The organism is Streptomyces sp. NPDC033131, from assembly GCF_055578365.1.
This window is the reverse complement of record NZ_JBVIPA010000019.1, coordinates 118,524-166,840: the sequence shown is the minus strand read 5'-3', so window position 1 is coordinate 166,840 and position 48,317 is coordinate 118,524. Positions and strand designations below refer to the sequence as shown.

The 48,317-nt window shown below is 69.9% G+C and carries 32 protein-coding genes and 3 pseudogenes; 18 read left to right on the top strand and 17 right to left on the bottom strand.

The window, feature by feature from the left end:
- A pseudogene (locus ACZ5XS_RS24505) lies at nt 1–339 on the top strand (hypothetical protein); the annotation flags it as partial.
- A 336-nt stretch (nt 340–675) separates the two neighbouring features.
- Here ACZ5XS_RS24505 and ACZ5XS_RS24500 read toward each other — a convergent pair.
- Both ACZ5XS_RS24500 and ACZ5XS_RS24495 read right to left on the bottom strand, forming a co-directional pair.
- Nucleotides 676–1,098 carry a GlcG/HbpS family heme-binding protein gene (locus tag ACZ5XS_RS24500; protein WP_468654606.1) on the bottom strand — a complete coding sequence of 141 codons (423 nt, stop codon included), beginning with the start codon at nt 1,096–1,098 and terminating at the stop codon, nt 676–678.
- Between the two features lie 177 nt (nt 1,099–1,275).
- A complete protein-coding gene (locus ACZ5XS_RS24495) occupies nt 1,276–1,917 on the bottom strand; it encodes a TetR/AcrR family transcriptional regulator (RefSeq protein WP_468654604.1) in 642 nt (213 codons plus the stop codon).
- A 230-nt stretch (nt 1,918–2,147) separates the two neighbouring features.
- Between ACZ5XS_RS24495 and ACZ5XS_RS24490 the strand changes: the two genes are divergently transcribed.
- The 7 genes from ACZ5XS_RS24490 to ACZ5XS_RS24460 all read left to right on the top strand — a co-directional run bounded on the left by ACZ5XS_RS24490 (nt 2,148) and on the right by ACZ5XS_RS24460 (nt 9,380).
- Nucleotides 2,148–3,443: a Rieske 2Fe-2S domain-containing protein gene (locus ACZ5XS_RS24490; protein WP_468654602.1), complete on the top strand. Its 1,296-nt coding sequence runs from the start codon at nt 2,148–2,150 to the stop codon at nt 3,441–3,443.
- A 9-nt stretch (nt 3,444–3,452) separates the two neighbouring features.
- Complete coding sequence (locus tag ACZ5XS_RS24485; protein ID WP_468654600.1) at nt 3,453–4,415, top strand: PDR/VanB family oxidoreductase; 963 nt, start codon at nt 3,453–3,455, stop codon at nt 4,413–4,415.
- Complete coding sequence (locus tag ACZ5XS_RS24480) at nt 4,412–4,816, top strand: nuclear transport factor 2 family protein (protein ID WP_468654598.1); 405 nt, start codon at nt 4,412–4,414, stop codon at nt 4,814–4,816. Before ACZ5XS_RS24485 ends, ACZ5XS_RS24480 begins: the two co-directional genes overlap by 4 nt.
- 168 nt (nt 4,817–4,984) lie before the next feature.
- A complete protein-coding gene (locus ACZ5XS_RS24475) occupies nt 4,985–6,475 on the top strand; it encodes an aldehyde dehydrogenase (protein WP_468654596.1) in 1,491 nt (496 codons plus the stop codon).
- 235 nt (nt 6,476–6,710) lie between these two features.
- The gene (locus ACZ5XS_RS24470) at nt 6,711–7,307 is read left to right on the top strand and encodes a nuclear transport factor 2 family protein (protein WP_468654594.1); all 597 of its coding nucleotides are present in this window, start codon (nt 6,711–6,713) and stop codon (nt 7,305–7,307) included.
- A gap of 58 nt (nt 7,308–7,365) precedes the next feature.
- Nucleotides 7,366–8,433, top strand: coding sequence for a maleylacetate reductase (locus ACZ5XS_RS24465; RefSeq protein ID WP_468654592.1), 1,068 nt, complete (start codon nt 7,366–7,368; stop codon nt 8,431–8,433).
- Nucleotides 8,434–8,444: 11 nt separating this feature from the next.
- Entirely contained in the window at nt 8,445–9,380 is a 936-nt protein-coding gene (locus tag ACZ5XS_RS24460; RefSeq protein ID WP_468654590.1) for a dioxygenase family protein, read from the top strand.
- 224 nt (nt 9,381–9,604) lie between these two features.
- Here ACZ5XS_RS24460 and ACZ5XS_RS24455 read toward each other — a convergent pair whose 3' ends face one another.
- From ACZ5XS_RS24455 to ACZ5XS_RS24440, 4 genes are all read right to left on the bottom strand, one after another.
- Complete coding sequence (locus ACZ5XS_RS24455; protein WP_468654588.1) at nt 9,605–10,051, bottom strand: TetR/AcrR family transcriptional regulator; 447 nt, start codon at nt 10,049–10,051, stop codon at nt 9,605–9,607.
- 140 nt (nt 10,052–10,191) lie between these two features.
- Nucleotides 10,192–11,010 carry an SDR family NAD(P)-dependent oxidoreductase gene (locus ACZ5XS_RS24450; RefSeq protein WP_468654586.1) on the bottom strand — a complete coding sequence of 273 codons (819 nt, stop codon included), beginning with the start codon at nt 11,008–11,010 and terminating at the stop codon, nt 10,192–10,194.
- Nucleotides 11,011–11,043: 33 nt separating this feature from the next.
- Nucleotides 11,044–12,738 (bottom strand): thiamine pyrophosphate-binding protein, encoded by a 1,695-nt coding sequence (locus tag ACZ5XS_RS24445; RefSeq protein WP_468654584.1) that lies wholly within the window; start codon nt 12,736–12,738, stop codon nt 11,044–11,046.
- A 389-nt stretch (nt 12,739–13,127) separates the two neighbouring features.
- A complete protein-coding gene (locus ACZ5XS_RS24440; RefSeq protein WP_468654582.1) occupies nt 13,128–14,327 on the bottom strand; it encodes an FAD-dependent monooxygenase in 1,200 nt (399 codons plus the stop codon).
- A gap of 148 nt (nt 14,328–14,475) precedes the next feature.
- On the opposite strand from ACZ5XS_RS24440, the gene ACZ5XS_RS24435 reads away from it, so the two are divergent.
- Complete coding sequence (locus ACZ5XS_RS24435; protein ID WP_468654580.1) at nt 14,476–15,255, top strand: IclR family transcriptional regulator; 780 nt, start codon at nt 14,476–14,478, stop codon at nt 15,253–15,255.
- Between the two features lie 221 nt (nt 15,256–15,476).
- Here ACZ5XS_RS24435 and ACZ5XS_RS24430 read toward each other — a convergent pair whose 3' ends face one another.
- The 5 genes from ACZ5XS_RS24430 to ACZ5XS_RS24410 form a co-directional block, all read right to left on the bottom strand.
- Nucleotides 15,477–17,108 carry an MFS transporter gene (locus ACZ5XS_RS24430; RefSeq protein WP_468654578.1) on the bottom strand — a complete coding sequence of 544 codons (1,632 nt, stop codon included), beginning with the start codon at nt 17,106–17,108 and terminating at the stop codon, nt 15,477–15,479.
- A gap of 1,002 nt (nt 17,109–18,110) precedes the next feature.
- Complete coding sequence (locus ACZ5XS_RS24425) at nt 18,111–19,058, bottom strand: aldo/keto reductase (protein WP_468654576.1); 948 nt, start codon at nt 19,056–19,058, stop codon at nt 18,111–18,113.
- 461 nt (nt 19,059–19,519) lie between these two features.
- The gene (locus ACZ5XS_RS24420) at nt 19,520–20,779 is read right to left on the bottom strand and encodes an MFS transporter (RefSeq protein ID WP_468654574.1); all 1,260 of its coding nucleotides are present in this window, start codon (nt 20,777–20,779) and stop codon (nt 19,520–19,522) included.
- 608 nt (nt 20,780–21,387) lie between these two features.
- Nucleotides 21,388–21,939: a TetR/AcrR family transcriptional regulator gene (locus ACZ5XS_RS24415; RefSeq protein WP_468654572.1), complete on the bottom strand. Its 552-nt coding sequence runs from the start codon at nt 21,937–21,939 to the stop codon at nt 21,388–21,390.
- 516 nt (nt 21,940–22,455) lie between these two features.
- Complete coding sequence (locus tag ACZ5XS_RS24410; protein ID WP_468654570.1) at nt 22,456–26,160, bottom strand: family 78 glycoside hydrolase catalytic domain; 3,705 nt, start codon at nt 26,158–26,160, stop codon at nt 22,456–22,458.
- Nucleotides 26,161–26,658: 498 nt separating this feature from the next.
- Between ACZ5XS_RS24410 and ACZ5XS_RS24405 the strand changes: the two genes are divergently transcribed.
- From ACZ5XS_RS24405 to ACZ5XS_RS24375, 7 genes are all read left to right on the top strand, one after another.
- Nucleotides 26,659–27,876: a family 1 glycosylhydrolase gene (locus ACZ5XS_RS24405; RefSeq protein ID WP_468654568.1), complete on the top strand. Its 1,218-nt coding sequence runs from the start codon at nt 26,659–26,661 to the stop codon at nt 27,874–27,876.
- A 26-nt stretch (nt 27,877–27,902) separates the two neighbouring features.
- The gene (locus ACZ5XS_RS24400; protein WP_468654566.1) at nt 27,903–28,724 is read left to right on the top strand and encodes an SDR family NAD(P)-dependent oxidoreductase; all 822 of its coding nucleotides are present in this window, start codon (nt 27,903–27,905) and stop codon (nt 28,722–28,724) included.
- Between the two features lie 81 nt (nt 28,725–28,805).
- The gene (gene uidA, locus ACZ5XS_RS24395; protein WP_468654564.1) at nt 28,806–30,632 is read left to right on the top strand and encodes a beta-glucuronidase; all 1,827 of its coding nucleotides are present in this window, start codon (nt 28,806–28,808) and stop codon (nt 30,630–30,632) included.
- A gap of 61 nt (nt 30,633–30,693) precedes the next feature.
- Nucleotides 30,694–31,719 (top strand): SDR family NAD(P)-dependent oxidoreductase, encoded by a 1,026-nt coding sequence (locus ACZ5XS_RS24390; protein WP_468654562.1) that lies wholly within the window; start codon nt 30,694–30,696, stop codon nt 31,717–31,719.
- A gap of 146 nt (nt 31,720–31,865) precedes the next feature.
- On the top strand, nt 31,866–33,248 hold the full coding sequence (locus tag ACZ5XS_RS24385; RefSeq protein ID WP_468654560.1) for an MFS transporter: 1,383 nt from the start codon (nt 31,866–31,868) through the stop codon (nt 33,246–33,248).
- A gap of 329 nt (nt 33,249–33,577) precedes the next feature.
- Nucleotides 33,578–36,268, top strand: coding sequence for a family 78 glycoside hydrolase catalytic domain (locus ACZ5XS_RS24380; RefSeq protein ID WP_468654558.1), 2,691 nt, complete (start codon nt 33,578–33,580; stop codon nt 36,266–36,268).
- 304 nt (nt 36,269–36,572) lie between these two features.
- Nucleotides 36,573–37,184 (top strand): TetR/AcrR family transcriptional regulator, encoded by a 612-nt coding sequence (locus ACZ5XS_RS24375; RefSeq protein WP_468654556.1) that lies wholly within the window; start codon nt 36,573–36,575, stop codon nt 37,182–37,184.
- 375 nt (nt 37,185–37,559) lie between these two features.
- Here ACZ5XS_RS24375 and ACZ5XS_RS24370 read toward each other — a convergent pair whose 3' ends face one another.
- The 4 genes and pseudogenes from ACZ5XS_RS24370 to ACZ5XS_RS24355 form a co-directional block, all read right to left on the bottom strand.
- Nucleotides 37,560–37,682 carry a helix-turn-helix domain-containing protein gene (locus ACZ5XS_RS24370; protein ID WP_468654554.1) on the bottom strand — a complete coding sequence of 41 codons (123 nt, stop codon included), beginning with the start codon at nt 37,680–37,682 and terminating at the stop codon, nt 37,560–37,562.
- 135 nt (nt 37,683–37,817) lie between these two features.
- On the bottom strand, nt 37,818–38,294 hold the full coding sequence (locus ACZ5XS_RS24365; RefSeq protein ID WP_468654552.1) for a GNAT family N-acetyltransferase: 477 nt from the start codon (nt 38,292–38,294) through the stop codon (nt 37,818–37,820).
- Between the two features lie 39 nt (nt 38,295–38,333).
- Nucleotides 38,334–38,980: pseudogene (locus tag ACZ5XS_RS24360) on the bottom strand (NF041680 family putative transposase); the annotation flags it as partial.
- A 71-nt stretch (nt 38,981–39,051) separates the two neighbouring features.
- A pseudogene (locus tag ACZ5XS_RS24355) lies at nt 39,052–40,112 on the bottom strand (zinc-dependent alcohol dehydrogenase family protein).
- A gap of 519 nt (nt 40,113–40,631) precedes the next feature.
- Here ACZ5XS_RS24355 and ACZ5XS_RS24350 point away from each other — a divergent pair.
- Complete coding sequence (locus ACZ5XS_RS24350) at nt 40,632–41,309, top strand: phosphoribosyltransferase (protein WP_468654550.1); 678 nt, start codon at nt 40,632–40,634, stop codon at nt 41,307–41,309.
- A 607-nt stretch (nt 41,310–41,916) separates the two neighbouring features.
- On the opposite strand, the gene ACZ5XS_RS24345 is transcribed toward ACZ5XS_RS24350, so the two are convergent.
- Together ACZ5XS_RS24345 and ACZ5XS_RS24340 are read right to left on the bottom strand one after the other, a co-directional pair.
- Nucleotides 41,917–43,632: a GAF domain-containing sensor histidine kinase gene (locus ACZ5XS_RS24345; protein ID WP_468654548.1), complete on the bottom strand. Its 1,716-nt coding sequence runs from the start codon at nt 43,630–43,632 to the stop codon at nt 41,917–41,919.
- 372 nt (nt 43,633–44,004) lie between these two features.
- Nucleotides 44,005–44,697, bottom strand: coding sequence for a response regulator (locus ACZ5XS_RS24340; protein WP_468654546.1), 693 nt, complete (start codon nt 44,695–44,697; stop codon nt 44,005–44,007).
- Nucleotides 44,698–44,993: 296 nt separating this feature from the next.
- On the opposite strand from ACZ5XS_RS24340, the gene ppdK reads away from it, so the two are divergent.
- Nucleotides 44,994–47,687, top strand: coding sequence for a pyruvate, phosphate dikinase (gene ppdK / locus ACZ5XS_RS24335; RefSeq protein WP_468654544.1), 2,694 nt, complete (start codon nt 44,994–44,996; stop codon nt 47,685–47,687).
- Nucleotides 47,688–48,317: the final 630 nt, after the last annotated feature.

Sequence of the window (48,317 nt, the reverse complement as noted above, 5' to 3'; positions counted from 1 at the left end):
CCCGCGCGAGGTTGTTCGAGCGTGGGGGAGGAGCCACGTGGGCGTTTCGGCAACGCGGCGAGGTGCGGTGCCAGGCCGCGCGACCCGGACGGGCACAGTGAAAGGACCCCTAAGGCCCCGGGAACCCCGCGCGAGTCCTGCGAGTTCGTCAGCACCTACCTGGCCAAGGCCCTCGGCCCCGGCAGCCTCGGCCTGGACGTCCATTTCATCGTCCCGGAACCGACCCTGGCCCCGGTCGAACCGGCGGCCGACCTGATCGGCCTCTCTGAGACGTCCAGGGCCAAGGCCCACGAGCAGGCAGCCGGGGAGGCCAAGCTCCTAGCCACCCAGATCACCTGACCGACTCCCTGCGACGCCTGCCCAGACCGTTCCGGTCGGGGCAGGCGTGTGTCGTTCACGCGAGGTCCTCGCTGATGAATGGTCAGCGGCCCAGAGATGCTGCGCGGCCGGTCGTCCCGGGAGACGGAGACAGACACGGCCTCCGGTGATCATGAGCTGTCGACCGTCTGGGGGCCGTCTCATCCTCACATCGTCCCGGGGCGACGTCTGTGGAGAGGCGGCGCACACGGCGAGGCCTCCGGCGCAGACCGGCACACAGAAAGACCAGCCACACCCAGGGGTCGCGACGACGGCGGCGACGCTCAACAATGCGGCCGCACCGACCGGGAGGCCGGCCTACGCAACGATCTTCGCGACGGAATCGCAAGCCTGCTGCGCGATGCGGTCGTCAGTGGTGTCGTCAGCCCCGCCCACGCCGATGGCGCCGATGACCTCTCCGTCGGCCGTGACGATCGGCACGCCGCCCGCGACCGGCAGAAGGTGGGAATCGACCAGATGAGGAGGCGCCACCTGCATCTGGGGGGACGCGGCGAAGGCCGCGAACCTGGCTGTTGGGACACCGCTCACAGCCGAGGTGTAGGCCTTGCGCCGAGCGGTCTCCACGCCAAGGAGTCCAACGCCGTCGTCACTGAGCAGAACCTTCATGACGCCACTCCGGTTGACCACGACAGCGCACACCTTGTGCCCCTCGGCCCTTCCTGCTTCCAGAGCGGCGAGTGCGGCGCCGTGCGCGATCTCAAAGCTGAGCGGCTCTCGCATGGAGCGGTCCCTTCCCTTGACGACCGAAGAGGCAGCAACCGGCCGTCATCCGCGGATTTCTTGGGCACCCTCGGTCCAGGCGTTCGCCGGTCCCGATAGGCGCCAGGAGCCCGCTCAGTATGTCGCCGCCCGACGCGAATGTGAAGTGGGGATCACATTCGCATCGCCGACCAGGGCTCACCCCGCAGGTGTGCCGAGCAGGTACAGACAAGCGACGTTCACCAGCTCGTCAGTGAGCTGACGCCATGTCAGAGGCCGGTCGGACTCGAACAGTTCGCCGTACAGCACGCGGTTCTGACAGGTCCCGTAGATCAAGCGATAGACGACATCCAGGCGTACCTCCGGCTCCGGCGCGTCGATCATCGGCACGATCGGCTCCAGGAACTGCCGGAAGACGCGATCGGCATCGATGGCGGCCTCGGACCCGACCCGAGCCACCGCGGGATCGGTGGCACCCGCGGCCAGGAAGACGCGCATCAGGCGCTCGTGTGCTTGATACGTCTCGGTAAGTCCGGCTACCGCCGAGGCGACCAGCGCGCTCGGGTCCGTGCGCAGCGGAGCGAAGCGGCGAATGATGTCAGCGCGAAACTGATCGATCATGTCGTGCTGCAGGGCCGCGATCAGGCGGTCCTTGTCGCCGAAACGTCGATAGACGCTGCCCACCGAGACGCCCGCCCGGGAAGCGACAGCCGCGACCGTGAGCGCTTCGGTGCCACCCTCCTCCAGGAGGGCGGTGCCTGCCTCCAGGATCCGCTGCTGGGTCAGGCGGCTGCGCGCCTGCTGCGCCGGTGGCAGGTCGAGTGTCGGTTCGGTACTCACCCGCCCCAGCGTAGAGGCAGCCAAGGGCCTACACCGCCGCCCCTCTCTCCGGCGCCCTCCGCACCTGGCGTGCACCTGCACGTAACCCTTGACGCACCCCGAGGGAAATGCGAATGTGAATCACCAATCCTATTTGTGGGTCGCATACGACGATGCCCTCGCAGGTGATTCCCCATAGCCCTGCATGCGCGCCACCGGCTGTGCGCCCGAGCCGCACGGGAGACAGAACGATGACCACCACTTCAGAAGTCGACACCGGCACGGCCTACGGTCGCCCGAAGCCCTCGTACAACGCCCGCCTGCGCGAGGTCGGGCCGGGTACGCCCATGGGTGAGGCGCTGCGTCGCTACTGGCACCCGATCGCCAGCTCGGAAACCCTCGTCGCCGGCGCCCTGCCGCAGAAGACCCGCGCACTGGGCGAGGATCTGGTCGTGTTCCGGGACGGCCAGGGCAACCCCGGTGTCGTGATCGAGCGCTGTACTCACCGCGGCGCCAGCCTCTTCTACGGCCGCGTCGAGGACGACGGCATCCGCTGCTGCTACCACGGCTGGAAGTTCGACGTCCAGGGCCGCTGCATCGAGCAGGCATGTGAGCCGGGCCTGGGACGCAGGCGCGACGCCGCCCGTCAGCCGTGGTACCCCGTCGAGGAGCGCTACGGCCTGGTCTTCGTCTACATGGGCCCGCCCGAGCTCAAGCCCGAACTCCCCCGCTTCGACGCGCTCGAGAACCCCGCCGAGGACGAGAAGTACTTCGCCAGCTGGCCCATCCCCCACGCCGCCATCACCGGCATGCCGACGGACTTCAGCTGGCTCAACATCTACGAGAACTCCGCCGACCCGACGCACGTGACCTGGCTCCACTCCACGCACAGCGGGTACCAGATGCTGGGCACCGGCACCTTCGGCTACCCCGAGAACTTCTTCGACCCGGCCCTCGTCGCCGACCGTGTGACGTACGAGCGCACCGACCACGGGCTGAAGTACACCCAGCGATTCGAGATGGAGGGTGAGGACGGCGAGGTCGCCGAGTACGGCTTCGCGGTCGAGCAGCACCTTCCCAACGTCTTCGGCCTGCCGAGCTTCGTGAAGGTCACCCCCGACGAGCGGCCGGACCAGTTGCTGTGGGTCGTGCCCTCCGACGACACCAGCCACCGGCTCTTCTTCTCGATCCGCACGAACGATCCCGAGCGCATGGTCCACTTCGTCATCGGCATCACGCAGAACGGCAAGCAGAACCACGAGCTGACCGACGAGGAGCGCCAGCAGTTCCCCGGTGACGCGGAGGCCCAGGGCTCGCAGGGAGCCATCACCCTGGACTCCGAGGAGACCCTGGCCACCGGAGACCGCGGCGTCGTCATGCTGCGTCGCATGCTTCTCTCGATGGCCGACGACGTCGAGGCCGGGCGCGACCCGATCAACATCGTCCGCGACCCGTCGGTGGTCCACCGCACCGAGTCCGGCCTCTTCACCCTCGGCAAGCGCCCCGCGGGCGACAACGCCGACGCCCCGCCCGCCGCCGGCATCTGAGCGGGAACCATGAACAACGAGTGGCTCGACACCATCGTGGTCGCCCGGCACGACGCGACTGCCCGGATCGTGGTGCTCGACCTGGTCAGTCCCGACGACGTCGAGCTTCCGGAGTTCGCCGCCGGCGCCCATGTCGACGTACTGGTGGACGGTGCCGCCGGGCTGGTCCGCCAGTACTCCCTGTGCGGGCCGCCGCACGACCGCGCCCGATACCGGCTGGCGGTACTGGCCGAGGAGGCGTCGCGCGGCGGCTCGCTGGGGATGCACCGGCTTCGCGAGGGCGACAGGCTGCGGATCTCCCGTCCGCGGAACAGGTTCGGAGTCTCGGACCAGGCGCGTCGCCATCTGCTGATGGCCGGCGGAATCGGCGTCACTCCCCTGTTGGCCATGACACACGAGCTCGAAGCCAGGGGCGCGGAGTACACGTTGCACCACTTCGCTCGAAGCCGGCCGGATTCGGCGTTCCTCGACGAGTTGGAGCAGAACCCCCGCGTTCGGCTCCACTTCGACGACGGCCCGGACGACCAGCGCTTCATCTCCGCCGCCGACCTCGGTCCGCCCGACCCCGACACGGCGATCTACGTCTGTGGCCCCGGGGGCTTCATGGACTTCGTGATCTCCATGGCACTCGGAGCGGGATGGCCCGCCGAAGCGATCCACAAGGAGCGCTTCGCACCCGTGGAGGACGCCGCCGCGCACACGGCCGGCGGGACGTTCAGGGTGCGGCTGGCCAAGACCGGCGGTGAGTACGAGGTCAAGGACGGCGAGAGCGTCCTCGACGCCCTGCTCGCGGGCGGCGTCGATGCCCCTTACTCCTGCCAGCAGGGAATCTGCGGCGAGTGCATCGTGCGCGTACTCGCCGGAGAGCCCGACCACCGCGACGACATCCTGACCGATCGTGAACGCGCCGACGGCATGTTCACCACGTGCTCGTCCCGAGCACACTCACCGATTCTGGAGTTGGACCTATGACAACCACGTCCACCGCAACCACCAAGGCCGTCGAGGCGATCGAGCAGATGGAGGCCGCATGGCTCGTGGCTCTCGTCGAGGGCGAGAAAGCGACGATCCCCCTCATGCTCGAGGACAGCCGCGTCGTCCATGGCCCGGTCGGGAGGGTCGACGACCGGGAGACCTGGGCCCATTTCCATGTGACCCGCCGCCGCTCGGTCTCCGCGAAGGCCACGGAGCTCGAGATCACGGTGCGTGGCAACACCGCGATCACCACGTGCTTCCACGAGATGTACACCGTCCTCGACGAGAGCATCGCGCCGTTCCCGATGCAGGAGGTGGTGACGAAGGTCTGGGAGGAGACCGCGGAGGGCTGGCGCCTGGCGCACATGGTCATGGGCAGGCGGTTCCCGCCGGTCTGACGTCCCGGAAGGCCGACGGCACGACCCTCACGACGCTGTTCGATGAATGGACAACAGGGTTCAGGGCGTGCCGCCGGTCATGGAGTGTTCGACGTACATGATTCGCGCGGCGATCGCCATGCATGGGTTCATGCGGCGATCGCCGCTGTCGTGGAAGTGAGGCAACACATGTCAGCCACTGAGACCGAGGCACCCACATCCGGCGCGGTCCGGACCAGTGACCTCTTCATCGCGGGCGAGCCCGTCGCGGCCAGGGACGGCCGCTACTTCGAGACGACCGAGGCCCTGACCGGCGAACCGATCGCACGGGTCGCCGCGGCCTCGGTCGAGGATGTCAATCTCGCGGTGGACGCGGCGGCGGCGGTCCTTCCGGAATGGTCGGGCCTTCCACCGGCCGCACGGCGGTCGGTACTGGAGCGAGCGGCCGCCCTGCTCGACGAGCGCACCGACGACATCGTCGCCACGATGAGCCGGGAGATGGGTGCCACTCTCCCCTGGTGCGGCTTCAACGTGCACGTCGCGAAGGGCATGCTCGTCGAGGCGGCCGCCCAGGCGTACGCGGCCGTCGGCGAGGTCATCCCGTCGGACGTGCCCGGCCTCACCGCCCTCGGCGTGCGTCAGCCGGTCGGCGTCGTCGTCGGCATCGCCCCCTGGAACGCGCCCCTCATCCTCGGCGTACGCTCCATCGTGTGGCCCCTGGTGTGGGGCAACACCGTGGTGCTGAAGTCCTCCGAGCAGACCCCGCTCACCCAGGCCGCCATCGTCCAGGTGCTCCACGACGCCGGTGTGCCCGCCGGAGCGGTCAACCTCATCAGCAACGCGCCCGAGGACGGTCCGAGCGTCGTCGAGGCACTGATCGCGCACCCCGCCGTGACACGCGTGAACTTCACCGGATCCAGCAGGGTCGGCCGTATCATCGGCGAACTCGGCGGGCGCCACCTCACCCGTGTAGTGCTCGAACTCGGTGGCAAGGCGCCTTTCCTGGTCCTTCCCGACGCGGATCTGGAGGAGGCCGCCGCCGCGGCCAGCTTCGGTGCCTTCATGAACCAGGGCGAGATCTGCATGTCGACCGAGCGCGTCATCGTGGACAGAACTGTCGCCGACGAGCTCTCCTCCCGCCTGGCAGAGCGTGCCGCCAAGCTGGTCGTCGGACCCCCGAGCGACCCCGCCTCACAGATCGGTCCGCTGGTCCACGCCGCCGCCCGCGACCACGTGGTCGAGTTGATCGAGGACGCTCGCACCAAGGGCGCGCAGGTCCTGGCCGGCGGCACGGCCGACGGCCTGTTCGTGCAGCCCACCGTGCTGCGCGGTGTCACGCCGGACATGCGCATCTACACCGAGGAGACCTTCGGACCGGTTGTCTCGATCATCGACGTGGATTCGACCGACGAAGCCGTCGCGGTCGCCAACGACACCGAGTACGGACTCTCCGCCGCGGTCTTCGGCAAGGACGCGGCCGCCGCGCTCGACGTGGCTCGCCGGATCAAGTCCGGCATCTGCCACATCAACAGCGCCACCGTGCACGACGAGCCCCAGATGCCGTTCGGTGGTGTCGGCGCCAGTGGCTGGGGCCGGTTCGGCTCCCGCGCCGCGCTGGAGGAGTTCACCGAGTTGCGCTGGATCACCATCCAGTCCGGTTCCCGGCACTACCCGATCTGAGGATGCGACGAGGTCGGGCGGCGCACGTGACACCGCGTGCGCCGCGCCCCCGGGCCTTGTTCCCCTGGCTGTGGTGCCTTGCCGCGGCCTTCAGTCCGGCGGTGGCCGCGGCATGGCTGGCGGACGCCCGAGAGACGGAGGCCTCCCAGCGGCTCGACCGCGAGCTGGAGGAATTCCTCAGGTCTGTCTGACCAAGCCCCTGTACCAGCGATCTTCACCCCTCTAAGGAGTCAACATGCCGCAGGCAGACACCGACCGCCACGAGATCCGCCAGCTCATCGAGAACTGGGCGCTGTGGCGCGACGCCGGAGACTGGAGCCGCTTCGCCACGGTCTGGCATCCGCGCGACGGCCGGATGAGCGCCACCTGGTTCCAGGGGAGCGCCACCGACTTCATCAAGGCCACTCGTGAAGGCTTCGACAAGGGAGTCAGCATCCTGCACTTCCTGGGTGGCCACACCGCGGACATCGTCGGCGACCGAGCCATCGCTCAGACGAAGATGACCATCAACCAGCGCGCGACCATCGACGCCGTCGAGGTCGATGTCGTCTGCACCGGGCGCTTCTACGACTTCCTCTCCCGCGACGAGGGCCGCTGGACCATCGTGCGCCGACAGCCGATCTACGAGAAGGACCGGCTCGACGTCGTCGACCCCGCTGCCTCACTGACCTTGGATCCCGAGCTCCTGCAACGGTTTCCGACCGGCTACCGGCACTTGGCCTACCTTCAGACCAAGGCGGACTTCACGGTGGAGAACGGGCTTCCCGGCCTCACCGGCACCGCAGTCGAGCAGCTCTACTCCGAAGGCACACAATGGCTGGCCGGAGCCTGATGCGGGCCGTCACCCGCATGCGGTCGACCCAGCCGACGACCTACCCGAGGAACAGACGATGAGGTTCACACACGAGACCCTTCCCCAGCGGGTGGTGTTCGCAGCCGGAGAGTCACCCCTCGCCGTGGCGGCGGAGGTCGAGGCACTCGGCGGATCCAGGGTCATGCTGATCGCGTCGGACCGCGAGAAGGCGCTGGCCGACCCGATCGCCAAGGAGATCCCGGTCGTACTGCGTCACGAGGAGGTCGTGATGCACGTGCCGGTCGAGGTCGCGCGACGCGCTCGTCATGCGGCGGCCGCCGCAGACGCGGACATCCTGGTCAGCGTCGGCGGCGGCTCGACCACGGGTCTGGCCAAGGCGGTGGCGATGACCACCGGACTGCCGATCGTCGCGGTACCCACCACGTACGCCGGCTCCGAGGCGACCAACGTCTGGGGCCTGACGGAAGGCGACACCAAGACCACCGGTGTGGACAACGAGGTACTGCCCGCGTCGGTCGTGTACGACGCCGGTCTGCTGACCACGCTGCCCGGTGCGATGACCGTGGCCAGCGGCCTGAACGCGATGGCGCACTGCGTGGACTCGATGTGGGGGCCACGCGCCGACCCGCTCGACCGCGCGCTGGCCCAGGAGGGCATCCGCGCACTGGCGACCGGCCTGCCCGCGGTGGCCGACGACTCGACGAGCGTCGAGGGCATCGAGCAGACGCTGTACGGCGCCTACCTGGCCGCTGTCGCGTTCGCGTCGGCCGGCTCCGGGATGCATCACAAGATCTGCCACGTACTCGGCGGCATGTTCAACCTCCCGCACGCACAGACCCACGCGGTCGTACTGCCCTACGTCCTGGCCTTCAACGCCCCGCACGCCCCGGAGGCGGAGGCGCGTATCGCCGAGGCCCTCGGCTCGGTCTTCCGCACCGAGGCGGCGAGCGCCGGTCTGGCCGCCCTGCGCCAGGTGCTGGACGCGCCGAGGGCCCTGCGCGACTACGGCATGCCCGAGGACGGCATCGCCAAGGCGCTGGGGCCGATCACGCAGGCGATCCCGGCCGACAACCCGACCCCTGTCACCGACGAGAACCTGACCGCGCTGCTGAAGGCGGCGTGGGCCGGCGACCCGATCAACTGAAGGAGCCCGTCATGGCTACCTACGTCAACCCCGGCGACGCCCGGGACGGTGCCGGCACGATCTACCGCGAGGTGTCGCCGGAGCAGCACGCGGTCGAGCAGCAGCTCGTCGACAACGTCCTGGCCTCCTTCGACGCCTGCCAGGACCCGCGGCTGCAGGAACTCATGACCTCCCTGGTCAAGCACCTGCACTCCTTCATCAGTGAGGTCCGGCTGACCGAGGAGGAGTGGGGGACGGCGATCGACTTCCTCACCAAGGCCGGCCACATCACCGACGAGGTCCGGCAGGAGTTCGTCCTGCTGTCCGACACCCTCGGCGCGAGCATGCAGACGATCAACGTCAACAACCAGGCCTACAAGGGCGCCACCGAGGCGACGGTCTTCGGACCGTTCTTCGTCGAGGACTCCCCCGCGATCGAACTCGGCGGTGACCTCGCCTTCGGTGCCCCCGGCGAGCCCTGCTGGGTCGAGGGCACCGTCACCGACACCGACGGCACGCCGCTCGCCGGTGCGCGGATGGAGGTCTGGGAGGCCGACGAGGACGGGCTCTACGACGTGCAGTACGAGGCCGGCAAGCGCGCGGGCCGTGGGCACCTCTTCTCCGCGGCCGACGGCAGCTACCGCTTCTGGGGCCTTACCCCGACGCCGTATCCCATCCCGAACGACGGACCCGTCGGCAAGATGCTCGACGCGGTCGGCCGCTCACCGCTGCGCGCCGCCCACCTGCACTTCATGGTGTCCCACGAGGGGACGCGCACGCTGGTGACCCACATCTTCCCCGAGGGCGACCCGATCGGCCGCAAGGACACCGTCTTCGGTGTGAAGGACTCACTGATCAAGCGGTTCGAGCAGCAGCCCGCCGGTACGCCGACGCCCGACGGCCGCGTCATCGACGGCACGTGGAGCCGGGTGCGCTTCGACATCGTCCTCGCCCCCACGGGCGTATGACCGGTCTGCCGCTCGGAATGAAAAGACGGTTCCCGGCGCGGAGGCGGCGTGCCGCGTCGCGATGGCCGCAGGGACGTCGAAGGGCAGGCGGCCCCGAAGGCATGGGGGCACACTCATCCTGAACGGCACGTGCGGTGCTGATGCCGACGCACACCGAGGTGGCCCGGTGCCGCACGACCACCTCGGTCCGCACAGCGGGTCCGAAGCATGTCGTTCCGCACTCGCTACCGGCGCTTGGCGTCGCCCGGGGCCAGCAGGCCGTCCACCACCAGCCCGGCCAGGGTCTCCGCCCTGGCGAGACGCTGCGCCCGCGGCAGGTGCTCGGGGCGGCCCAGGCGCCGGGCGAAAGGCTCCTGCACCAGTCCTGCCGCGGGAGCGATGACGGCGAAGAACCGGACGTCCATCGGAACCCGCGCCATGCGCCCCGGTGCCATCGACCTCTCGACGCTGGGCACGACGAGGGCCAAGGCCGGCTCGATGTAACGCTCGTAGAGGTAGTCCAGCCGCTCGGTGTCCCGTGCGGATTCATCCGCCAACAGCAAGGCCAGGTGCGGTTCGTCGATGTCGACGCGGTAGAACTCCGTGACGAACTTCCGTAGCACGTCCCCGAACTCGCTCCCGGGTGCGGCCGGCGCCATGCGCGTCAGCTGATCACTGAGCGCGGCGTCCACGACCGCACGCCAGAAGCCCGCCTTCAACGTAGCGGTCGTCGATGAAGGCGGCCTCGCCCTCGCCGGCCGTAAGGGAACCCCTTATGGCGCAGTCGGTGCCCTGGAGTGGCCGTCGTCTATGCCGACGAGCGGATCGTCGCCTATGCCGACGAGCGGATGAAGCCGGTGGCGCCGCCGTCCACCGGGAGGGCCGCCCCTGTGATGTAGCTGGCTTCGGAGGAGGCCAGGAAGAGCACCGCGTCGGCGAGCTCGTCCGGTTCTCCCATTCGGAGCATGGGGGTGCCGAGCCTGATCCGCTCTCGCATGGCCTCGCCGCCGCCGGGCGCAAGGCCCGTCGTGTGTGCGCCGATGTCAGTGTTCATGCCGCCCGGAATCACGATGTTGACCCGGATTCCGTCGCCGATGACCTCGTCGGCGAGGATGCGTGTCAGGTGCTCGAGTGCGGCTTTGCTGGCCCCGAAGGCGGCGCCTCCCGCCCGTGCCCTCCGACCGGCCACCGAGCCGCAGAAGACGACGGCCCCGCCGGGCGCGAGCAAGGGCCTCAGGCCCTGCATGACGAAGAACGAGCCCTTGACATTGATGTCGAACACCATGTCCCATGTGGCTTCGTCCATGTCGTCGAGGCTCTTGAAGCCGGAATGCCCGGCGTTGATGAAGGCGGCGTCGATCCGGTCGACTTGCGCGGCGACCTCCGTGACCGCGGCCTTGATGGCGGCCGGCGAGGAGAGGTCGGCCGCGACGGCGATCGTGCCGTCGCCTATCAGCTCGCTCGCGGTCTTCAGCTGGTCCGGGTCTCGCGCGATGATGACCACACGTGCGCCCTCGCGCGCGAATGCCTGTGCGGCTGCCAGGCCCAGTCCTCTGCTGCCTCCGGTGACGAGGCAGGTCTTCCCGAGGAAGCGCTGACGCCGGTCCTCGATGGCCGGGTCGCGACTTCCTACGTCAGTCGTGTCGTGCACGACGCTCCTTCGTGGTCGGCCAGGGGTAGTGGCTCACGCGTTGGTCTCGTCGCCGCCGAACGGAGCTTCACCATTCATGACGCGCTCCTCCGGAGGGATGGGTGCGAGACTCACTCGCACGTCGATGCACGTCGGCCGGCGGGCCGCGAGGGCGGCCTCGATCGCCGGGCGAAGCTGGTCCAGCTCTGTGACGTCGACGCCGTCCGCACCGAGAGCTCGCGCCACGCCTCCGTAGGATCCGTTCTCGAGGCGGTTGTTGGTGACACGGTCCTGTCCGTAGAAGAACTGCTGGGTGTGCAGGGTGGCGCCCCAGGCTTGGTTGTTGAGGACGATCACAATGACGGGGAGCCCCGCCCGGACGAGGGAGTCGAACTCGGCGAGGCTGTAGCCGACCGCGCCGTCGCCGGTGACGAGGATCGTCGCCTTGTCAGGGGTCGCGTACTGCGCTCCCAGAGCGACGCCGAAGTTGCATCCCATGGAACTGAGGTAGCCGTGCCCGAGGTAGTGGGCCAGTGGCGCGAGCGCGATCGTCTCGGAGAGCCACAGTTCGGTCAGAGCGCCGTCGACGAGCACGGTGGCCCCGTCGGGGACGCTCTCAGTGATCGTGCGAACCGCGAGGTACGGGTGGATCGCGCCCTCGTGCTTCTCGGTCTCGGCGGCGAGCGCGTACCGCCGGGCGGCCGAGATGTCCCGCAGGGTCCCCAGCCATTCGCTCCGCCCCGAGGGTACGGGGCTGTCGCCCAGGCGCTCGTTCAGCAGGCCGATCGTGCCGATCGGGTCGGCCTGGATGCCGAGTTCGACATCCTGCAGACGGCCGAGCTCACGGCCGTCGGGGTCGATCTGCAGTATCCGCGCGCTCTTCGGGAGCAGTTGGCCCGTGCCGAACCCGGTGGTCATTCCGAAGCGCAGCCCGAGCAGCAGGACCAGGTCGGGCCGCTCGTCCTCGGGGACGGTGCCAAGGGTCTGGACGAGACCGACCTGCTGCTCGGAGCCGACGACCGCTCCGAGGCCCTCCCAGTCGGAGAGGAGGGGCACTCCGGTACGGGCGGCGAACTCGTGCAACTGGGCCCGTGACTCGGCGGTGACGAAGGACTTGCCGACCAGCGCGATCGGCCGCCGGGCGGTGCCGAGCGCCTCGATGATCCGGTCGACCGCGGCGGCGGGGGCAACGCCGGTGCCGTCGATCTCGACGCGGTAGTCCTCGACCTCGTCGACGTCGACCGTCTGGCGCAGAACGTCCCAGGGGATGTCGAGGAGCACCGGGCCCTTGGGCTCCGACTGCGCGGTGCGGATCGCCTGGGCGACCAGGCGGGGGATCAGCTCGGCACGGGTGACGCGGTGCGCGAACCTGGTCACCGGGGCCGCCATGGCGACCTGGTCGAATCCGGCCTGCTGGTCGTTGATCTCGTCCCGTTCGAGAGGACCGGAGCCTGCGATGTAGAGGACGGGGGTCCGGTCCAGATAGGCGTTGGTGATCGAGGTCAGGACGTTGGTGAAGCCACCACCGGCCGTGACGACGGCGACCCCCAGGTCCCCGGTGACCCGTGCATAGCCCTCGGCCGCATGACCGGCGTTCATCTCGTGCCGCACATCGACGACCCGAAGCTTGGCATCCAGGGCCTCCTGGAGAATGGGGTCGATGTGTGCTCCGGGCAGGCCGAAGGCCACGTCGACGCCGGCTCGCTGCAGTGTTCGCACGACGAGCCCACTACCGGTTGCGGTTGCCATTCGAAGGTCCGCCTCTCTGGACGTACTCAGGGTTTCGACGGGGGGCGGTGGGACAGGGCCGCGACTCGGGCCGACCCGTACGGGAGTCTCGGCTACGGCCTGGGTGACGACAACGGCTGTATTCGTTGGATGGCCAATGCCTTGTTCGGCGTCGAAAGACCGAGACCGGTCGACCCGACTGTGCGGAGAAGAGATGTCAGGGTTTCGGCATCCCGTGTACGTCCTTGATCACACGCCCGGAACTGATCTCCGTCCACGCGCTGGCAAAGTCGCTGAAGGAGGCTGTCGCGAGCCCACGCCTGCAACAAATTCGGCGACCGAGCCCGCCCCGTGGCGATCCCGCGGCCGAGCGGTCCTCTCACGCAGCACATGTGCCTCCCGGGGCTGATTCACACCGAGGCGGAGACAGCGTCCTCGGGGTCGTACGCGTAGATCCAGCCGTTCGCACTGAGTGGATCGGCCTGCGAGTACGCCAGGTCGCGCGCCTGCTGCTCAGGACCGTCCGGAAGGTGGTTGATGTGCGACCTTCCGTGCGACACCTCCTGCAGGCGTGCCGTGCGGCGTCGACGGAGTTCTTCGTAGCGCCCCAGCGCCGCGATCGGGTTGTCCGGGTCCGCCGCCAGGCAGAGGGCGAGGACGGCGCCGTCCTCGATCGCCTGGGCGGCGCCCTGGGCGAAGAACGGGAACATCGGGTGGGCCGCGTCACCCAGCAGGGTCGCGTTTCCGCGGTTCCAGTGGTCGAGAGGCTCCCGGTCGAGCAACGCCCAGCGTCCCGGCGTATCGGCCGACCTGATCAGCTCCACCAGACGCGGATCCCAGCCGGCGAACTCGTCGAGTAGCTCCTGGAGCGTCGCGGTCGCCGTCCACGACTCGACGCTGCCCGCCCCGGCCGGCGCGAAGGCGACGAGGTTGACGTACTCCTCGCCGGAGACCGGGTAGTGCACGAGGTGGCGGTCGGGGCCGATCCAGAGGGTCTGGGCGCGCCGCCTGGCGAAGTCGGGTGCCTTCTCCGCCGGTACGAGGGCCCGGAAGGCGCAGATGCCCGACTCCCGGGCCTGAGTCGGCCCGACGACGGCGCCGCGCACGCGTGAGTGGACCCCGTCGGCGCCGATGAGGATGTCCGGGCGAACCGTCTCGCCGTCCTCGAACCGCAGAACCGCCTGGTCGCCTTCGAACTCGACCGAGACGCAGCGCTTGCCGAGGTGGACCGAGCGCTCGGGGACAGCCGACCTCAAGGCGCCCAGCAGGTCGGCGCGGTGGGCTGCGTAGGTGTGCTCGCCGTACAGGCGTATGCACTCGCCCTCCAGGTTCTCCGCGGAAAGGACGGCGCCGTTCTCCCAGCGCCGGAACTCCCAACCGACCTCCATCCGGACCGCGCGCTTGACGAATCGGTCCAGCACGCCGAGACGTCGTAGCAGGCGGGCGGCGTTGGGGGCGACCACCAGACCGGCACCCACTTCGGCCAGGGCGGCCGCCTGCTCGTAGACGTCACTGTCGAAGCCCTTCTCGCGAAGGAAAGCCGCGGCAGCGAGGCCCCCGATGCCTCCACCCAGGATCGCGATCTTCGGGCCGGCTTCCGTACTCATCATGCTCTTTCACTCCCGTGGACCTTGAGCGAGGCAGGTGACTGGCTGCGTGCAAGACTTCAGCAATCCCAGCATTGTTAGAACGGGGTCATCCATCCAACGAACATGAAAGGTAGGGTGACCGACGCCGCAACCGATGGAGGAGAGACCCATGCCTCGCGCGCACGAGCCAGGACGCTCAGTCAGCTCTCGACTGTGGGATCTGCTGTTCTCCTTCGACCCCAACCACACCGAGCTGAGCCTCGCCGACCTGGTCCGACGTACGGGCATGCCGCAGGCCACCGCCAGGCGCCTCACGCTCGACCTTCTTGAGGCCGGTGCGCTGGAGCGCACCAGCGACAACCGGTTCGCGATCGGCCTGCCCCTGTGGCGCCTCGGCACCCTCGCACCGCGGGCCGAGACGCTCCGCAGCGCCGCGCAGCCGTTCGTGGAGGACCTGTACACGGCTCTTCGCCAGCATGTACAGCTGGCCGTCCTCCAGGGCGACCAGGCGGTGATCATCGAGCGGCTGTCGGCCGTCAACGCCGTTGGCCTGACGTCGCAGGTCGGCGGCCATCTGCCCTTGCATTGCTCAGGTGTCGGCAAGGTGCTTCTGAGCCACAGCAGTACGGACTTCATCGATGAGGTGCTGGCGGGAAGGCTGCAGCGCTTCACTCCCCAGACGATCGTGGACCCGGCCGAACTGCGTCGCGAACTGGCGTCCTGCCGCTCGACCGGAACGGTGGTCGTCAAGGAAGAGTTGAGCGAAGGGGCCGAGTCGGTCGCGACGCGCATCATCGATCGCCACGGCAAGGTCGTCGCGGCTCTGTCGGTTGTGGTGGCTGCGGGCTCGATCAAACTGCAAGCGGCCGTTCCCTCGCTGGTCGCGAGCGGACTGGGTCTGTCCAGGAGTCTCGGCTGGAGGCCGGGCATTCCCATTCGCACCTCGTAACGTTCGCGGGACGAGGAAACCAGCGCGTCATGCCGGCGGTTGCCGCCGGGAGAGCTGCATGTGGCCGGGGCGCTATCCCTCATCGGCCGAGAACCGCATCCGTGTGTACGCCGTGGCCTGCCGCGACTGCCGCCCCAGAGGAGGAGAAGTCGCGGCCGGCGCTCCGGTTGTCCTGGCCGGCCTGCCACCCGTGTCCCGGTGCCGACCCGTTCGTCGGGCGGTCAGTCCTTGAGGGTGTGAGGGTCGTCGTCGAGATGAGTCTCGCTCACACCGCCGCGCGCACCCACGAGAGTGAGTGCCGCCGCCACCAGAGCAGCCACGCCACCGAGTACGTATGCGAGGGAGTAACTGCTGCTGAGGGCGTCGAAAGCGATGTCCTTGAGTGGGTTGAAGGGCACGACCTGACCATCCGGCAGTGTGATGCTGGACGGCACCGAGTTGGCTCCGAGCGGGCCCGACTCCACGGCGTGCACTGCGGCTTCGAGCTGCGGTTTCTGATCCGCGGGAGCATGGGCCGCAGAGGCCTGGAAGGCCTCGTAGGCTTTCCTCAGTTCAGGATCGCCGGCCAGCTTGCCGGCGATCTCGTCGGCGGCCCGGCCCAGTGCGACAGCACCGGCGATCGCGGGGCCGAGGGCGAACCCGAGGTCCCGGAACGTGCTCGTGGCACCGCTCGCCATACCGGCGAGGTGGTTGGGCAACGTGTTGACCGCGACCGCGCTGATGGCGGCGATGGCGAGTGCCGAGCCGACGCCGGCGAGAATCAGAGGCCCGACGATGGCGCTCATGGCCCGATCGCTCGTCGGAACGCCGGCGAACCACAGCCCACTGGCGCCGATGAGGATCATGCTGGTGAAGAGAACCCACCGGGGGTTGTAGCGCTCGAGCAGCTTGAAGGTGAGGGGCAGCAGTACGAAGCCGACGCCTCCGAAGAAGAGGTAGGCGACGGAACTCCGCAGTGGGCTGAATCCCTGGATGGTGGTGAGGCGGATACTGGTGCCGTACATGATCACGAGGAACGCGAACATACCGATCAGGGTGACCACCGAGTTCATGGCGAACGCCCGGTTCCTGAACACACTCAGGAGAAGGAGCGGCTCGGCCGCACGGCTCTCGGCGAAGACGAACAGCACGAGGAAGACGGCCGCGACGATGAACGCGATGACGATCTGCGGGCTCCCCCAGCCACTCTCGGGTCCCTGGATCACGGCGTACATCAGAGCGAACAGGCCGAGCGCGCCAGTGATCTGACCCGGCCAGTCGATGGATCGGCCCTCGGGCGAGGCGGAGTTCTGGGCGACGGCCAGCGACAGGACCACGCTCACCGCAGCGATGACAAGGACGCCGACGAAGGCCCAGCGCCAGTTCGCGTTCCCGGCCCAGCCGAGTTCGATCTTGCCGGCGACGCCTGCCAGCAGCGGTCCGATGAAGCCTCCGACCGACAGCGCGGTGGCCCAGATCGCCACGCCACGCGCGCGGGTGGCGGTGGTGTGCGTCCCGGCCGCCACCATGGCGAGGCTCGTCGGGAAGATGGCCGCGGCCCCGATGCCGTTGAGGACCTGGGCCAGGATCAGCAACGTCACCCGAGTGTCGGCCGAGGATCCCTCAGCCGGCACCAGGACCACGAGGGCCGAGCCCACGACAATGAGCGCGGCGCCCCCGATGAGGAGGCGCTTACGGCCGAACAGGTCACCGAACACGCCGAAGCCCAGTCCCAACGCGGCGACGGGAAGCATGAAGGCCTCGGCGACCCACGTCAGTTGGGCCGAGGACGGCGCGAGGTCCTGCTGGATCAGCCCGATGATGAGCGAGGGGACGGAAAGGGCTATCTGCGCAAGGCACACAGCGAGAACCACCGCCGTCAGGGTGCCTGAGCTCAGGGTGTATCTGCCGGCCTCTCCCTTTGACGCACTGGTTGTATCGGTCTGAACCATGGACGACTCCTTGCGCGCAGAGCGCTGCTGTCGGAACCGGCGTTCGCCGCCGGACCTTGCCAGGGGGTGCTTCTTTTCGCGGCGATCCCGGCAACACCGCTGCCGAACGCCCCAGGAGCCTTCACGGAACGTTTCCGCACGGCTCGACCGGACCTGCCTCAGACGCACGGCCCTAGTGGCCGACCCGCCGAGCAGCGACAACGTAGAAGTGACCTCTGTCACCCTCAATGGACATGTTCGTTGGACGAACAGGCCAGCGCTCTTCGGCAGGCGCGATGCACACCATCACTGCGTAACTGCCTTGCACGGGACGGTGGCCGCATGACGCAATGCACCGCTCCGCTTCCGTTCGAGCGTCACCTGCTACCCGAGGAGACAGGGGTCATGACGCACCTGACGGGCTCGCCGACGCCGCCTGCCAGTGATCCGCCGCGACGAGGTCACGGCACGGTCATGGGACCGTACGTCGATCCGCACTGCGCCGGCCTGTCCATCCCGGTGGCCGCCTGGAAAGACCTGACCGGCCATGCTGCAAGGACTCCGCCCGCGTCGAAGGAGCAGCTACCGTTGAGTAAACAACGGTTGATCCACCCAGTGTTGGCGGTCCTGGCAGGAGGCCCGCCGGCTCCGGGCCCGGCAGGACTGGTCCCGCTGTCGAACGGACGTCCTGGGGCCCCTGCACCCCGTCGCGCTCACCTTCGTCTTCTTCGTCCCATTCCCCGCGCTCGGCCTCGGCGGCGCGAGCTTCGCGGTGTTCGCCGTCTGGCTCCCCGAGCAGTACCCGACGTGCATGCGGGTCACCGCGTTCTCCCGCCGGGTGGCCGCCGAGGCACCTTCCTCATCGGCTACGGCATCCAATCCACGGGCTCACGCGCGGCTGAGGCCGACCGGAGTCCCCGGCCGGCCTTGGCCTGTGGGGGCGGCCTATTCGGGCACCCGGGAGGAGACCTCGTCGAGCGTGCCGATCTCCTGCGGGGTGAGGGTCAGCTCGGCTGAGGCCATCAGTGCCGGCAGCTGTGCTTCGGTCCGGGCGCTGGCGATGGCTGCCGCGACCCGGGGGCGAGTGCGCAGCCAGGCGAGGGCGACGGTGGCGGGCTCGGCGTCGTGGGCTTCGGCGACGTTGCGCAGGGTGTCCACCACGTCGAGTCCGGCGTCGGAGAAGTATCCGCCCGCGAACTGCTCACGGGAGGCACCCTTGAGGTCTTCCCTGGTGCGGTACTTGCCCGTCAGGAAGCCGCTGGCGAGCGAGAAGTACGGGACGACGGCCAGCTCCTCGTCGGCCGCGACCGGGGCGATGTCCCGCTCGTAGGCGGCACGCTTGACGAGGTTGTAGTGGGGCTGCGCCACGACCGGAAGGGCGTAGTTCTCGCGCCTCGCGACGGCGAACCATTCACGGACGCGGTCCGCGCTGTAGTTGGACACCCCTACGGCCCGCACCTTGCCTGCCCTGACCAGGGCGTCGAAGGCACCTGCCGTCTCGGCGAGCGGGGTGTCCGGGTCGTCGAAGTGGGCGTAGTACAGGTCGATGTAGTCGGTCTGCAGACGCTTGAGGGAGGCGTCGGCCGCCGCGGCCACGTTCGATGCCGCCAGGCCGCGGAACTCGGGATGTTGGCTGACCTTCGTGGCCACGACGACCTCGTCCCGGTTCTTCCGCGCGGCCATCCAGCTGCCGATGATCGTCTCCGATTCGCCACCGGTGTTGCCCGGCGCCCAGGCGGAGTAGCTGTCGGCGCTGTCGACGAGGTTTCCGCCGGCCTCGACGAACGCGTCCAAGACCCGATGGGACGAGGACTCGTCGCTGGTCCAGCCGAAGGTGTTGCCGCCCAGTGCGAGCGGGAACACTTCGATTCCGCTGTGTCCGAGAGTGGGCATGACTGATCCTTTCCGTGCGCCTGGAGTGTCCGGCGCGATCTGTGCGGATGGGGTGCGGGCGGTCACTGGTGCCGCGCGGGCAACGCGGGGCTCGGCAGCGCCGCTTCAGCGACTCGCGCCGAGTTGGGCCTGGAAGACCGCGGGGCCGAAGTACACCTTGGCGTCCTGGATGCGGCCGTCGGCGTCGAGTTCGTAGACGGTGATGCCGGACCAGTTGACCGGCTGTTCGTCCCGGGTGACCGCGGCGCCGTGCCAGGCGACGGCGACACGGTGGTCCGGGCGCCGACCCAGCCATGGAACGTGCCGTCCGCGGCGAACGCCTCCGCCCAGGCGTCGGCGTCCGCCTCCTGGAAGGCCCGGTGGAACCGCGGCACGGCCCGGGGCATGGCAGGGAAGGTCACGAGGATCCTCTCGGGAATGGGCTCGGCGATTCGGGCGAAGCCGTCTCGTGCGCGTCGCGCCTACGGCGTCGTCGTCGCCTTCCGGCTCGCCGACGCGGCGGTGGCAGCAGCAGCGGGGTCCTTGCCGCTCCCGGCCATGTAGGCGCCGAGGGCGAGGAACGCGGCCACGGCGACGAAGGCGCAGACGGCGCCCCAGCCCATCTCGGTGTAGGCGCGCGTGCCGAGCCAGGAGCCGACGGCGGCGCCGACGAAGCCGCAGGTCATATAGCCCGTGTTGAGGCGGCTTCGGGTCTCGGGCCGCAGGGCGAAGATGCGGGCCTGGTTGGCCACCTGGCCGCACTGAACGGCCACGTCGATCAGGAGCAGCCCCGCGGCGAGGCCGACGATTCCGGCCGGGCCGCCCGCGAGGCCGGTGAGCAGGAGGGCGCCGGAGGCGAGGGCGAGCAGGATGCACCACAGGTTGACGCGGTCGGCGCCGTACCGGTCGACCCGGCGGCCGGCCGCCGGCGCCAGGAACATACTGGCCGCGCCGATCAGCGCCAGCAGGCCCACCGCCTGGGTTCCCATGTCGTAGCGCGGGCCCGTGATCAGCAGGGCGACCGCGGTCCAGGCCGCACTGAACGCCCCGAAGAGGGTGACCTGGAAGTAGATCGAGCGCCGCAGCTGCGGCTCGTGGCGCAGGAGCCGCAGCGTGTCCGCGAGCAAAGTGGGGTAGCGGTCGCGCACGGTCGGGACACTGCGCGGCAGAGCGAAGCCGAGGGCGAGGGCGAGCAGTCCGGTGATCACGGCCGCCACCAGGTACGGGGCGCGCCAGCCGAGGTGTTCGCCCAGTACGCCGCCGAAGGCGCGGGCCAGCAGGATGCCACCGATCAGCCCGGCCTGCAGGGTGCCGGTGACAGCGCCCCGTCGCTCGGGTCCGACCAGGCCGGCGGCCATGGGCAAGAGGATCTGCGGCACCACCGTGGCCACACCGACCACGGCACCGGCGGCGAGGAGCGGACCGATGGCGGGGGCGAGACCGGCGGCCAGGAGGGCGAGCGCGGTCACGGCCAGCAGCGCGGTGATCAGCGGACGGCGGGGCAGCCGATCGCCGAGCGGCACCAGCAGGAAGATACCGACGGCGTAACCGAGTTGGGTGCCGGTGGCCAACACGGTCGCCGTGCCCTGGCCGACGCCGAAACCGTGGGCGATCAACGGCGTGATCGCCTGCGGGAAGTAGACGTTGGCCACGCCGACGCCGCAGGCCAGTGCCATGACCAGGGGCAGCCTGCCGCTCAGTTCCGCAGGGGCCGGCGGGGCTGGCTCAAGGGTGCGGTCCACGCCACGACTCCAATCAAACGAACTGGATGGTTCGCTTTCACCGTGGCACGGCATAGGGAACGAGTCAAACGAACCAGTTCGTTCTCACCATCGGACTCCACGGCGCCGGACGAGATGTCCCGCACCCGCGCGCGGAGTTGATGGACTCGGTCCCGCCGGCGGCCTGGGCGGGACCTTCAGCGGCAACCCGGTGGTCGGTGACGCGGCGCTCAATGCACCTGCCGGTGCCCCGAAGGGGGCGGGCTGGTCACAGCACTTGCGGATCTCGTTGGTGTGGACCGTGCCGTGCTCCGGGGCCGCGCGCACACGCCAGACGGTGGCCAGGTCCCGTGTCCACAGGGACGCGATCAGGCCGAGCTTCGCTGGGAATTGACGGTCCGCACGGCCTCTTGCGCCGAGGAGACCTCGTGACGGGAGCGACCGAGCCGAAAATCCTCTCCTGGCGATGGGCGGGGTCGGTCGTGACGCCGGTGAGGATCGTGGCCGCGAGGAACTGGCCCTCCTCCTGGCCGAACTACATGACGACGGCGCCCCTTGCCGCGGGCGTCAGCGGCAGCTCGCTGATGCCCCGCAGGATGGTTTCGTCGCGGCCGGAGCCAAGGGTTCCCTCACTCGCGGGGCAGACTCCGCACGGCTCGGGCGACCTCCACGCGAAGGTCGTCGAGGCTGTGGTCGGGCCCGAGGACCATGCGCCGGAGCTGGGGCATGCCAATGCTCCAACTGGCCAGGGCGAGAGTGAAGAACACGAGAGTGCGGGCATCGCCGCCCCGTCCGCCGGTCTCGGCCGAGTCGATCTTGTCCTGGTAGTGGCGGGTGCGTGCCTCCTCGGCCGGGACCGGCTGTTCGCCGATCTCCAGGGCCTCCCACATCACCAGGCGCAGGGCCTCGGGGTTGGCGCGGTGGTAGTCGAAGAGACGTTCGGCGTAGCCGGGCAGGTCGCCGCTGGGCGGAACGGCCTCGGCCAGGTCGGCCAGCACACGTTCGACGACGACGGCGAAGAGCTTGTTCTTGTCGCCGAAGTAGTCATAGATGGCACGCTTGTTGGCCTTGGCCTGGGCGGCGATACGATCCACCCGGGCACCGGCGACGCCGTGCGCGGCGAACTCCGCGGTCGCCGCCGCGAGGATGCGTTCTTTGGTCGCCGCCGAGTCATATGCCATGCCGCCATGGTAACGAACCGGTTCGTTTGCCAAGCGGAAGATCACCACGTCAGCTGACCTGCGCATCCCGGGCGCGGCACGGGGTCGTGGCTCGAAGCGCCGGGGCAGGCCGACTGGACCCAGTGACGCGTTCCGCTCGCAGGGGCCGAACGGACCCACGGCGGCTCACTTCGCCAAGGCCAGACCCGTCGACGAGCGCGCCCGCACCGGTCGGGCGTGATGAGCGCGTCGGCCGGCGCCAGGCAACGCGCCGCGGAGACCGGCGCCCGGAGCGACGGCCGTCCCCACACGCCTCCGTGCGTGCTCCTGGCGGAGCCTGCCCGCGCTGGTCGGCTCGGCACCGTCGAAGTCCCGATCGCCCCACGTACCCGCTCGACCGCTCGCCGACGCCTTCCAGGCGTCGGCGCGGCGGCGCACCCACGACGAGATCGTCCAGTCATGACGGTCCTCGGCAGACCGAGGCCGTACCGTGCCAAGACGGCGACTCGGCACGGTACGGCGGTCCGCGCGTTCAGCTCACCCGGCGTTGAAGCGGTACTGGCCCGCCCGGGCCCGGTAGACCTTGTAGGCCGCGCCGCCTGAAGCGTCGTCCCGGACGAAGGCGACGCCCCGGGGCGGGCTGACGGGCTTGTCCTCGGTGGGGACCCAGATCTCGGCCTCCGTGTTGTACGGAATGGTGACCGCCAGGTCGATCCTGCCGTCCGGCCGGCGGCGCCATTCCGAGGAGACCCTGCCACGCACGGTGTCGATCGAGGCGCGCACGTGGTCGAGCGTCGAGGGCGCCAGGTCGATGTCCTGCGTGTCCTTCGGGACGCGGCTGTTGACCGCGGCCGCGGGGATGTACGGGCGGATGCGCAGCGACTCGTAGGCGGTCGAGGTCGGCCTGATGCCGGCCAGGCTCTGGTAGAACCACGTGGCCACGTTGGAGCGATAGTGATGGTTGACCGACAGCCGATCCGTCCACTGCTCCCACAGTGAGGTGGCGCCCTTGGCGATCTGGTACACGTAGCCGGGCTGGCCGGTCCGGGTGACGGCCTGGAGGGCGATGTCGGTGTAGCCGTACTCACTGAGGATGTTGAACTCGTAGCGCGAGCCGTACATGTCGTTCTGGATGTGCTGGTCCGCCGCCACGATGCGGTCGGCGAGCAGCTTCGCGAGGGCCTTCTTGTTCTCCTCGACCGTCTTCGTACCGGCCAGGTAGCGGGGGTCGTCGGACTTCAGGTCCGAGCCGGGGACCAGGTCGAAGGCGATGGCCAGGGCGTTCTCGCTGGAGATGCTGCCCTCGGTGAAGTAACCCTTGGACGGGTCCCAGTAGTTGGCGATGAACGCCTTGCGCAGGGTGCGCGCCAGCTTCGCGTAGTGGGCCGCGCGTTCGGTGCGGCCGAGCCTGCGGCCCACCTCGTCCATGTAGTCGCAGAAGTGGATGTAGAACGCGAGGCTGATGACGGCGTTGCTGCCGGGACTCTCCGCACCGGAGTAGGCGCCGAGGGAGGCTTCGAACTTGTAGTGGTTCTCGGCGGTGAACAGTGTCTCGTAGTACTTCAGGAGCGTGTCCTGGTGGTCGTAGAGCTCGGCGAACAGACTGCTGTTGCCGTAGTACGTGTGCAGCTCCCTGGGCATGACGAAGTACGCCGAGTCCCAGGCGGGCACCGCCTTCCAGGCGGCGTTCCAGCCGGGGGTGTGGTCGTAGCCGTAGCCGCCCTTGGCAATGGGGACGAACATGGGCAGCTGGCCGGTGGAGATCTGGGTGTCGGGGAATTGGCGCAGCCAGTTGGTGAAGACCCCGTTGACGTCCCAGGTGAGGGACTCCGACTCGGAGCTGGCCATGGCGTCGCCGGTCCAGCCGTTCTTCTCCCGAGACGGGGTGTCAGTGGGCTTCTGCACCAGGTTGTTCTGCTCGGCCCACTCCAGGTTGCGCTGGAGGCGGTTGATCAGCGCGTTGTCCGTGGTGAAGGTGCCGGTTCGGGCGAAGCCTGTGCGGGCGACGCCGACGGTCAGCAGATCCGCGTCCCGCTTCAGGTCGGGGGCCCGCCCGAGGACGGCTTCGAGGTTCATCACTTCCAGGTAGCGGAAGCCGAAGTGGCTGAACTGCTGTTCCCAGGTCTGCGTCGACCGCCTGCCGAGGGTGTAGTAGTGCGTCTGGAGGTTGGCGTCGTGCTGGAAGTTCTCCTCCTCGACCGAGAGGGGGGAGGCGGCTGTGCCGTCACCGCTGACGATGCGGTTGCCGCCGCGGATGCGCAGGGTGAGGCCTTCCCTGTCGGGGCGTGATCCGGTGAGCGTCAGGCGGACGAAGCCCGTCAGGATCTGGCCGTAGTCCAGGACCCAGACGCCGGAGCCGGGAGCCGTCTCGGTGAGGGAAGCCGGGCGCAGCGTCTGGTTGACCAGCACCGGCTCTGCCTCGTGAGCTCTCAGGACGGCCGGCTTGAAGCCCTCGGGAACCGTCGTGGCGGGCAACACGCCGTGGTACTTCGGCGAAAGTCCGGCGCAACTGCCCGGAGGGATCAGCACGGTGGCAGGCCGCCACTCGCGGCCCGTCCTGTACCCGACCGAGCGCCACTCCCCCAGCTCGTCCGCGCGCCGGGCGTCGTACTTCTCACCCGAGTACACGGAGTCGAACGTCGTGGGTCCGTCCGCGCTGAGCCACTCCTTGTCCGTGACGAGGGTGGTGGCGGAGCCATCGGTGTAGGTCACGACGAGCTTCGCTCGCAGGCGCGGCTGGCCGGCGTAGGGAGCGAGCTGCCAGAACCACTCCTGGGGCGTCGTGACTCCGTACCAGCCGCGTCCGAGCTCGGCGGCGACGACGTTCTCCCGGCCGGCCCGGAGCAGTGCGGTGACGTCGAAGGTGTTGTACAGGACCGTGCGGTCGTAGGTGCTCTGGTCGGTGAGCAGCCGGGGCACGTTGGTCCGGCCGCGGTTCGCCTGCCTGCCGTCGACGGTGACCGGGTCGCCGTTGACGGTGAAGGTGACGTTGCCGGCGGCGCTCAGGTGCAGGCGCGCCAAGGCGATGCGGCGTCTTCGGGGCAGTGTGAACGCGCGGCGCAGCACGGGGGCCGGGCTGGCGATGGGCAGCACGGCGTTCCTGCCGGGGATGTAGGGGTTCTTGGGCGGGAAGGTGAGGCCGCCGGGGGTGGCGATGCCGGCCTCGAAGGGGTTGGCGCCGGTGGTGAGGTCGGCGGAGAAGGCGGGGGCGCCGGTGCCGGTCACCTCGACGCTGCGGACGGTGGCCGAGGTGCCGCCGCCGAAGCCGAAGCTTCCGTGCCGGCGGATCTGGTCTCCGGTGAGCTCGCGGCTGTCGACCTCGACGCCGTTGACGGTGGTGGTCACGGTGAGCCCACTGGCCGTGACCTGCACGGTGTGGTCGCGGGTGGCCCAGGTGTCCTTGGTCAGTCCGGTCGACGCAGGGAGGGTGACGGTGCCGACCGGGACGCTGCGGGTGCCGGCGGTGGTGGGGTTGGTCTCGCTCTGGGGGTCGTAGTGGTCGACGCCCCAGTTCGGCTTCGAGGTCCCGTCGTCCACCCACGTGTTGCCGGCGTAGTGGCTGGTCTTCATCACCAGTTGCATGTCGTCGCCGGACTGCCGGACGGTCCAGTTGAGCCCCTCACCCCAGGTCTTGCCGATGGGTTCGGCTCGCAGGAGCAGGGACAGACCACCGGCGGCGTCGGACCCACCGCGGAAGACGACGGTCGCGGCCAGGTCCTTCCAGTCATGGTCCTGCGCCTCGCGGCCGCCGATCCACCGTGCACCCGACCAGTCCTTCTCGCCCTTCAGCAGGCCGGTCTCCCACACCGCGGACTCGCTCCAGCGACCCGCCTCACCCTTCTCGTCCCAGGTCCGCACCCGCCAGAAGTACGCCTGCTCCGACCGCAGTGCGCCGCCACCACAGGCCACTTCGGTGCTGTTGGAGCCCGCCGCGCCCGCCACCTTGCCGCTGCGCCAGACGTCGGCCTTGCCGGGGCCGGTGCCGACCTGGATCTCGTACGCGGTCTGTCTGGCCACCGGGGGCAGCCAGCTGAACGCCGGGGCGGTCTCCGTGCCCAGCGGTGCGACCCGAGAGTTGACCTGCAGATCCGCGGGTACGGAACCGTACCTGCCCGCTGCCGGCGCGCTCGCCGCCACGGCGTTCGGCGCGGTGGCGAGCGGGAGCGAGGCCCCGGCTGCCGCGGCCGTCATGATGCCGAACATGTGTCGGCGGCTCAACGCACTGCTGTTCTCCTCGGCCACGGCTCAGATCCCTTCGTATGCGCTCCGCACTGGAGCAGGGGTGTCCCTCCCCCGTCAGGTATTGAATCGTTTCAATACCTTCCAAGTGGAAAGCTTATGGACACCTCACCCGGAACACAATCGTCTGGACCGATGACTCACGCGGACATGCCCTGCGCCTATCGGGTCACCGAAGGCGCCGCGCGGCCGCCGACGGGGTCATCAGTTCTCCGTCGACGGCCGGAACCCGCCCGGCAACGCTCGCGACGGCCGAGCCCCCGCCCGCCGGTCCACATAACGCTCTGATTACGAAGTTGATCGGCAGCCTTCCGCCCCCTTGCAGCCCCGGTCTATGTTCCCATCGAAAACCAACCACTTGGTAAGCGTTGGCGCTCGTCTCCTGCCGGGCGCTGGGCCCGGACACGCTTTTCGCGCCGCGGCCACTGCCCACCGCACCCGTACGACCCACAGCAGCGCCGTCCGGGGCGCCACGACCCACATTCAGGAAGGCAGTCAACGATGACGATGACCGAGCTCGAACGAGGGTTCCTCTGGGGAGCCTCCACCGCACCGCACCAGATCGAGGGCAACAACCTCAACAGCGACTTCTGGGCGAACGAGGGGCGCATGCCGGGCATGGAGCGCAGCGGTGACGCCTGCGACAGCTACCACCGGTACCGCGAGGACATGCAGTTGCTGGCCGACGCCGGCCTCAACGCCTACCGCTTCGGCATCGAGTGGGCCCGGATCGAGCCGGTCCCCGGGATGATCTCGCGGGCGGAACTGGCCCACTACCGGCGCATGATCGAGACGGCCTTCGAGCTCGGCCTGACCCCGGTCGTGACCCTGCACCACTTCACCAGCCCGCTCTGGTTCGCTCAGGAGGGCGGCTGGCTCGGCGACCGCGCCGTGGAGCGGTTCCGGGCGTATGCCGAGGCCGTTTCCCCGATCCTCGACGGCGTCGACTGGGTTGTCACGATGAACGAGCCGAACATGCTGGCCATCATGATCGGCATGGCACGGGCGTTGCAGGACGACCCGCACGCGGCCGACCCGTGGCTGAGCCCCACCGTCGACAACGAGAGCCCGCGGCCGAAGACGCCGGCCCCCGACGTGAAGATCGGCGAACGGCTGGTCGAGGCGCACCACGCCGCCCGGGAGGTGCTGCGCGAGCGCACCGGCGCCAAGGTCGGCTGGACCGTCGCCAACCGCGCCTTCGTCGCCCGCCCGGGGGCCGAGGAGAAGAAGCGGGAGTTGGAGTACGTCTGGGAGGACCTCTACCTGGAGGGGTCACGCGGCGACGACTTCGTGGGCGTGCAGTCGTACTCCAGCCAGTGGGTCGGCCCGGACGGTGTCGAGCCTCACCCGCAGCACCCCGACAACACACTCGTCGGAACCCCCTACCGGCCCGACGCCCTGGCCATCGCCGTACGGCACACCGCCGAGGTCACCGGCGGCATGCCGATCCTCGTCACCGAGAACGGCATCGCCACCCGCGACGACACCCGCCGGATCGCCTACACCGGCGAGGCGCTGAAGCACCTTCAGGCCGAGATCGCCGACGGCGACGGCGTCGATGTACGCGGTTACCTGCACTGGAGCCTCCTCGACAACTACGAGTGGGGCCACTGGGCGCCGACGTTCGGACTGGTCGAGGTCGACCGCGAGACCTTCGAGCGCCGCCCCAAGCCCAGCCTCGCCTGGCTGGGCGAGACCGCCCGTCGCGGGCTCAACTGACCTCACCGCCACCGGAAGGACACATCGTGCAGGTATCCGTACCCGACGTCTCGTCCCGGCCCCTGACCGAACTGATCTCGCTGTCCGGGCGACGCGCCGTCGTGACCGGCGCGGGCCGTGGACTGGGCCGGGCCATCGCCGAACGCATGGCCGAGGCAGGCGCGGACGTGCTCGTCGCCGACATCGAGCACGGGCTCGCCACCACCGTCGCCAAGGACCTCAACGCCCGCCGGCCTGGCTGCGCGGTGGGCGCCCACCTGGACGTCACCGACGCCGGAAGCGTCGCCGGGGTCGCCGACCTCGCGGTCCGGGAGCTCGGCGGGGTCGACATCTGGGTCAACAACGCCGGGATCTTCCCCAGCGTTCCCGCGCTGGAGATGTCCGAGAAGACCTGGGACGAGGTCTTCGCCGTGAACGCCCGCGGCGTCTTCCTCGGCTCCCGGGAGGCCGCCCGCCGGATGCGCGACGCCGGGAACGGCGGCGTCATCGTCAACGTCGTCTCCACGGCCGGGTTCCGGGGAACGGCCCCCGGGCTCGCCGCCTACGTCGGCTCCAAGCACGCGGCGCGCGGCCTCACCCGGCAACTCGCCCTCGAATTCGCGCCGCTCGGCATTCGCGTACTGGGCGTCGCACCGACGTACGTGCCGACCGAGGGGAACATGGCCGCGGCCGCCGCTGCCGGTGTCCCGTTGGACTCCGAGGCGCTCATGTCCGTCATGCAGCCGAGCCTGCTCGGCCGACTCGGCGTCCCCGACGACATCGCCCGCGTGGTGCTCTTCTGCGCGAGTGACCTCTCGGCCTTCATGACGGGGAGCACGCTCCTCGCCGACGCCGGCGAAACGATCTGATCCCCCTTCTACCCGCCCCTCCGCTCCCTCCGACCTATCCCCGCTCCCTTCAGAGCGCTACCCGAACCGCGTAGGAGCCCCATGCTCTTCCCCCGTACCAGTCCAACCCGCGACATCGTCAGCCTCGACGGCCTCTGGCGATTCGCCCTCGACACCCGGGCCGGCGCCACCCCGTGGACGTCCCGGCTCGCCCCGCCCCTCGAAGTCCCCGTCCCCGCCAGCTACAACGACCTGTTCGTGGACGCGGAGATCCGTGACCACGTCGGCGTCGTCTGGTACCAGCGCGATGTGCGGGTGCCGCGCGGCTGGGCGGGAGAGCGGGTGGTCCTGCGCTTCGGCTCCGTGACCCACGCCGCGCAGGTCTACGTGGACGACCGGCTCGTGGCTGAACACACCGGCGGGTACACGCCGTTCGACGCGGACCTGACCGACGTCGTGCGCCCCGGCGCCGAGTTCCGGCTGACGGTCGGCGTCGACAACCGGCTGACGAACGAGACGATCCCGCCGGGCACCGTCACCACCGGCCCGGACGGCCGCGAACGCCAGTCGTACCTGCACGACTTCTACAACTACGCGGGCATCGCCCGCCCGGTCCGCCTGTGCAGCACGCCAGGGACCTTCGTCGAGGACATCACGGTCGTCACCGGACGGGACGGCGCGGCCGGCGTCGTCGAGTACCGCGTGGAGATCGCCGGCGAAGCCGCCGACGCGACCGCGGTCCGGGTGCGCGCGGTCGACGAGACCGGCCGGATCGTGGCCGAGGCACACGGACCCGACGGCTTGCTCCGCATCGAGGACGTCACCCTCTGGAAGCCCGGCGCCGCCTACCTCTACGGTCTGGTGGTGGAGCTGGTCGGCGACAGCGAGACCGGTGCGGGAGAAGTGATCGACAGCTACACCCAGCCCTTCGGTGTCCGTACCGTCGAGGTACGGGGCACCCAGTTCCTCATCAACGGCGAACCGTTCTACTTCACGGGTTTCGGCAAGCACGAGGACACCCCCGTGCGGGGCAAGGGCCATGACGACGCCTACCTCGTCCACGACTTCCAGCTCATGGAGTGGACCGGCGCCAACTCCTTCCGCACCTCCCACTACCCGTACGCGGAGGAGGTGCTCGACTTCGCCGACCGGCACGGCATCGTCGTCATCGACGAGACCGCCGCGGTCGGCCTCAACCTGGGCGTCATGGGCGGTCTCACCGGCCAGGCTCCGACTCCGACCTTCGCACCGGAGAACTTCGGCGGAGTCACCGGCGACGTCCACGCCCAGCACCTGCGGGAGCTGATCGAGCGGGACAAGAACCACCCGAGCGTGGTGATGTGGTCCCTCGCCAACGAACCCGCCTCCAACGAGGAGGGTGCGCGCGAGTACTTCGAGCCGCTGGTCGAGCTGGCCCGCAAACTCGACCCGACCCGCCCCCTCACCTACTCCGCGGTCATGTTCGCCACCCCGCAGAACGACCGTATCGGCGACCTGTTCGACGTGCTGAGCATCAACCGCTACTACGGCTGGTACCTGTTCACCGGTGACCTGGCGACCGCCGAGCAGTATCTGGAGAAGGACCTCCGCGGCTGGGTCCAGCGCTTCGGCAAGCCGGTCATGATGTCCGAGTACGGCGCCGACACCCAGCCCGGCCTGCACTCCGTCTGGGACACCCCGTGGAGCGAGGAGTACCAGAGCGACTACCTCGCCACGTACCACCGCGTCTTCGACCGCATCCCCGAGTTCGTCGGCGAACACGTCTGGAACTTCGCCGACTTCCAGACCTCCAACGGTATCCACCGCGTCGACGGCAACAAGAAGGGCGTCTTCACCCGCGACCGCAGGCCGAAGACGGCCGCGTTCTCGCTGCGTCGCCGCTGGAGCGGCCTGGAGGGGCGTAAGCCCGGTCCCACCGCAGACGACTGACGGCAGTGATTGAAACGTTCCAGTCGACAGCTCGCCCAGGACCTGAGAAGGGCCGAACCACATGTCCACTCCCCCTCCCCCGCGTCCCGTCACCGCGCACAGCACCATCGACGCATGGCTGACCCACCCGAAGGGCGCGCCACTCATCGAGGCGCTGCTGCAGCAGGCCGGGGTTCCACAGGAGATGCTCGCCCCCGTCCGCTCGCTCCCCCTCCAGCAACTCGTCGCCGCCAGCCAGGGGCAGCTGTCACAGGCGGTCGTCGACGACCTGGTGCTCCAGGCCAACGACGGCGTCATGCCCGCCGAGGACAGCGACCCCGACCAGTGGACCGAGCGCGTCACGGCCGGACGTTTCGACGGCAGGACCGCCCTCGTCACCGGCGCGGCCGCGGGCATCGGCCGGGCGACCGCCTCACGTATCGCGCGGGAAGGCGGCCGTGTGATCGCCGTGGACGTCTCGGCCGAACGCCTCGAAGCCTTCGCCGCGTCCTTCCCCGACGGCGTGATCACCGCCGTGATCGGCGACATCACATGCCAGGACCACATCGACCGGATCGTCGACGCGGCCGACGGCCGGATCGACGCCCTGGCGAACGTGGCCGGGGTGAACGACGACTTCTCTCCGGTCCACGAAACCTCCGACGAGGTCTGGGACCGGGTCATCGACATCAACCTCACCGGCTCCTTCAAGCTGTCCCGCGCGGTCCTGCCGGTCATGATCGCCGCCGGCCGGGGCTCGATCGTCAACGTCGCCTCGGAAGCGGCGCTGCGCGGCAACTCCTCGGGCACCGCGTACACCGTCTCCAAGCACGGTGTCATCGGCCTGACCCGATCCGCCGCCTTCATGTACGGTCCGCACGGCATCCGCGTCAACGCGGTCGCACCCGGTGGCGTGGCGACCGGCATCCCGATGCCCGAGCAGGTGTCACCGACGGGTTCCGCCCGCCTCGCCCCGTTCCAGCAGGCGATTCCGAGCCTGGCCACCGCCGAACAGCTGGCGGCATCCATCACCTTCCTGCTCAGTGACGACGGCATCAACATCAACGGCGCCGTCCTCCCGTCCGACGGGGGCTGGTCGGTCCAGTAGCACCTGACCCCCGGTGGCGGCCCGTCACCGAGCGGACCGGTCACGCGCGTTGCACCCTCTTCAGCTCCATCAGTTCCTCCCCAACGCGCGTGCCGACTTCCGTCAACTGCCGCGCCACCTGGCATTCATGAGACGAAGGAGTACTCATGCCTCAGAACGACCGCGACATCAGTGTGGCCGGACCCCCGCCGACCGGGCCGACGACGGGTGACGGTGGGGGGCCTTCCGGGCCGGCCAAGATCTTCGGTGAGGATCCGGCCGAGGCCCCCGTCCCCGAGATCCAGGCCCCGCCGCTGGAGAGGGTCAGCAGGAGCTACCTCGCCTGGATCATGATCGCCAGCTTCGGGGCCTCCCTGGCCCTGATGGTCCCGCTCTCCTACTCGCTGGCCGTGCGGATCGACGACCTCGTCCCCGGGCGCGAGGAACTGCTCGGATACGTCACCGGATCCGCCCAGGTCGTCTATCTGGTCCTCAGCCCTCTGATCGGCTTCTGGAGCGACCGGATGCGCTCCCGCCTGGGCCGCCGGACACCGTTCATGTTCGCCGGCACGGCCATCGGCATGGTCGGGCTCCTGGGGATCGCCGTCGCACCGACCGTCTTCCTGGTGGGCCTCGCGTGGGTCGTCGGCATGGTCGGCTGGTCCACGGTCGGGCAGGCGATCCAGAACGTCCAGGCCGACCGCGTGCCGGAGGAGCAGCGGGGACGCGTCTCGGCGGTGACCAGCGTCATGACCCAGATCGCGCCGGTGGTCGGCATCGGCATCGCGTACACGGTGGCGTCCAGCACGCTTCTGGTGTTCCTGGTCCCGGGCGTCATCGGGGCGGCCATGCTGTTGCTGTTCCCACTGTTCAAGCCCGAGGGCGACTCCCGCGCACTCGTCCGCACCAGCGAGGTGAGCCTCAAGGGCCTGGTCGCCAGCTATGGCTTCAATCCGCGGAAGTACCCCGACTTCGGCTGGAACTGGCTCGGACGCTTCGTCTTCTTCATGGGCCTGTACTTCAACACCACCTTCGGGACCTTCTTCTACGCCCAGCGGCTCGACATGCCCGTCAAGGAGGTCGCCGGCGTCGTTGCGGCGATCGGGATCATCGGGGTTGTGGCGGCGATGGGCGGCGCCATCGGGGGCGGCTTCCTCTCCGACAAGCTCGGCCGACGCAAGCTGTTCACCGTGATCGGATCCGCGATCTTCGTCGCCGGGGCCGTCGCCGAGGCGTTCGCCCACTCGCTGCCCCAGCTCGTCGTCGGTGCGGTGCTGATGCAGCTCGCCATCGCGATGTTCAGCGCCGTCGACCAGGCGATCGTGTTCGCCGTCCTCCCGGACCGGGCCCAGGCCGGCCGCTATCTCGCGGTCGTCGCCTTCGCGCAGAAAATCCCCAGCGCCCTCGCTCCGCTCATCGCACCGCTCGTCATCACCATCGGTGTCACGAGCGGAGGGGAGAAGAACTACACACTGCTCTATCTGAGCGGCGCGGTGCTGGCGCTCGCCGGCGGCCTGATCATCAAGTTCAAGATCAAGTCGGTCCGGTAGCGGGCACCTCGCCAGTCGCCGGTGCCCGCAAGGGGTGGGGTCCGATCTCCTGGATCCCGGTGGGCTACTGCGGCGTACCGGGGGCGGTGGAGGACGGCGACACGCCTGTGACCGCATCGCGGCCCTACCGCTTCGACGCGCTGAGGGAGCATCCGCGCACGTCCAGGTGTCCACGGCACACCGGACGACAGCCCGCGCACCGGCCGCTCGCGCCGCGGGACGCCTTCGCCGTACGCACCGCTGCGAGAACCGTCGTACGGAAAGCCGACCACCGTGCGACCGCAGAGTTCACCACGTTCCGAGAAACACGAGTCGCGAAAAGGCAGAGCATGAACAACGCACCGTACGATCTGCGCATCGACAACGGCGGTGACCAGTTCGCCGTGTCTGGCCCCGCACCCCGCTTGTCGTGGAAGCCGCCGTCGGATGCCGGACACCCGGCCGGATACGAGCTGGAGTGCACGGTCGCCGGCGACGCGCAGCCCGCGCTGCGGGTGGCCCCCGGCCGGCACCGGTTCCTCCCCTGGCCCTGGGCGGCGTTGGGCAGCGGCCGGCAGGTGGCCTGGCGCGTCCGGGCCGACGGCACAGGGGGTCCCTCGCCGTGGTCGGAGTGGAACGCGTTCGAGGCCGGTCTCCTCGACGAGGACTGGCAGGCCCGCTGGATCTCGCCGGCCGAGACCGGCGACCCCGGCTACGGCAAGCGCCCGGCCCACATCCTGGCGACCCTCTTCGAGGCACGGGACGGGGTCCGCTCGGCGCGGCTGTACGCGACGGCGCTCGGCCTGTACGAGGCGTACGTGAACGGCGAACGGGCCGGCACCGCCGAACTGTCGCCCGGTTCCACCTCCTACGACCGCACGCTCTACGCCCAGGCATCGGACGTCACGGCCGCCATCAGGGCCGGCGACAACCGTGTCGAGATCGTTCTCTCGGACGGCTGGTACCGGGGCCAGGTCGGCGCGTTCCGCCTGCCGGCCGGCTGGGGCTCGGTACTCGGCGCGCGTGCCGAGCTGCACATCGTGTACGAGGACGGCTCACGCCAGGTCGTGCGCAGCGACGAGACCTGGACGAGCACCCGGTCGGCCATCACCCGGGCCGACCTCATGGACGGGCAGAGCACCGACTTCCGCGCCGGACGGGCCACCGAACAGCCGGTCCTCGTCGATCAGGTCGAGGCACCCGCGATCGACTGGTCGCCGGCACCGCCCGTGCGCGTCGTCGAATCGCGCCCGGCACATGCGGTCGAGCAGCTGCGGGACGGGCTCTGGATCGCCGACTTCGGGCAGAACGCCTCCGGCCGACTCGCCCTCAGCGACCTCGGCCCGGCCGGCACCCGCACGGTCATCGACTACGGCGAACACGTCGGCCGCGACGGCGACCTGACGACCGCCCACCTGGACTCCGTCCGCCCCGGCGAGGAGCCGATCCCCTTCGTCCAGCGCGACGAGGTCGTCTCGGCGGGCCGGGGGGAGACGTTCGAGCCACACCACACCGTGCACGGCTTCCAGTACGCGCGCATCCGCCGCGACGGTGCCCCTCTCGACCCCGCGAGCCTCACGATGCGCGTCGTCCACACCGATCTGCGCCGCACCGGAACCTTCGCGTGCAGCGACGACGACCTCAACCGCCTTCATGAGATCGCCGACTGGAGCTTCCGGGGCAACGCCGTCGATGTCCCCACGGACTGCCCGACTCGCGAACGCCTCGCCTGGACCGGCGACTACCAGGTCTTCGCACCCACCGCCACGCGCCTGTACGACGTCCTCGGCTTCAGCCGCAAATGGCTCCGCTCGGTCCGCGACGACCAGCTGGCGGACGGCCGGATCGCCAACTTCTCGCCCGACGGCCGCCGCATCAAGCATCACCTCGACGACCAGTTCGCCATGATGACCGGCTCCGCCGGCTGGGGCGACGCGATCGTCGCCGTCCCCTGGGAGCTGTACCAGTCCTACGGCGACCAGGAAGTACTGGCCGAGAACTGGGAGGCGATGGTCCGCTGGGTCGAGTGGGCCCTGCGGACGGCCCGCACCGCCCGCCACCAGTCCCGGACCGAGCGCTCGGTTGAGCCACTCCCTCACGAGCAGTACCTGTGGGACGGCTCCTTCCACTGGGGCGAGTGGACCGAGCCCAGGGCGAAGGCCGCCGACGGCACCCGCATCGACCCGATCAAGACCGACCCGGTCGCCTGGTTCATGGCCGACAAGGGCGAGGTCGGCACGGCGTTCCTGTACCGCTCGACGTCGACCCTCGCCGACGTCGCAAGGGCGCTGGGCCGCACCGAGGACGCGGTCCGCTACACCGAGACCGCCGAGCACGTGCGCGACGCCTGGCGCACCGAGTTCCTCACCCCCGACGGACGCACCACCGGCGACACTCAGGCCGGCTATGTGCGCGCGCTCTCCCTCGGGCTCGTCCCCGCCGAGCTGCGCCCGGCAGCCGCCGCGCGCCTGGCCGAACTGATCCGTGCCGCCGGCACCCACCTGGGCACCGGCTTCCTCGCCACCGGCGACCTGCTTCCCGTCCTGGCCGACACCGGCCACGCCGACATCGCCTACGAGCTGCTCCTGCGGCGGACCGCACCGTCCTGGCTGTACATGCTCGACCACGGCGCGACGACCATCTGGGAGGACTGGGAGGGCATCGACGAGAACGGAGACGCCCACGACTCCCTGAACCACTACAGCAAAGGCGCCGTGGTCAGCTTCCTGCACACCCACACGCTGGGACTACGCCAGACACCGGGGTCGGTCGCCTGGGAGTCCTTCGAGGTGGCGCCCGTCCCCCACCCGTCGCTGACCTGGGCCCGGGGCACGCACGAGTCCCCGCAGGGCACGATCGCCGTCGAGTGGCGGACGACCAGTGACGAGCTGACCCTGACCGTCGACGTTCCCCCGGCGACCACCGCACGCGTCGTCTTCCCCGACGGCACCACCGAGACCGCCACGACAGGCACCTTCCGTGCCACCCGCCGTGTCGAGGGTCGTTCGCCGGCTCGCTCTGCCGGCGACTCGGGACGCTAGCCGTTCCCGTGTTGCAGGGGCGCGACCGACTGGGTCCTGGACTCCAGCGTCGGGCCTGATGGCTCTTGCCGGAGAAAGCCGCGGCACGGGCGGGACAGACCCGTCGTCCACGCGCAACGCGCACTACATCCATAGACCGATGCCGCGAACAGGGGAGGTTCGGCGGCCCTCGCGACGAGAGCGCTATCGTTCACTCAGTTCCGAGGTGGGGCGAAAGGAATCCCAACCACATGGTAGATTTTGGGCGCTCAACTGCTGCGTACGACCTGTCCGAACCGGCTTCGTAGGGGAAAGTGAGCGCACCGTGGGTCAGGCAACAGCGCGCGGGCCATACGCCAAGACACCGGCCCGCCGAGCGGAGATCGTACGGGCGGCGCGCGACAGCTTCGCCGAGAACGGCTACGCCAAGGCCTCCCTGCGGGACATCGCGGAGCGTGCCGGCATCACCCACGCCGGACTTCTCCACCACTTCCGCAACAAGGACGAGATCCTCGCCGCGGTGCTCGCAGAGCGGGATACCGAGGAGTGGCAGCACGGCGCGGCACAGGTCGACAGCCTCGACCAGCTCGCGCCCTACCTCGGTGAGCTCATCCGTCACCACCAGCAGGCCCCGGAGCTCATGCGCCTGTGGATCGAGCTCGCCGCCGCGGCCTCACGCACAGACCATCCCGCCCACACCTACTTCGTCGAACGCTACGAACGCGGGCGCACGCAGTTCGCCGAAGGCTTCCTCGACAAGGCGGCCCGCGGCCGACTGCGTGAGGGCGTCAGCCCCGAGAGTGCCGCGGCTCTCTTCCATGCCGTGCTCAACGGCCTCCAGCTGCAGTGGGTCCTCGACCAGGACCTCGACATCATCGGACCGCTCAACGACTTCGTCCGCCTGCTTCTCGACCGGGACGACCGGGACGACCGGTAGGCGGAGTCATCAGATGATCATGTCCTTTCCGTTCGCCGGTCTCGTCGCGACCATTACCGCGGCATGGTCGTGGAGGTGCTCGACGAGTATTCGCGGACGCATCGGCATCACAGGCAGCTCGGCACAGCAGCACACCCCGACCGGGATGTGATCAGGCTCCTGCGCACCTGCCGGCGGCTGACCTCTATGCCCTAATGCCGGGCCCGGGCAGCCAGGGAGTCCAGCATCCACTCAGCCGGCCCGGCTTCGTCCGAAGCCCACATGTCTCCACCGGGCCGCACCTTCAGTCTCCCGGGCGGCACCTGCTTGGCCGGAGCGATGATCCGCGATCGCTCGGCTCGGTGATCCGCCTTGCGGCCCTGCCCGCCCAGATCATCAAGCCCCTTCCAGGCCGGAGCGGTGGAAGCGGTGCAGCCAACGCCGCACCGTCTTCTGGCCACAGCCCAACTCGTCCGCGACCGCCGGCACCCACAGGCCGGCCCAGCTCGGCTCGACCATCCGGGCCCGCGCCACCACATCCCGGAGCGCCTTGCGGGCACACGACAGCCGACGCGCGCCACTGCCCTCTCATCCCCATCACGGCATGGCCGTCCTCGTCACACCACTGCCCAGCACATGCACTCAGCTTGTCGTTCAACCCTCGGCCTCGGCTATGCCGCGTAGTCGGATGCTTGGGCACAGGTAGAAGAGTTCGGGATCGCCTTCGTCCAGGCCGTGGAGCAGGCCAACAGGGCTCCAGCCGACGAACTGCAGCAGGCGTTGCATGGGTTGGTTGGAGACATTGGTCGAAGTGAACAGCTTCGGGGTGGTGCACGCGGCTTCGGTGGCCTTGAGGAGATGTGTGCCCACGCCTTGCCGACGGGCGGTGGGCGCGACCATCAGCATGGTGACGAAGCCCTGCTCGAAGAAGGTGTACTCCAGCACGCTGTAACCCAAAGGTCCGGATGAGTCTCGGGCCATGAGGACCACACTCTGTTCGCACCAGCGTCGGATGCTGTCCCGTCGTGTGTGGTCGCCTGCTGCCGCGACAGAATCGATCTTGGCTAACGCGGCCCAGTTCGACGGGTCCGCGCGGTCCACTTCAAGCCCGCTGAGGTTCTCGACGTCCATGGGGTGCATCGTGGCAGCGTACGGGCGGTTGGTGCTCGCCTATCGGGTTCGGCGGGGCCTGGTGCCCTTCTTGTGGTGTGCGGGGCGGCTGTATGCCTCGTCGGTGGCGAGGACACGTCCCACCTCGTGCCGGGTGGCTGGGCGGCGGTTCTTCGAACCGAGCGGTCGACCGGGGCCGGGCCGGGACGGTTTCGGTGCACCGGCCGGGGAGCCGGTCTTCACACGCAGGTTTCTGAACCCCCCTGCGGGCCCGGGCGGGCGTCAGCTTGTTCGGCTCGGTCATCTCCCAGGGCCGCCGGAGATTCGGTGGCCAGTGACCGGGCGAGCCGGAGTTGGGGATAGGCGGCGGCATCCCCAGCCATGTCCACCGGTCGGCCGCCTCGGAGCTGCGGAGCCCTGGGCCTGGTCCACCCGAGTGTCTGCTTGAACAGGCGGAACGTGTGCTCCAGGTCGAAGCGGCGGAGGAAGAACGGCCAACAGCGGTTCACGTCGTTCGCGGTGGCGGCGGTGCCCGACCACCACAGCCAGACCGGCTTGTTCACCCCGCCACTGGGCAGCTTCTCCACGGTCAGGTAGATGACGGTGCCCTCGATGATGGGCAGCGGTCCGTCGTGATCGAGCCAGGCCGCCCGCCGGGTCAGCCCCGGGTGCGATCGGTCCCACGCCTGCGCGGTCGCTTTGCCGAAGCAATGCCCCTTGCACCAGGGCCGTTTCGGGTTCAGGGGCATGGTCGTGCCCCTCGTCACTGCTCCTTCCGTCAGGCCGTCACCGCGACGACCTCGTGCTGCGGGCCGCCGAGCACGACCTTGAGGGCTCCGGTGTCGGAGGCGTTGCCGAAGACCTCGTACGCCTCCTCCATACGGTCGAGCGGGAAGGTGTGGGGTCACCATCTGCGCGGTGGGCAGCCGGCCGGCGGCCGCCATGCGCAGCAGCATGGGGGTGGAGTAGGTGTCGACCAGACCGGTGGTGATGGTCACGTTCTTGATCCACAGGTCTTCGAGGTGCAGGGTCGCGGGCTTGCCGTGCACGCCGACGTTGGCCACGTGGCCACCCGGCCGCACCATGCGGGTGCACAGTTCGAAGCTCTCCGGCACGCCGACCGCCTCGACGACCACGTCGGCGCCCAGGCCGTCGGTGAGGTCCGCGATCAGCTGCTCGGGTTCTTCCGTGGCGTCGGCCACCGCCTCGGCACCGAGCTGCCTGGCGGCTTCCAGCCGTGAAGCGGCCAGATCCACGGCGACGATCCGCTCCGGCGCGAACAGACGTGCCGTGGCGATCGCCGCCAGTCCGATGGGACCGGCACCGACGACGGCGACGGTGTCGCCGGGGCGTACGTGCCCGTTGAGGACGCCCACCTCGTAGGAGGTCGGGAAGATGTCCGCGAGGAGCACGGCGTCTTTGCACCGCGCTGGGAAGCGCGTGCACGGACAGGTCGGCGTAGGGGACGCGGACGTACTCTGCCTGCGTGCCGTCGATCAGGTGGCCGAGGATCCAGCCTCCGCCGCCGCGGCACTGGCCGTACATGGCCTCGCGGCAGTAGCGACAGCGCCCGCAGGCGCTGATGCAGGAGACCAGGACTCGGTCTCCGGGCCGTACGGTCCGTACGTCGCTGCCGACCTCGACGATCTCGCCGACCGCCTCGTGGCCCAGCACGATGCCTGGACGCACCTCGGGGACGTCACCCTTGAGGATGTGCAGGTCCGTCCCACAGATGGTGACGATGTCCACCCTCACGATCACGTCGGTGGGCTCCTTGATGCCTGAGTCGGGGACCTCTTCCCAGGCGGACTTTCCTGGACCGTGGAAGACGTAGGCCACTGGGCCCGACGGAGACGGCCGACCGGGGGCGGGCGCGCGGAAGCGCGCAGACCGGCGCTCCGTCGCAGCTGTGCTGCTCACCGATGTTCCGCAGACCCCGTCCGCGGCCGGGGCCCCGGCCGGGCCCTGACGAAGGTCAGCCGGCCGGCCGACGACGGCGCCACCCGCACCGGACGGACCCGGATCGACGGTCACGGTCTGGCTGGAGCCCGTGGCGCGCTCACGACCGAGCCGACTGGGCCGACTGGGCCGACGGAGGCCGCCGCTGAGTCGGCGCTCTTCGGCTTCGCGGCAGCCGCAGCCCTTTCCGGTCTCGCCTTCGGCGTCGGCGCCCCTCCGGTGGCTGGACCGACGTCGCCTCGCCCGGCGGGCCAAGGCGTGGGACCTGGTCGGCCCGCGGTGGAACAGACGATCGGCTGACGCGCCGGGCCGCCCGGCCCTTCGCTAGCGAGCGGGCTGCGGGCGCGGTGCAATGAACAGTGAGGTGGCTTGCTGCCGCCGCGCATGAGGAGGTGGCGCATGCGCTACGAAGACCGCGCGGATGCCGGGCACCATCTGGCCCGGCGCCTGCAGTACCTGCGGGGCACGGATGCGGTGGTGCTCGGACTGCCCCGGGGCGGGGTCCCGGTCGCGTACGAAGTGGCCCGCTTCCTCGGCGTGCCCATGGACGTGCTCGTGGTGCGCAAGCTGGGCGTGCCGTGGCAGCCGGAGCTGGGATTCGGTGCGATCGGCGAGGAGGGCCTCCGCGTGATCAATCAGGACATCCTCCGCGAGAGCGGGCTCAGCCCCGTCGAGCAGGAGCGCGTCGAGCGCTCCGAACGCGCCGAGCTGGAGCGGAGAGTGCGCCGGTATCGCGCCGACCGCCCGCCCCTGGCCCTGGCCGGCCGCACCGCTGTGGTGGTGGACGACGGGCTGGCCACCGGCGCCACGGCCGAGGCCGCCTGCCGGGTGGCCCGCGCTCGTGGGGCGGGTGAGGTCGTCCTCGCCGTCCCTGTCGGCGCGGAAACGACCGTGGCGCGCCTGCGCGAATCAGCGGACCAGGTCTTCTGCCTGCAGGCATCGCGTCATCTGGGGTCCGTCGGGGCCTGGTACCGCGACTTCTCACAGACCAGTGACACGGAGGTGGCCGCGCTGCTGGCCGAGGCCGGCCACCCCGGCTCCTCGCCGCCGGCCCACCACCATCCGAGCGCCCGTTGACCGTCGACGAGGTGTCGGTCCCCGCCGGGCCGGTACGGCTGGCCACACGACTCGTGGTATCCGCCACGGCACAAGCGGTGGTGGCGTTCGCCCACGGCAGCGGGAGCAGCCGGGGCCGTCCGCTGATCCTGTGGTCGGCGAGCTGCCGCGCGCCCGCCTTGAACGGGGTTCCGTACCCGGTCCGGACGGCATCAGTGGTCCTCACGGACCCGACCTCGCTGCTTCATGACGCTTCCTACCTCCGCGGAGTCGGCGCAGACAGGGGTCCCACGGAGAAGGAGATCCCGGTGATCGTCGAGAGCCTGCCCAGGGACCTGCCTCACCGGACCACCGGCGGTTCTCCGGTGCGGTCGGACGGGATCAGCTGCCCGTCACCGGACACGTCCTCCTCCGGCTGCTGGGCGGCTGTTGCCGCCGGCGCGGCTGCTGCACAGGGAGTCCACTCCCCTGCCGCCGTCCGGCCCCGAAGATCACGGGCCATGAGCCGGAACGGCTGGAAGTCGAAGTCCGGGGTCCGGCTGACCTGCCGAACGACCCTCTCGAAGACCGCCTTTCCCGCCGGCCTGCCCCCGGCCCCCTGGCCTCGTTCACCCTCCTGAGGGCCGTGTCACGGCTCGTCCGTCACCGGCACCCGCCACACCAGAGCGGTTCCGCCGTCGGCCGGGCTGTCGAACTCCAGCGCTCCGCCCAATTGCTGTGCTCGTTCGGCCATGTTGCGCAGGCCGCTGCGGCGGCCCTCCGGCGGTATGCCCACACCGTTGTCGGAGACCGTCAGCCGCACTTCCCGACCGTCGGTCTCCAGCGCCACGTCGGCACGGTCGGCACGGGCGTGACGGGCGATGTTGGTCAGGGCCTCGGACAGGACCGCCACCACGTGGTCCGCGATCCGGCCGGGGATCTCGGTGTCCACCAGGCCTTCCATCCGCACGCTGGGGGCGAAGCCGAGCACCGGAGCGGCTTCGCCGACCGCCCGCACCACGCGGGCGCGCAGACCTGATCCTGCGCTCCCCTCGCGCGACCGCAGACCGAAGATGGTCGACCTGATGATCTTGATGGTCTCGTCGAGGTCGTCGACCGCCCGGTTCACACGGTCGGCGGCCTGCGGATGCTCGATGAAGCGGCCCGCGCTCTGCAGCGTCATCCCGGTGGCGAACAAGCGCTGGATCGCCAGGTCGTGCAGGTCCCGGGCGATCCGGTCGCGGTCGTGGAGCATGGCGATGTGCTCGGCGTCGCGCCTGCGTTCGGCGAGTTCCATCGCGATCGCGGCTTGGGAGGCGAAGGCCTGCAGCGGTTCGGTCTCCTTTTGCGTGAACACCGGTCGACCCGCCTGACGCACCAGCAGAACGACGCCCCGCACGCTTGCGGCCGTTCCGATGGGAACGGCCACGGCCGCCCCGAGACCGGGGAAGCGCGGGGCACTGTACGACACCCGCTCGTCGTGGTTGACGTCCGAGCTCGTGACCGGGGAAGCGGTGGAGAAGGCCCGGCCGATCAGGCCACTCACGGGCAGCACCAGGCCGCGGTGCTCCTCCGCGCCCTGCCCGATGGCCAGTTCCACAGTGAGCGAGTCGGTGTCCTCCATGGGCATCGCGACCACGGCCAGGGCGGCATCGGTGATCTCCCTGGCCCGCTCGGCGATCAATCCGAGCGCCTCCGCGCGCTCGCTGCCGGACATCAGGCTGTGGGTGACCTCCGCGTTCGCCTGCAGCCAGCGCTCGCGAAGTCGGGACTCCTCGTACAAGCGGGCGTTGTCGATGGCGACGCCGGCGGCCACGGCCAGAGTGGACAGGACCGACTCGTCCTCCTCGTCGAACTGCGCTCCGCCCTGCTTCTCGGTCAGGTACAGATTGCCGAAGACCTGGTCCCGCACCCGGATCGGGACGCCGAGGAAGGTGTTCATCGGCGGGTGGTTGGCCGGGAAGCCGTACGAGGCGGCGTGCTCGGAGAGCTTCGTCAGCCGCAGCGTCTCGGGGTGCCGGATCAGCTCTCCCAGGATGCCGTGGCCCTCCGGATAATTGCCGATCTCCGCGATCTGGTCCTCGGTGACACCCACGGTGAGGAAGGCGGACAGCCGCTTGCCGTCCGGTCCGATCACCCCGAGGGCGGCGTACTGCGCATCGACCAGCACGGCCGCCGCCTGCACGATGCTGTACAGCGCCTGCTCAAGATCCAGCTCCCGGCCGACCGAGAGCACGGCCTCCAACAGGCTGTGCACCCGGTCCCTGGTACCCCGGGCGGCGTCGATGCGCGCCTGCAGCTCTTCCAGCAGCTCGTCCAGCTTCAGCTGCGGCAGCCGTACCCGCGCCTCCTCAGGGCTTCCCACCGATGCTCCTCACGTCCCCACGGCCGCCGACGGCCGACCGTTCCGGTCACGTGCCACGGTAGTGGTCCGAGGGAGGTGAGGGGACGGAATCGGCCCTGGTCATCCCTTAGGAGACCCGGCTTCACCGGTCGGTCTGGCCGCCACGTGCTCGGTGAGGTCGAGCGGGCGGGTGAGCAACAGGGTCAGGCAGGCCGACGTGGCGTCCAAAGCCATTGACGCCCATGCGCACGCTCATGTCCGTCGCCCTCCCGATCGGCTGTCTGGCGTTTGCTGCCACCTTGCGACGTCGGGACGGAAGGGGCCTGGGCCGTACGGGGGGCGGGCCAGGGCGCCTTCTGCCATGGTTCGGCACCGCGGTCGTTGAGCGAGGCTTCAGCGTCCTTCGTTCTTGAGCCGGTCCTGTGCCTGAGTGGCGATCACCGCGGCCTGGATGCGGCGCTCCACCCCGAGCTTGGCGAGCAGACGGGAGATGTGGTTCTTGACGGTCTTCTCGGCGAGGTAGAGCCGCTGGCCGATCTGGCGGTTGGTCAGGCCCTCGCCGATGAGAGCGAGGATCTCCCGCTCCCGCTCGGTCAGACCCGGCAGCGCGTCCGGCTCGGGCTCCTTGGTCTGCTCGCCGCGCAGCCGTGCCATCACCTTGGCGGTGGCGCTCGGATCGAGCAGGGACTGGCCCGCGGCCACCGTACGGACGGCCGAGACCAGGTCGGAGCCCTTGATCTGCTTCAGTACGTACCCGGACGCCCCGGCCATGATCGAGTCCAGCAGGGCCTCCTCGTCGTCGAACGACGTCAGCATCAGACAGGCCAGCTCCGGCATGCCCGACCGCAGCTCCCGGCACACGCTCACCCCGTCGCCGTCAGGCAGCCGGACGTCGAGCACCGCCACGTCGGGACGCAGGGCGGGGACCCGCACGAGGGCCTGCTCAACCGTGCCGGCCTCTCCCACCACGGTGATGTCCGGCTCGTCGTCCAGCAGGTCGTGGACGCCTCGGCGTACCACCTCGTGATCGTCCAGCAGGAAGACCCGGATCGGGTCGCCGGTACCGGGCCGCTCACTGTCCGCCATCGGATGCTCCTTGTCAGGTGCGCGTCGTGGGCCGCCCTCCGGACGAGACCGCGGCTCCTACCGGAGATCTTTCTCGTTTCAGGGCCGAACGGCCAGGGCCGGTCGGCCCTGTTTCACCCCCGGCTCCTTGCCGTACGGCTCCCCGCTCGCCGCACGGACGAAAACCGGCCCCGTCACCGAGGGCCGACCGGCCCGCCGGACGGGACAGCCGGCACCTGCCAGGCCGCAGGCATCCGCAGGAGGCTGGAAGCCTAAGGGCAGAAGAGCCGTGGCACGAGGCCGAGGAGCACAGGGTCATGGTCCGTTACGTGTACGAATTCACCGACGGCGGCCGCCACATGGCCGACCTGCTCGGCGGCAAGGGAGCCAACCTGGCCGAGATGACCCGGCTGGGCCTGCCCGTGCCCCCGGGGTTCATCGTCACCACCGAGGCATGCCGGGCCTTCCTGGCCACCGGCACCGCACCCGAGGGGTTGTCCCAGGAGATCTCCCGGCATCTGTCGGCCCTCGAGGCCGCCGCGGGGCGGCTGCTCGGGCAGCCGGACGACCCGCTGCTGCTGTCGGTGCGCTCCGGGGCGCGCTTCTCCATGCCCGGCATGATGGAGACGGTCCTCGACATCGGCCTGAACGACGACTCCGTCCTCGGCCTGGCCAAGACCTCGGGCAACGAGCGCTTCGCCTGGGACTCCTACCGCCGGCTGGTCCAGATGTTCGGCAGCACGGTGATGGGCGTCGACTCGTCTCTGTTCGAGCAGGCCATCGCCCTGCTCAAGGAGGTGCGCGGCGTCGCGGACGACGTACACCTGGATGCCACCGACCTCGCCCAGCTCGTGGAGACGTACAAGGACCTCATCGAGTACGAGACCGGTGAGCACTTCCCGCAGTCCCCCGCCGAGCAGCTGCGCCGGGCCGTCCTCGCCGTCTTCCAGTCCTGGAACGGCGAACGGGCCCGGCTGTACCGACGGCGCGAGCACATCCCGGACGACCTGGGCACCGCGGTCACCGTGCAGCGCATGGTGTTCGGCAACCTCGGCTCCGATTCCGGCAGCGGGGTCGCCTTCACCCGCGACCCGGCCACCGGGCGGCCCGGTCTGTACGGCGACTACCTCGTCGACGCCCAGGGGGAGGACGTGGTCGCGGGCATCCGCAACACCGTGCCGCTGACCGATCTGGAGCGGCTGGACCCCGCCTCCTATCGGGAGCTGCGGGCACACATGGAGACCCTGGAGTACCACTACCGGGACCTGTGCGACATCGAGTTCACCATCGAGCGCGGGCGTCTGTGGATGCTGCAGACCCGCGTCGGCAAGCGCACCGCCGAGGCCGCCTTCGCCATCGCCGCCGAGCTGGCCGACGAGGGGCTCATCTCGGTGGACGAGGCCCTGGCCCGGGTCAGCGGCGACGGGCTCGCCCGGCTGATGTTCCCCCGATTCGACACCTCTGCCGTCGGCGAAGCGCTGGCGCACGGCATTCCGGCCTCGCCGGGTGCCGCCGTCGGAGCGGTGGTGTTCGACTCGGCCGAGGCGGTACGGCGTGCCGCCGCCGGCGAGAAGGTCGTCCTCGTGCGGCAGGAGACCACCCCGGACGATCTCCCCGGCATGGTCGCCGCCGAGGCCGTGCTCACCAGCCGGGGCGGCAAGACCAGCCACGCGGCCGTCGTCGCCCGCGGCATGGGCAAGGTCTGCGTGTGCGGCGCCGAGCAGATCACCGTCGACCCTCAGGGACGCCGCTTCACCGTGGGCGGCACGACCGTGCGGGAGGGCGAGGTCGTCTCGGTGGACGGCTCCGCGGGCACCGTGTACCCGGGCGCGGCTCCGCTGGTCGCCTCCGCGGTCATGCGGTTCCTGGAGAGGGATGAGCACGGCGAGCCTTCCGCGCCGCTGGTCGACGCGGTGGCGAGGGCCCTGCGACGGGCCGACCACGTACGGCGGCTGGAGGTACGGGCCAACGCCGACACGCCCGAGGACGCCGCCCGGGCCCGCCGGTTCGGCGCGCAGGGCGTCGGGCTGTGCCGCACCGAGCACATGTTCCTCGGCAAACGCCGCAAGCTGGTCGAGGAGATGATCCTGGCCCGCGACGACATCGAACGCGCGCGCGCCCTGGACGCCCTGTTGCCCCTGCAGCGGCAGGACTTCATCGGCATCCTGGAGGCGATGGACGGCCTGCCGGTCACCATCCGGCTCCTCGACCCGCCGCTGCACGAGTTCCTGCCCGACCGCACCGAGCTCGCCGTCCGGGTCGCCACCGCCGACGCCCGGGGAGAGCTGCCGGAGCCGCACGACGTCGAACTGCTGGACGCGGTCAACCGGATGCACGAGGAGAACCCGATGCTCGGGCTGCGCGGCGTGCGCCTGGGCCTGGTGGTGCCGGGACTGGTCGCCATGCAGGTACGGGCCGTCGCCGAGGCGGTCGTGGACCGCGTCCGGGCCGGCGGCGACCCCCGGGCGGAGATCATGGTGCCGCTGGTCGACACGGTCGAGGAACTCCGCCTCGCACGCGAGGAGGTGGACGCGGTGCTCGCCGAGGTCGGCAAGGCCACCGGCGTCCCCGTCCGGTGCCCGGTCGGCACGATGATCGAACTGCCCCGGGCCGCGCTGACCGCGGGCCGCATCGCCGAGGAGGCGGAGTTCTTCTCCTTCGGCACCAACGACCTCACCCAGACCGTCTGGGGCTTCTCCCGCGACGACGTGGAGGCGGCGTTCTTCTCCGCCTACCTCGACAAGGGCATCTTCGCCACCTCCCCGTTCGAGACGATCGACCGCGACGGCGTCGGCCGTCTGGTCGAGATCGCGGTCGCCGAGGGCCGCGCCACCCGCCCGGACCTGAAGATCGGCGTTTGCGGCGAGCACGGCGGCGACCCTGAATCCGTGCACTTCTTCCACGCAGCCGGCCTGGACTACGTCTCCTGCTCGCCGTTCCGTGTTCCGGTCGCCCGTTTGGAGGCCGGGCGAGCCGCGCTGGAAGGCGCCGGGGACAGCGACAGCAGGTGAAGGGGCGGCCGACCACCCCGCATGCCACCAGCGGATCGACGATCGCAAGAAATGCGGACCGACAAAGACACCCGCGTCCGGAACGCCCCGGACGCGGTCCGCCGGGTGCGGGCCACGGGGGACGTGGACGACACGGCACTCCCCCAGCTGCGGGAGAAGATCGCCGCCGCCCTGCACCGGCCGGGTCTGCCGGCCGTAAGCGGCGTGGTCCGACTGGAACGGGCCGCCGCTCACCACGTCGAACCGCCATGGTCCTGCCAGGCGGAGATCCGAGGAGGAACCGATCCGTGGTCGTGCACGCCCGCGAGGCGAGCGCACGCGAAGTCGCTGACCGGTTGGAGACCCGGCTGCGCAGCCGGGTCGAGCGGACCCTGCACCGCACGGACGCGGCCCGCGGGTCGGCGCCGCCGTGGCGGGGCGGCCGGTCCATCGGGCAACCGGCCCAGGGCTCTGCGGCTCGTGTGCCGGACGGCGATGAAGCGACTGGCTGAGCGGGGATCCAGTGGGGGGGGGGGGGGGGGGGAGGCCCCCCCCCCCCCCCCCCCCAGGAAGAGGGACGTTGCACCCCCCCACGTCCGCCGGGTGCCGCGCCACAAAGGGATCCCAGACCAGCATTGGTCCCAACGCACC

Bases quoted from the DNA above. Each gene is read 5' to 3' on its own strand.
- ACZ5XS_RS24500 (WP_468654606.1), bottom strand. From the start codon at position 1,098: ATGCGAGAGCCGCTCAGCTTTGAGATCGCGCACGGCGCCGCACTCGCC.
- ACZ5XS_RS24490 (WP_468654602.1), top strand. From the start codon at position 2,148: ATGACCACCACTTCAGAAGTCGACACCGGCACGGCCTACGGTCGCCCG.
- ACZ5XS_RS24485 (WP_468654600.1), top strand. From the start codon at position 3,453: ATGAACAACGAGTGGCTCGACACCATCGTGGTCGCCCGGCACGACGCG.
- ACZ5XS_RS24480 (WP_468654598.1), top strand. From the start codon at position 4,412: ATGACAACCACGTCCACCGCAACCACCAAGGCCGTCGAGGCGATCGAG.
- ACZ5XS_RS24475 (WP_468654596.1), top strand. From the start codon at position 4,985: ATGTCAGCCACTGAGACCGAGGCACCCACATCCGGCGCGGTCCGGACC.
- ACZ5XS_RS24470 (WP_468654594.1), top strand. From the start codon at position 6,711: ATGCCGCAGGCAGACACCGACCGCCACGAGATCCGCCAGCTCATCGAG.
- ACZ5XS_RS24465 (WP_468654592.1), top strand. From the start codon at position 7,366: ATGAGGTTCACACACGAGACCCTTCCCCAGCGGGTGGTGTTCGCAGCC.
- ACZ5XS_RS24460 (WP_468654590.1), top strand. From the start codon at position 8,445: ATGGCTACCTACGTCAACCCCGGCGACGCCCGGGACGGTGCCGGCACG.
- ACZ5XS_RS24445 (WP_468654584.1), bottom strand. From the start codon at position 12,738: ATGGCAACCGCAACCGGTAGTGGGCTCGTCGTGCGAACACTGCAGCGA.
- ACZ5XS_RS24440 (WP_468654582.1), bottom strand. From the start codon at position 14,327: ATGATGAGTACGGAAGCCGGCCCGAAGATCGCGATCCTGGGTGGAGGC.
- ACZ5XS_RS24435 (WP_468654580.1), top strand. From the start codon at position 14,476: ATGCCTCGCGCGCACGAGCCAGGACGCTCAGTCAGCTCTCGACTGTGG.
- ACZ5XS_RS24425 (WP_468654576.1), bottom strand. From the start codon at position 19,058: ATGCCCACTCTCGGACACAGCGGAATCGAAGTGTTCCCGCTCGCACTG.
- ACZ5XS_RS24415 (WP_468654572.1), bottom strand. From the start codon at position 21,939: ATGGCATATGACTCGGCGGCGACCAAAGAACGCATCCTCGCGGCGGCG.
- ACZ5XS_RS24405 (WP_468654568.1), top strand. From the start codon at position 26,659: ATGACGATGACCGAGCTCGAACGAGGGTTCCTCTGGGGAGCCTCCACC.
- uidA (WP_468654564.1), top strand. From the start codon at position 28,806: ATGCTCTTCCCCCGTACCAGTCCAACCCGCGACATCGTCAGCCTCGAC.
- ACZ5XS_RS24390 (WP_468654562.1), top strand. From the start codon at position 30,694: ATGTCCACTCCCCCTCCCCCGCGTCCCGTCACCGCGCACAGCACCATC.
- ACZ5XS_RS24385 (WP_468654560.1), top strand. From the start codon at position 31,866: ATGCCTCAGAACGACCGCGACATCAGTGTGGCCGGACCCCCGCCGACC.
- ACZ5XS_RS24380 (WP_468654558.1), top strand. From the start codon at position 33,578: ATGAACAACGCACCGTACGATCTGCGCATCGACAACGGCGGTGACCAG.
- ACZ5XS_RS24370 (WP_468654554.1), bottom strand. From the start codon at position 37,682: ATGGTCGAGCCGAGCTGGGCCGGCCTGTGGGTGCCGGCGGTCGCGGAC.
- ACZ5XS_RS24365 (WP_468654552.1), bottom strand. From the start codon at position 38,294: ATGGACGTCGAGAACCTCAGCGGGCTTGAAGTGGACCGCGCGGACCCG.
- ACZ5XS_RS24350 (WP_468654550.1), top strand. From the start codon at position 40,632: ATGCGCTACGAAGACCGCGCGGATGCCGGGCACCATCTGGCCCGGCGC.
- ACZ5XS_RS24340 (WP_468654546.1), bottom strand. From the start codon at position 44,697: ATGGCGGACAGTGAGCGGCCCGGTACCGGCGACCCGATCCGGGTCTTC.
- ppdK (WP_468654544.1), top strand. From the start codon at position 44,994: ATGGTCCGTTACGTGTACGAATTCACCGACGGCGGCCGCCACATGGCC.